Consider the following 57,671-nt stretch of genomic DNA (forward strand, 5'->3'; position numbering starts at 1 on the left):
TTCGTTATACCAGTATTCGATCCCCGTTGCAATGTTAATTTCTTTCAGCTCTTCCGAAAAACCACCGGGTGCATCCGAGAAGGAACCAAAGATGGAACTCAGTGTCGGCCGGTTCGGGTCTTTTCCCTGCGCAATAATAGGGTTGTTACCTTGATATTGAACCACCCCATTGACCGTTTGATAGACCGGCGGAGTCGGTACCATCAGTTTGTTCAGGTCGAAGGCAAAATTGAACTGGTTGAATTTATCGGTATACAGCGTCAACGCCGTTCCTAGTTTCAGATTGGTTGGAATGGGCGAGCGATCCGTTGTACTGCCGTAATTCACCTTGCCACCAATGTTGGAAATAATACCACCAAAGGCCCATTTCAGCCCTTTGCCGGTAATATCATCGCGAACCTCATTTTGGTAGAAAGCACTGATGTCGACAGCCGCCGTGGAAGCTGGTCTTAACGACATTCCGTTCACAGAGTAATTACCGGCCAGGTTCGAGTTAAGGTATTTCAGGTTGACACCCATCGAAAAGTTTTGAAACAACCGGCGGGAATAGGAAGCCGTAACGGCATATTCTCGGGAATTGAATGAACCTGCTGGCTGACCCAGAATGGTAGTAAAATCGATAGTTCCCATATCAAAGTACAGGAGCGAAAGGCCAATCACATCGTTCTTGCTTACCTTCTTATACCCCGATAGGTACGTAAAAAACATATCGTCAACGCCAATGCTCCGCAACCAGGGCGTATACGATAACGCTACCCCCTGATCCTTCGGGGCAAAGACCAGCTTTGCCGGGTTCCAGAAAATAGCATTGGCATCAGCACTCAGCGCCACCCCGGCTTCCCCTAAACCAGCACTGCGGGCGTCAGGCGTAAACGTGAGGAATGGTACAGCCGTTTGTGGAATCCGGTAGGCTGTTGTATCCTGCCCTAACAGGCCCCCACCAACTTGGGCGTTTGAAAAAAAAGGAAGTGACAGGCAACCGAGTAAACAAATAGACGATAAGGTACGTATCATAAATGAGGTTAATTAACTCCCGAATTGCGCGTTCGTTGGTAATCACCGCAGGAACGGCAAATGTACAATGTTTAAAATTTAATATAAAAGTTAGTTTGGAATATATTTTTATAACTATCTAATGTAGAGCAACTTGCCCACGTGTGTTGCCGCTGATCCGTCCGACTTTGAACGCACTGTCAGCCGGTATATGTATATCCCTCGCTGTACGGCCGCTCCGCTTGTCATGGTTCCTTTCCAATATAGCCCGGTTAGGGGTGTCTCGCAATTAGAACATTCATAAACACGCTCGTTCACAATTCGTCCGCTCAAATCTGCAATCATTAGTGTGGTTTCCAACTCGTTGCCCGGGCGGTTATGTTCGACCCGGAAGTTGGCCTGTTCCTGAAATGGGTTGGGTGTTACAGCAACCGACCGCATGATCAGGGCCGGCTGTTCGGAAACTATAAATCTCAACGAGCTTTCGGCCGGATTATTGTAAACATCCCACGCTTTTATCCGAACGGTATAGGAGCCGGGTGGCAAACTTTGCCAGGTGTATTGGACAGTACCACGCCGGTAATCATCCGCATCCGTTACGTAGTATTCATTTACCACAATCGGTGTTTTGTCATTCAACCAGAGCGTCAATTCGTGCCCAATACCGTTACGGGCAATATTGATGCCATTCTCATCACTAAGTCTGGCAATTAATGTAACTAGCGTTCCGGAAACCGTTCCTCCGTCTGTAAACGTAGTGTCATTGATGTACATTCGAACGACGGGCGGCTTGGTGTCGGCCGTCGGATTGGGGTTACTACCGCCGATTAATACGTTGTCGTAACTCCCGGCAGCTTCTACCAAGGTGTCCGATGAAACAGCGTAAAGAAACACCTTTCCTGGCCCGAGCCGGTAGTCCAGATCTTTCGGCATCACAAACTGACCCACAAACTTGCCGTTCTGCACCCGCACCTGTCCCGTATAGAGAGGACTACGGTATTCGGTGTAGCGCATGGGTGGACTAAACTCGGTTCCATGGGTCGTCAGGGTATCTGCTTTGTCGAAAAGCGTGATTTTAAGCTGTCCGTTAAATCCACTCACCAGCGATCCGCCCTGCTGAATCTCGCCCTCCAGCCGAACGGTTTCCAGCGCCCGGAGGGTATCGGCTTTTGAGCCCGTGGCCTGCCCGTTGATGCGGGTCAGAACGGCTTTGGCGGACGGGTAAGCCAGCTGCAGGGAAGGATCGCCCAGGAGGGTAAAATTCCGGTTCAGGCTTCCGCTGAGGCTGTTGTTTTTGGTGATCCGGATCAGATCGCCCAAGCGGGGCGCCCCTTCGGCCGTATTTTTTGCCAGCGCTTCGTAGAAGGCGTTATTCAGTAAATAATTGGTGCTGGCGTAGACCGGACGAGCGGTTGTCAGCAGGGCAATAGCGCCCCCCCGCGGATTTAGCAACGCCAATTCAGCACCCGACGTCAAGCCCGGATCATCGTAGCGTCCAAATTGACAGGTAGCCGTAACGAAAACCGGAAGCCGTTGGTTGTTCCAACCCAGAATATCCTGCAAAGTAACAATTTGTTCTTCCGCCCAGCCCGTTTCTCCACCGTGTCCCGTGTAATTAACGATCAATCGCCCGTCGTTCAGGGCCTTTGTAATGACCTGATTCACGACCGGCGCTTTTTGCCCACTGGCAGAGATTTCCTGCTCAAAACTATCCAGGTAAAGCTTCTCTGCCCGAAACGGTGGTCGGGCCGCCGAAATCAGCTGCGCCAGCCGGTCGGCATCCGTTTGGTGAATGTTGGGAAAATCTTGGTCGCCATCATCAGCCACGAAGGCAATTTTAGTCTGCCAGTCGCCCGGCAACTTGCCCGTCGTCGCGTACCGGATGAGTTTATCCACCACCGTCCGGGCTTCCTCCGTTGACTTAACCGGCAGCCGCCCCACGCCAATGTCCAGGGTGTGATCACCCGAGAAGTCTTCGCTCCACTCGCCCTCGGTAGCCTCCAGAAAGCCAAAATAATCGTCGGAACTGTAGCTCAGAACCGGATGCATCGACTCCCGGCTTTCGTACGTGGGCAGGGTTTGCGCCAGCTGAGCCGGCGATAACAACTTCGTGTAATTTTTGTAATCGAACGTAGCGTCACCAAAAAGCAACAGGTATTTCAGCTTCCCAGGCGTCCGGCGGTACAGGAGCCGGGCAAAATCCCGGATGGCGGTTGGGTCCGGCTGACCGGAAGCAAACTCGTTATACACCTCCTGCGAATTGACGACCAACACATCCAGTTTATCATGCGTCCGGCGAAAATCAGCTAGCCGCTCCGCCTGGTTTCGCCAGGTTGCCGGGGTAACAATCAACAAATCCGGCGTTTCACGGCTCGATAAATCCTGCTGGCTGACGGTGGTTACCATCTCCGGTGTAGCTGCCTGATCCGGCGAAAAGACCAGGTATTCGCGCAGACGGCCCCCTTCAGCCGTCAGATTTCCTTCCTGTGTAGCAGTAAGCGCAATCGTCATGGAAACCGGTATTTGCCGGTTGGTAACATCCCACACCTGCATGGCAGCATTAGCCTGCTGAATTCTATACCGCACGGTTTTCTGTGCCGTCGATTCCAGTGAGCGGAAAAGAAACGGCTGATCGTACCGCCGAAGCTCACGCCGGATCTGGACGCCCAGGTTTTGCAGGTACCCCTGACCGGATCTATCGTAAGCCAGCGATAGGCGCACCGGGCTTTCCACCGACGTGGGCGTTAGCGTAAACGTCCGGCGGTTCAGACGGCCTTTCCGGTCGTAGGTGTAATCCGTCACGCTTTCGATGTCCTGCGTACCAAGGGGCTGCGTACCCCATTTCAGTTGAAACTGCGTATTGATCAGCGCGCGCCCAGCCACTTCTGATGTAACCAAGGCGACTGAATTAGGAACAATACCGGGCAGGTTAAGCGAAACCGTTTTTTCGGTTCCAATGCCGAGGTATTCCAGCCACTCCCGCCCCGACCGAACCAGGTTGGCCATCTCTCCGGCGGGTTTGTAGAAGGCGTAGTCGTCAAATGCCGTGATTACCGGGCCCGAAGGCGCAGTCACCGGCTGCGGAGCGATTCGCTTACCAACTTTTTGCCCGAAGGTGACAAAGTAATACGTCGTATCGGTATATGGATTGATCTGGTGTGTGAAGCGCCGGGCGGTTGAATCGTAGAAGATCGGATGCGGGCTTTCGGCGAAAAAATAAATGGCATCCCCAGGATCGAAACGACCATCGGCTTCGCCGGTTATCCAGATGGCGTTTTCCATCAGACCGTGCGGTCGGCTTTGCTTATTCGCCTGTGGCAAGGCCGCGCCCCCGTTGCCAAAGAGCTGGACGGTCCGCGGGTCAAGCGTAGGAACGCCAACACCCGCCCCACTCAAAAAAGCCGCATCAAGTTTATAGACTCCGGTTTTTGTGATTCCTATTTTCAGCCACGGCCCCTCAGCCAATACCGAGGGCTGCGCCCATCCCGTCAGCCCGCAGCCGATCAGGAAAAGCCAAACCGCTAATCCGTACTTATTCCGCTTTTTCCACCCAAACATGCGCCCAAATCGACACTTTCAGACCTGTTATCTTCTCTGTACAAACGACGCGGGTTCGTCGTTTCATACCCCGGATGTATTCTTTCTGCAAAAATCGGAAGGTTTCGCCTTCCGGCATCTCAATCAACAACTGCTTTCCAGTGGGTTGATCATCCAATTGCCGCAACGCCCGGGTCAGTCTTGAGTGCGCTCCGGTTGAAGCCGCCGGATTGCGTAGATAATCTTCCAACGGTGTAAGTATAGCCGCCGGAAAAACCGCTTCGTGCAAAACCGGTTGCATCACCTCCCGAAATGCTTTTTGCCAGGCCAAACCGTGGGGCTGGCCCACACGCCGGTAACGCTGGTACACCAGCAGGTGAGCTACTTCGTGCAGGTAAGTAACCAGGAAGGCGTAGGGATTTAAATCATTATTAACGGTAATCGTAAATCCTTTTCCTGGCTCGGCCCGAAAGTCGCCCAGTTTTGTTTTCCGGGGGCGCGAAACAACAAATAAAAAAGGATGCTTTTTCCACAAATCGTAGCAATACGCGACGGCGTTGCCTGGCAGGTATTTTTCAAAGATCGTTCGTTCTTCCATTCGCATGGCCAACAAAAAAGCCCTATCCTAAAGATAGGGCTTTTTTATCAATTCGTTTTCAGACCGGCTGATTACTTCGTCGTATCAGCAGCGGCACTGTCGGCAGGAGCAGCTGTTGCGCTGTCGGTAGCCATTGTGCTGCTATCCGTCGTCACAGTTGCTGCGCTGTCAGCAGCAGCTGAAGACGTTTCTTCAGTTTTCGGTTTGCTTTGGCAGGCAGCGAAGGTAATCATGCTACCTACAAAAAGAAGAGCTAGTACTTTTTTCATTTCTCGCGGGGCGTTTAAGGTTTGAGCCCCAAATTTAACATAAAATCAAAAAATACAATAACGTCCTAGCTCTCAACCAAAAAAATATGGAAAAGGCCTTTAAATTTCACATTTGAGATGGTATTTATTCTGTATGCCGGTGAGAGCGGGCTTTGAACTTATCGTACATTCCGGTACTACGAAAAGTCAATAGTTTATGTCCAAAATAATTCGCCAGAAAGCTAAAGCCCATTCCAACAACGTGCGAAATCTTTTCGCGCCAGAACAATAACAAACTCGAAAAGTACGGATTAGCTACCCATCTCAACGTAGCGACGGCCATGCCTACCTGCACCCCCCAGGCTACCAGCGCAATGACCAGAAACTTGATCATTTCTCGCCCCATGTTACCGGTACCTTTCGCAGAAAAGGCGTAATTTTTGGTCGGAAGAAAACTAATGACGGTTGCCGTCAGATAACCCAACAGGACGCTGGTATCGAAATTAAAGTATTTGCGGTAGATAATCTGGGTCACGAAATTGACCGTTGCTCCTAAAAGCGCCGTTAGAAAGAACGTAAAAAGACTTTTTACCTCTTTCGTTTTAAGTCCGCGTTCTTTCACACTGATCACCTGGTGCCGGGATTTTTGTTTGTCTGAATATTCAAAGGTAAAGAACTACACTTTTACATCTTCGTTTACCAGACGTTTTCGAGTAAATGGCTCCGCTGGCTTACAATAAATCCTGGAATAATCCCGGAACGAGACCTAACACGATGGTTATGACAGTAGCGGCAATCAGAACAAACCGGTAAAAAGGAGCCACCTGAATGGGAGTTGAGGTTCCCTCCCGGAAGTACATTGCAATGACCACCCGAAAATAGTAATAGATCCCCACCGCTGACATTAATACCGCCAACACCAGAATCCAGATCATTCCTTTGTCGACAGCCGCCGAAAAGACCATGAACTTACCCCAGAAGCCCGCTGTGAGCGGAATACCGGCTAATGATAACATTGAGACGGCCAGAACAAACGCAAGTAACGGATTTTGACGAGATAATCCATTAAAAGCTGTATACGTGTCGTCGGGTCGGCCATCAACGGTACGCTGTTTGGCCACGACGAGCAGAATACCGAATGCGGCAATAGTAGATATTGAATAAGCCAGTGAATAAAAAACCAGCGCCGGTTTCGATTGCTGGCCCAGGGCAACCAAGCCGATCAGTAGGTAACCCGCGTGGGAAATACTCGAATAAGCCATCATGCGCTTAAAGCTATTCTGGTAAGCCGCCGTCAGGTTGCCAATGAGCAACGTCAGGCCCGTAATGGCCGCCAGAATAACCCACCAGAAACCGTAAATGGCGCCAAACGAAACGGAAAGCAGTTGCAGCAAAGCCGCAAAACCGGCCGTTTTCACCACCGTTGACATGAAAGCGGTAAATAAAGTCGGGGCGCCTTCGTACACGTCGGGGGTCCAGAAGTGAAAAGGAGCCGCCGATACCTTGAACAGCATCCCGATCAAAACCAGCAGAACGCCCATGTACAACAGCAGCGAAGGCTGCCCCTGCGACAGGGCAATGTATCCTTTAATGTCTGTTAATGTAAACGAACCAGCCGCCCCGTAAAGCAGCGCCATGCCAAAGAGCAGGATCCCCGTTGCAAATGAACCCATCAGCAGGTACTTCAGAGCCGCTTCGTTCGACCGCAAATTCCGCTTATCGCTACCCGTCAGAATGTACATGGATACCGACAGAATCTCGACTCCAACAAAGAGCATGATTAGGTTTTCGTACGCGATCATCATAACCGCGCCTACAATTGAAAAAAGCAGAATTGCGTAATATTCAGCCGGCTGAGCAGCCTCATCTTCCAGAAAATCGCCAGAGAGCGATACGACCATAAACGCCGATACCAGAACAATGCCTACAAACAAAATGGCCTGATTGCTCATCAGCAGCATATCTCCGAAATAAAGATAGGATTTGTTCCACTCCGTGAATTCAGCCCCTAGCGCGATGAGCAGAGCCAGCAAGGCAGCCGGTAACAGAACCGCCCGGGATTTAAGGAAACCCAGGTACAGAAGCACGATTCCAAATACAGACAGGAGTATAATCGAAAGCATATTTTAGATCGTTTGAGGTATTAGGTTTACGGGTTAACGAGCAATGTCTGAGATGAAAACGGACCCATTCTGAACGCTAAACCACTCCGGCCGCCCGGTGTAAACTTTACGCTATTTTATAAATTGTAACAGGTTGGTTACGGCGGGTTCGGTCAACTTTAGAAATGAGTTGGGCACCAAACCAATCCAGAAAACCATAATGCAAAGCGGAATCAGGACCCAGCTTTCGCTACCGGAGACATCACTGAAACCGGTCGTCAGTTTGCTGGTTTGGCCGAACATGGCTTTCTGGAACATCCGCAGCATGTAAACCGCACCGAAAATGATGGTCAGCCCGGCCACAGCACCGAGGATTGTGTGCCGTTCAAACACACCGGCCAGCAGTAAAAACTCCCCGACAAAACCGTTGGTCAGCGGGAGCGCCACACTCCCCAGCAGCAGGATCATAAAATAGACCGTCAGTTTCGGGGTCGTGCGGGTAATACCACCCAATTGGTCGAGCAGGCGGGTGTTGGTACGCGAAGCGATGATGTCGGCTACAAAGAACATTCCGACAACGTTGATGCCGTGGGCCAGCATTTGAACCAGCGCCCCTTGAATACCGTAAGTAGTTTGGGAGAAAACCCCGGCCGCCATCAGACCAACGTGCGAAAACGACGAGTAGGCAATCAGCCGCTTGATGTCGCGCTGGCGAATAGCAATGATGGCTCCGTAGACAATGCCGATAACGGAAAGGACAATGGCCGTGGTTCCCCACATGCCGACGCCTTCCGGAACGATGGGTAACAACAGCCGAATAACGCCGTAAACGCCCATTTTGAGCATTATTCCCGCCAGCAGCATAGTAGCGGGCGTTGGAGATTCTACGTACGTATCGGGTTGCCAGGTGTGGAACGGGAACACCGGCATTTTAATGGCAAAGGCAACGAAAAATGCCCAGAAGATCCAGGTTTGCTCGGTTGCGCTCAATTTCAGGTTGTACAGATCGGTGATAGCCGAAGAATGCAGGCCGGTTGCGGACGAGGTCTGGAAATAAAGGTAAACCAGCGCCACCAGCATGAAGAGGCTTCCAAAAACGGTGTACAAGAAAAACTTGAAGGAAACCCGGATCCGGTTTTCTCCGCCCCACGACGCGGCCAGGAAGTAAATAGGAATCAGCGCGGCCTCGAAAAAAAGGTAAAACAGGAATCCGTCGCGGGCCGTGAAAACGCCCATCAGCGCAGCCTGCATGAACAGAATGAGGGAGTAAAAGGCCGAGGGCCGGTCGTAATTACGTTGAAAGCCCGACAAAATAATCAGCGGGGTTAACAGACCCGTCAACACCACCAGCAGCAGGCTGACGCCGTCGATTCCGGCGCTGAAGCGGATGCTGCCCGCAGCCAGCCACGGATAGTCAAAACCAAATTGTGAGGTTGCATCCGGAACAAAGGAGAAAAAGGCATAAGCCGATAGGCCCAGTTCGACCAGTGCACCGACGAAAGCGATTTGTTTAGCCTGTTTGCCTCCCACCGTCAGCACCAGCAGGGCCGCCAGAATTGGGAAGAGCAGAAGAGAAAGTGTAAGCATCGACAAACTTTATGATGAGTGATTGTTGACCAATCCGCCTAGTTACTAAAACCGTATAAAAAATCGAAACCACAGGATGACGGCAATACTCACCGCCATTGCGAACACGTAGAAACCGATGGAACCAGTTTGTAATTTCCGCAGTTGCCCGGAGGTTTCTTTGACAACCCAGGCCGTCAGGGCAACAACACCGTCGATGATGAATTCGCCGAAGCTATAGAACGCATCCGATAAACCGCGGATGGGCTTCACGATAACGGCATCGTAGAATTCGTCGATGTAGTATTTGTTGTACAGCACCTTTTGCAGGGTCGGGCGCTCAACGGTATCCGCTTCGGGCAGGTTAACGCGCTGAATGTACATCACATACGCGGCAACCAGCGCCAGAATGGCGACACCCGACGAAATGCCCATCAGCATATATTCCTCGCTGTGGGTCAGCAGCGTTTCGCCAAACGAGTGCGGACTTACTTTACGCGACAAGTCAAAAATCGGGTTTAGGAATTGAGCCAGTTTAGCGCTGCCCCCCAGGGCCTCGGGAACGTTGAAGAAACCACCGATAACCGACAACACGGCCAGCACCAGCAACGGCACGGTCATGGTGGCGGGGGATTCGTGCAGGTGCTCGCGGGTGTGTTCTGAGCCGCGGAACCGTCCGAAGAACGTCAGGAACAGCAGACGGAACATGTAGAAGGAAGTCATGGCTGAGCCGATAACCCCCAGCACCCAGAGGATTTTGTTGTGCTCGTAAACGTGCATCAAAATCTCATCTTTCGAGAAGAAGCCCGCGAACGGCGGAATTCCGGAAATAGCGATGGTAGCAATCAGGAAAGTCCAGTACGTAACGGGCAGGTATTTCCGCAATCCGCCCATTTTCCGGATATCCTGCTCGTCGGACATGGCGTGGATGACGCTACCGGCACCGAGGAACAGCAGGGCTTTAAAGAACGCGTGGGTCATGACGTGGAACATACCCGAGGTATACCCCATCACGCTCAGTCCCAGAAACATATAACCCAGCTGGCTCACGGTTGAATAAGCCAGTACTTTCTTAATGTCGTTTTGCAGCAGACCAATGGAAGCCGCCAGCAAGGCCGTTGCAATGGCAATACCACCGATAATTTCCAGGGTAATGGGCGACAAGGTATAGAGCACGTTGGAGCGAACAACCATATAAATCCCGGCCGTCACCATCGTTGCTGCGTGAATCAGGGCTGAAACCGGAGTTGGACCGGCCATTGCATCGGGCAGCCAGGTATAGAGCGGAATCTGTGCCGATTTTCCCATGGCTCCCACGAACAGCAGCAGCGTGATGGCCACCACCGTGGGGTCGCTGATTGGGAAACCCGCAGCCTGCTCGAACACTTCACGGTATTCGACCGAACCAAACGCACCCATAATCATGAAAATACCGAGCAGAAAACCCAGGTCACCGATGCGGTTCATGACAAACGCTTTCCGGGCTGCGTTGTTGTAACTGGTATTGGTATTCCAGAAGCCGATCAGCAGGTACGAGCAGAGCCCCACTCCTTCCCAACCGATGAACATGATGACGTAGTTTGAGCCCATCACCAGCAGCAGCATGAAGAACAGGAACAGGTTCAGGAAGGCCATAAACTTGCCGTACCCTTCATCGTGGTGCATGTACCCGATGGAATAAATGTGGATCAGTGAGCCAACACCCGTTACAATCAGCAGCATAATCAGGGAAAGCTGATCGATTTGAAAGGCAAACGGAATGTTGAAGTGCCCGATGGTGATCCAGTCAAATAAAACCGTATGGATAGGGGCTGTGAAACTAGTGAAGAGGAGCAGCACACAGGCAAAAGCGGCTAGAGGGCCTGCGGTAGCAATGATTCCGACCAGTCCGTTGGGTACTTTCCGAAATCCAACTCCATTAATGATGAATCCGATTAAGGGCAACAGCGGAATCAAGAGTATCAGTAAATCCGTCTGCATATTTGAGCTATAGCGATTGTTTAAATGATGGCTTATGAGTGATAAATGCTGAGTGATGACTGGGCTGACGCGTTTAATTCATCACTCATCGTTCATTACTCATAGTTTACCTTACCACTTCAGTTTGTTGAGCAATCCGACGTCAATCGAACGGGTGTTGCGGTAAATCATCACAATGATGGCCAGCCCGACGGCGACTTCCGCAGCGGCCACTGCCATGATGAAAAAGACGAAAACCTGCCCGGTAGGATCGGCCCGGTAGGATGAGAAAGCAACGAGTAACAGGTTTACGGCGTTGAGCATCAATTCAATCGACATGAAAATGATGATGGCGTTGCGCCGGGTCAGGACGCCAATGATGCCGATTACGAACAGCGCCGTGCTGATGATGAGGTAATATTTCAAGTCGATCAGTTGGATGACTTCGGGAACTTGAAGCGGCACTTGGGTTGGCTGCATACTCTCTAGGGTTCGATTACTTTTCGTTACGGTCTGATTGGGGCGTCTGCCCCATTGCCGGAAAAAGACCCGACAAAGTTACGTATTATTCCCGCTTACTCAAATGGTTTGGGAATTTGGAATTAGTACAGGTAATTCAGTACTATTCTACGGTCTTTTCACCGTTTGTTGAACATCCGGAGTTTGATCTCCGTCAGCTTCCGTTTGGTGTCGAGCGGAAAATCACTCTTCAGAATCCAGTCGTAAAACGAAGGCTCCTTTTGCAAAACGTCGACCACCAGCGTGCCCTTGTGCTTTCCAAAGTTGACCACTTCTTTGCCCTCTTTGTTGTACACCATGTGCCCCCGCAGATCGACGTTATTGTTCAGCATCAGCTTGTTGAGCACATCAACGTCGTTGCCAATAATAACTTCGTTTCCTTTTTCGTCGGTGGCGATGGCGCCGTCGTAGCGAACCAGCATCGATTCCAGCACTTCAAACGTCGCCAGGGTATCGGCTTCGGCGCTGTGGGCGTTGATCAGCTCTTTCCCGCAGTAAAATTTATAGGCGGCTTTCAGCGTGCGCGGCTCCATCATGTGAAAAATCCGCTGCACATCAATCAGCCGCCGGTTTTTAAGATCAAAATCGACATTGGCCCGTAAAAATTCTTCCACCAGCAGCGGAATGTCAAACCGGTTGCAGTTGTAACCCGCCAGGTCGCAGCCGTCTAAAAACTGCGCCAGATTCCGGGCCACGGTTTTGAACGTAGGTTGATCCCTGATATCCTCCTCGTAAATACCGTGGATCAAGCTGGTTTCAATTGGAATTGGGACGGTAGGATTGATACGCTGGGTTTTGACCACCACGTCGCCGTTGGGCAACGCCTTGGCGATACTGATTTCAACGATTCGATCTTTCATGGGATCGACACCCGTTGTTTCCAGATCGAAAAAAGCCAGCGGTTTTTTAAGAAAAAGCGAATGCGTCATAGCCGGGTTACGTACATCGTACGTGGGAAAGGCTACAAAAATACACAGGGTACGTTCTCCGTCTGCTTATCGGAAGCGAATTAATTCACTTCCTGGCGGAATACTATTGATTTTCCCATCCAAACGACCGTTCAACGGCTTTTTGCCAACCCTGATACAAGCGTTTCTGATCGGTTTCGGCCATTTCCGGCTCAAACGTCCGGTCGATTCCCCAATTCTGGCGCAAGTCATCAAAATTACTCCAGTAGCCAACCGCCAGTCCAGCCGCATAGGCCGCTCCCAACGCCGTCGTTTCGGTCATGGTTGGCCGGATAACCGGTACGCCCAGCATATCCGCCTGAAACTGCATGAGCAATTCGTTAACCGTCATCCCGCCATCAACGCGCAACGAACTGAGCTCAATGCCAGCGTCTTTCTCCATCGCCTGCACCACATCCAGCGTCTGGTACGCCGTCGCTTCCAGAACCGCCCGGGCCAAATGCCCCTTGTTCACAAACCGGGTCAGACCGGCAATGACCCCGCGTGCATCCGCCTTCCAGTACGGCGCATACAGCCCCGAAAAGGCCGGGACAAAATACGCTCCACCGTTGTCGGGGACGGTGCGGGCCAGCGAATCCACCTCGGCACTGTTCGAGATCAGACCGAGGTTATCGCGCAGCCACTGCACCAGCGCACCGGTAATGGCAACGCTGCCTTCCAGCGCATACTGAACGGGCTGCTGGCCGAAGCGGTACGCCACCGTCGTCAGCAAACCATAAGTGGAATGGCGAAGCTCGGAGCCGGTATTCATGAGCAGGAAGCAGCCGGTTCCGTAGGTGTTTTTGGCCTGCCCCGGTTCAAAGCACGTTTGCCCCACCAGGGCCGCCTGCTGGTCGCCCAGAATTCCGGCAATGGGAATGCCCGGCAGTACTTCCGAAACTACGTTGCCGTACACTTCGCTGCTGGACCGGATCTGTGGCAGCATGGCTCTTGGAATATCAAAAGCTTGCAGCAGTGCATCGTCCCAGTCGAGCGTCTGGAGGTTCATCAACTGCGTACGGCTGGCGTTGGTAACGTCGGTAATGTGTAAACCGTTGTAGGTTCCGCCCGTCAGGTGCCAGATCAGGAACGTATCCATGTTGCCAAACAAGGCCAGTCCCCGCTCGGCGTCTTCCCGCACGTTCGGAACGTTATCCAGGATCCACTTAATTTTTAGGCTACTGAAATACGTTGCCAGCGGCAGCCCGGTAACCGCCCGGAAGCGGTCCTGCCCGGAGTCACCGGCAAATTTCGCCACCAGATCGCCCGTCCGGGTATCCTGCCAGACGAGGGCGTTATAATACGGTTTGCCGGTTTTGCGGTTCCAGACCACGGTGGTTTCGCGCTGGTTGGTGATGCCGACGGCCGCGATATCGCTGGCCTGAAGTTGGCCCTTGATGCGGGCCAGCGCGATGACCTCCTGCGTATTACGCCAGATTTCTTCCGGATCGTGCTCCACCCAGCCGGGTTGCGGATAAATTTGAGAGTGTTCTTTCTGTCCGATGGAAACAATCGTTCCCTGACGATCAAAGACAATACAGCGGGTACTGGTAGTGCCTTGATCAATAGCGGCAATGTAGGAGGGCATAGGAATTGGGAGATAATTCCCTGCAAATGTCAAAATTTTCTTAATAAAAGGCAGATTCCACCCAACTAATTCCGCGAAAAATACTGAACCAGAAGAATCGTAAAGGAGGTAAATAAGGTGCTGGCGAGAATCTTCACCATCGCTGGCAGCACGAGCAGAAGGTTATTGGCTTCAATCAGGAAGAGCGCAAAGTGATGAATGAAGGTAAGACTCATCACGTAATAGAGAAACTCACGCACGCCCATTTCGCGAACGGAAAAAACGAATCGGCTCTCAAAACCGTGTTGAGCCTCCTGAAGCCGGATAACCAGGGGTCGTATGTAAGCCATAAGCACCGTTGCGGCCGCGTGCATGCCCAGGGTGTTGTAAAAAGTATCGACGACAATGCCGACCCCGAACGCCGTCAGCAGCGTTGCCGAGAGGCTCATCTCCGTAGGCAGCAGCAGAATACACGCGACGTAGATAAAACAAAACCCTACATCGAACAACACCAGATTCCGGACCAGCAGAATCTGTAAAGACAGATACAGCAAAAAAAGAAAGGTAATATTCAGTATTTCGCGTAGCGTCATTGGTGTGTACGTTGGGCTTTTCGGCAGTGGCGGTGGTTTATCGGTTGCTTGAACGGTTATTTTCGATCCGGTTCGGTCGTCTGTTCGAGTTTTTCCTGTTCGCCCTGTAGTTTATTCTCGACGACGTAGACAAAAGACAGGTTGCTGAAATCCGTTCCGATTGAAAGTGTTACATCGTGAAACGTTTGAGACGGTGTTTCCCGGACACCGATAACGCGGCCTACCAGGATTCCCGACGGAAATGTCGAGTTGAACTCCGACGTAACAACCGAATCGCCCCGGTACATTTTTGTGTTGCGCGAGATGTCCATCATTTTCATCCGGGTGGGATTAATACCGTCCCATTTGGCCGACCCGATGACCCCCGCTTTCACGAGTTTCGACGAAATCATGTAATTGGAGTGCAGGATGGACGTCACGATGGAGAGGTGTTCAGAACAGGTTTTAACCTTGCCCACCACACCCGTCGGCGAAATCACGCCCATGCCGGGTTGAAGTCCGTCGGCCGTTCCTTTGTCCAGCGTAATATAATTGTTGGGGTGCTGCGTCGTGTTGTTGATCACCCGCGCGACGATGTACTTAAACCGGGTTGCAAAGATGGAGTCGGTTTTGTAGCTGGTCGGCGCGTTTGGCTTCGATTGCTGAAGCTGGGTAACGAGCGTATTGAGCCGCCGGTTTTCCTCGGCCAGATCGTTGTTTACCTGGCGCAACTGGGCGTACTCCTTCGCCTTGTTCGACCAGTCCAGCACCTTCGCTACGTAGTAATTCGACGTGTTGAAATACCGTATGCTCCAGTAGTTATTGTTGTTGATGATGAAATAAAAACTCAGCACCTCCAGCAGAACAAACAAGATAATGTTCCGGCTTTTGATGATGAACTGGATTAACTCAAACATAGAGGAGTTAAAAGTTAAGAGTTAAAAATTAAAAGCAGGCTTGCGCGTGAAACTTTCAACTTTTAACTCTTAACTCTTAATATTTAACTGATTAAGACGGATTTGTACATGTCGAGGTTTTTGATCACCTCGCCGGTGCCTTTCACAACGGCTTTCAGCGGATCGTCGGCCACGTGGATGGGCAGCTTGGTTTTGGCGCCAATCCGTTTGTCGAGACCGTGCAGCAGCGCTCCCCCACCCGTCAGGTGAATACCGTTGGTATAGATGTCAGCCGACAGCTCCGGCGGGGAAATTTCCAGCGCTTTCATGACGGCTTCTTCAATTTTCGAAATGGATTTATCGAGCGCGTAGGCGATTTCGCTGTAGGTTACCTTGATTTCCTTCGGAATACCGGTCATCAGGTCGCGGCCACGGATTTCGTAGTCGGCCGGGGGGGCATCCAGTTCGGGCAGGGCCGAACCAACCTCCATTTTAATCTGCTCGGCCGAACGCTCCCCGATCAGCAGGTTGTGTTCCCGGCGCATGTAATCCACGATGTCGCGCGTAAACACGTCACCGGCAATCCGGATCGACTGTTCGCAGACAATTCCCGAAAGAGCAATTACGGCAATTTCCGTGGTTCCGCCCCCGATGTCAACGATCATCGTTCCGTTCGGTTGCGTAATATCGATTCCGATACCGATGGCCGCAGCAATTGGCTCGTGTACCATGTATACTTCTTTGGCTCCGGCGTGTTCGGCGGAATCCTTAACGGCCCGCTTTTCTACCTCCGTAATCCCCGACGGAATACAAATAACCATTCGGTGAGAAGGCGAGAATAACCGGCTGCCCGTATCAATCATTTTGATCAATCCGCGAATCATCAATTCCGCAGCGGTAAAGTCGGCGATAACACCGTCTTTCAGCGGGCGGATGGTCTTGATGTTCTCGTTTGTCTTTTCATGCATCTGCATCGCCTTGTGACCAATCGCCAGGACCCGTCCATTGACCTTGTCCATTGCGATGATCGAAGGCTCATCCACCACAATCCGATCCTTGTGAATAATTAGCGTATTAGCTGTACCGAGGTCAATTGCAATATCGCTGGAGAGAAAGTTAAATAGTGCCATTCGTTAATTTTGTGCAAGCACGGGGTAGCATCAGGTTTTTCGAGGTGCAAAAATATAGATAATTTGAGATAACTTCCGAGCAGTGAATACCTTTTTGTTACTTTTTATAGATCTCGTTCCATTCGTAAATATCTTGAAAGATCGTACGATGAGCCAAAACTAACCACCGGTTTTCCGGAAGTTAGGTGCACACTACTGCATTCAGGCTACATTCGTTTAAAACTTGTTAACTTTGCAGGCTATGGGAATCCGATCAGTTTTGAGCAAACCGCTGGCTCAATTTGTCGTACAGCGGCAGCAGGAATGGATGCACCGGCCCGGCGAGACGCAGCAACGGTGGTTCCGGGCGCTGCTCGATGGCGCTCAACATACCGCCTTTGGCCGCGATCATCGGTTTAAGGACGTTCGTTCGTATGCCGACTTTCGGCAGGCCGTCCCGATCCACGATTACGAAGGACTCAAACCGTACATTGAACGAATCCGGGAGGGCGAATCGGATGTGCTCTGGAAAGGCAAACCCGTTTATTTCGCCAAAACGTCCGGTACCACGTCCGGCACGAAGTATATTCCCATCACGAAAGAGTCGATTCCCAACCACATCAACTCGGCCCGCGACGCCCTGCTCAACTACATCCACGAGACGGGCAAGGCAAGCTTTCTGGACAAAAAACTGATCTTTTTATCGGGAAGCCCCGAGCTGGTTGTCAAAAACGGCATCAACGTCGGACGGCTTTCGGGGATCTCGAACCACCACGTGCCGGCTTACCTGCGGACCAACCAGTTGCCCTCCTACGAAACCAACGTCATTGAGGACTGGGAGACCAAACTGGAAAAGATCATCGACGAAACGATCGCGCAGCCCATGTCGCTGATCTCGGGCATACCGCCCTGGGTGCAGATGTACTTTGACCGGATTCAGGCCCGAACCGGCAAGAAAATCAAGGATGTTTTTCCGGACTTTTCGCTGTTTGTGTACGGCGGTGTCAACTTCGAACCCTACCGGGCCAAATTGTACGAATCCATTGGTAGGAAAATAGACAGCATCGAAACGTACCCGGCTTCGGAGGGATTCATTGCCTTTCAGGATACGCAGACGGAAGAAGGGCTGCTGATGATGCTCAACAGCGGTATTTTCTTTGAATTTATACCGGCCGAAGACTATTTTTCCAGCAACCCGCGCCGGTTGACCATCGATCAGGTCGAATTGGGCAAAAATTACGCGGTGGTGATCAACAACAACGCCGGGTTGTGGGGCTACTCGCTGGGCGATACCGTCAAGTTTGTGTCCAACGACCCTTACCGGCTGCTTGTGACGGGGCGGATCAAGCACTTCATTTCGGCCTTTGGCGAACACGTCATCGGCGAAGAAGTGGAAAAAGCGCTGCAGTACGCCATGGAACAGCACCCGGAAACCGAAGTGGTGGAATTTACGGTCGCGCCGATGGTGTCGCCCGCCGAAGGCTTGCCCTACCACGAGTGGTTCATCGAATTTGCCACCCCCCCGAACAATCCGGAGGCTTTCGCCTGCGATATCGACCAGCGGCTCACGAAGTTGAACACCTACTACGACGATCTGATTTCGGGCAGTATCCTGCGGCCACTTAAACTGACGACTTTACCCCGCGAAACGTTCCGGAACTACATGAAAGCGCAGGGCAAGCTGGGCGGTCAAAACAAGGTGCCCCGGCTGGCGAACGACCGGGTAATTGGGGAAGGATTACTGCAAACCATGCAAACGGTATAAACCTGCCCCTAACCGAATCAGCAACCGGTAAATACCGTTCATTAAAATATCAAGCTTGATTTTACGTATTAATCCAAGAATGACCAGTCCCCAAAAACGCCATATCGCCATCCTCGGCTCGACGGGTTCTATCGGCACGCAGGCCATCGACGTGGTCCGGGCGCACCCGGATGCTTTTGAAGTCGAGGTCTTGGTAGCCAATACCAACGCCGACTTGCTGATTGAACAGGCTGCCCTGGTTCGCCCCAACGTGGTGGTGATCTGCAACGAAGACCGGTACGACCAGGTATTTGCCGCCCTCGATCCGCTGGGAATCAAGGTGTACGCGGGCGCCAAAGCCGTAGCCTCGGTTGTGCAGATGGACAGCATTGACATCGTGCTGACGGCGATGGTGGGTTACGCCGGTTTGCTGCCGACCATCAAAGCGATCGAGGCCGGAAAGCACATTGCACTCGCCAACAAAGAAACCCTGGTGGTGGCCGGTGAGCTGATTACCAAGTTGGCTCAGGAAAAAGGCGTCAGCATTTTACCGGTCGATTCGGAGCATTCGGCCATTTTTCAGTGCCTGGCGGGTGAATTTCACAATCCCATCGAAAAGATTATCCTGACGGCATCCGGCGGTCCGTTTCGGGGGAAGTCGCGGGAGTTTCTGAAAACCGTTACGAAAGCCCAGGCGCTGAAGCATCCCAATTGGTCAATGGGCGCTAAAATCACCATCGACTCCGCCACCCTGATGAACAAAGGCCTGGAAGTGATCGAAGCCAAATGGTTGTTTGGACTGGAACCCAAGCAAATTGAGGTGATCGTGCACCCGCAGAGCATCATTCATTCGCTGGTGCAGTTCCGGGATGGCAGCCTAAAAGCGCAGATGGGTTTGCCCGACATGAGGCTGCCAATTCAGTACGCGCTGGCCTACCCCAACCGGTTATCGTCGGATTTTCCCCGGTTCGACTTCGTAAATTATCCGTCCCTCACATTCGAACAGGCTGATCGTGAAACATTTCGTAACTTGCAACTCGCTTTTGACGCGCTCGAGCGGGGCGGAAATGTCCCCTGCATCGTCAACGCGGCCAACGAAGTAGCGGTTGCTGCTTTCCTGCACGACGAAATCGGGTTTCTGGAAATTTCTGAAATCATCGAAGAAGGCATGCAGAAAGTTTCGTACATCGCGCACCCGACGTACGAGGATTATGTACAGACGGACGAAGAAACCCGGCGCATCGCCACAGCACGAATTAAAAGTCTGGTTTAATTGTTTTTTAGATAAACCACCGTTAAATAGACGAATCTTCGAAAATTTTTTCATCACTCATCGTTATTGATCTATGGAATTCTGGGTTTGGTTTATCATCGGCCTGTTGATCGGTTTTCTACTGCTGAAAGTTTTTAAAAGAAGAGTATAAGCTTACGCTCCTGCGTATTCAAAAACTGTAATACAACAAATTATCAATTAAAAAAGCCGTCGGTTTACCGATGCAATTAGTTTAGACGAATGGAAATAGCAATCATGGCGGGACAGCTCATTCTGGGCCTGTCAATTTTAGTGGGTTTGCACGAGTTGGGGCACTTGCTGGCTGCCAAGGCGTTCGGGATGCGGGTAGAGCAGTATTTTATTGGCTTTCCGCCAAAAATCTGGAGCATCAAACGCGGTGAAACGGAATACGGTTTGGGTGCTATTCCCCTGGGCGGTTTCGTCAAAATTACCGGTATGATTGATGAATCGCTCGATACGAAATCTCTGCAAAGTGAACCGCAACCCTGGGAATTTCGCTCGAAACCCGCCTGGCAACGGCTGATTGTGATGCTGGGGGGTATTATTATCAACATCATCACCGGGATTGTTATTTTCGTAATCCTGACTTACAAAAACGGCGAAACGTACCTGGCGGCCCGCGATGCTGAATACGGTATTGTAGCCTACGATCTGGCCAAGGGAATCGGCCTGAAAACAGGTGATAAGATTGTTAAAATCAACGGAAGAGACTTTGAAGATTTCAGCGATATCCGTAGTTCGGAGGTTTTTCTGGGTTCTGATAGTTATTACACCGTGGAACGGAAAGGCACCGACGGTAAAGTTCAGCAGATCGACATCGACATTCCAAACGATTTTCTGGACAAATTATCGGATAAAAAGAACGCCGGGCAGTTTCTGGAAGCTGCACAACCCTTCCGGGTTGGTGAACTCGTGCCGGGAATGCCCGCTGAAAAATCCGGCTTGAAAAAAGGCGATGTCATCACCGCCGTTAACGGTCAGCCAACTCGTTTTTACCATGAGTTTCAGGGCGTCGTCAAAGCCAACGTTAACAAACCGATTACGCTGACGGTCAGCCGCCCGGGTGTTTCCCAGCCGGTTACGCTTAAAACAACCGTTACGGACAAAGGACAGATTGGTTTCGGGGCGGAGACGCTGCTGAAGAAAACGCATATCGATTACACCTTCGGCCAGGCGCTGGTCAAAGGAACAGGACAAGCTTTTGGCGTTTTCTACGATACCATCAAAGGCTTTGGTAAGATTTTCCAGGGCAATGTATCGGCTTCCAACGCCCTGAGCGGCCCGATTGGAATTGCCCAGAATCTGTTTGGCGGCATCTGGGAGTGGAACCGCTTCTGGTTTGTAACGGGTCTGTTGTCCATGTCGCTCGCGTTCTTCAACGTCCTGCCCATTCCGGCGCTGGACGGCGGACACTCAACGCTTCTGCTCTACGAAATTGTCTCGGGCCGGAAACCGTCTGACCGTTTTCTGGAAGGTGCACAACGGGTTGGAATGGTGATTCTACTCGGATTGATGGCGTTTGCAATCTTTAATGATGTCTTTAAAGCGGTATTTTAAATTGAAGTCAGTACACAGAGTTGATCAAAGATTCCCAGCGCATCAGAGGGTACGTCTCCGTTCCCCTCTGGCTTTCACGGGTCAACTCTGTGTACTTATTTTATTGCTTGGCTTATCGGCCAGCAAGCCGGCGCATCCGGTGCATACCAGCGTTACACAAATGCAGTACAATGCCGCGGAGAAGACTTTTGAGGTAAGTTTGCGAGTCTTCACCGACGACCTGGAAGAAGCCTTAACCAAAGAAAACAACAACCAGCGCGTCCGGCTGAACGATAAAGACGCCAACAATCCGCTGGTGGAGCGCTACATTCGCAGGCATTTCGGGCTGGCCAACTCCAGCCGTCAACGCAAACCATTCCGCTACCTGGGAAAAGAGCAGGAAATGGAGGCCACCTGGATTTACGTAGAAGTTCCTTACAGCGAACCCGTTGAAGGAAGCGTTCTGCAACAGTCCCTGCTGACTGAATTGTTCGATGATCAGGTTAATCTGGTCAATGTGTCATACCTGTCACAAAAGAAAACCGTTTTGTTCCGCAAAAGCAACACGCAGCAGGTTCTAACCTGGTAATAACGTATTATAAGATTGGGCCATTCCACGTTTTGAGTTTCATTTCCTTTTGCGTTATTTGTAATCGGCACCGGCAGCTCAGTAGTTTTTCTGCTGATAATCGTTTGGCACGCCCCTTGCGCTATCTATAAATCTTTGTTTCTCAGTATCTCTTAAGCCTGTATATGGCAGCAATTACTGCCACTTTGGCAGGCACCCAACTATGAGTATAAGTAATAGAAATAAATACGATACCCAATTATGGCTGGCTGAGTCGGATCTGGACAATCTCGAAATTGTTCCGCTGGGCTCAGCGGATGACGCCGACGAAGATTATATTGTACCCAGCGACCTGTCTATCCTTCCCGTCCGGAACACCGTACTGTTTCCGGGGATGGTGATTCCCGTGACGGTCGGACGGCAAAAGTCGATTAAATTAGTTAAGAAGGCTTATAAAGGAAATCGCATCATTGGCGTCGTTGCGCAGTCGAATCAGCAGAAAGATGAGCCAACGGCCGACGATCTTTACCGCCTGGGCACCGTAGCCTATATTATTAAGATGATTACCCTGCCCGACGGTAACATTACCATCATTATCCAGGGTAAGAAGCGGTTTGAGATTGTTAATTTCCTGCAGGAAGAGCCGTATCTGACGGCCAATGTGCGGCAAATTGACGACCACTTTCCCAATCCGAACCGCAAGGAGTCGAAAGCCCTGATTCAATCCCTGAAAGAATCAGCTTATAAAATTCTGCGTTTAAACCCGGAGATTCCGCAGGAAGCCCGGATTGCACTGGATAACATCGAAAGCCCGATGTTTCTGATGCACTTCCTTTCGTCGAACATTGAGGGCGAAGTGGCCGACAAGCAGAAATTACTGGAAACCACCGAAGGCGCCCAACAAGCCACGCTTTTGCTGGAGTTCATGCTGCGCCAAATCCAGTTGCTGGAACTGAAGCGCGAAATCCAGACCAAAGCCAGCTCGGATATTGACCAGCAGCAGCGCGACTATTTTCTGCGGCAACAAATCAAAGTTCTGCAGGATGAACTCGGGATGGACAGCCCCGACCGCGATCTGGAAGAAATTCGGCTTCGGGCGGCCCGGAAAAAGTGGCCAGCTTCGGTTCATGCCCATTTTGATAAGGAGCTGAACAAACTCCAGCGGATTAACCCGATGGCGCCGGAATATCCGGTCACCATGAATTACATCGAACTGCTGGTTGACCTTCCGTGGAGCGAGTATTCAAAAGATAACTTCGATCTGAAACGGGCGCAGAAAATACTGGACAGCGACCACTTCGGACTGGAGAAAGTGAAGGAACGGATCATTGAATACCTGGCCGTTCTGAAACTGAAAAATGACCGCGCTTTCGAAGGTATGAAAGCCCCGATTTTGTGTCTGTATGGTCCTCCGGGCGTTGGTAAAACGTCGCTGGGCCGATCGTTAGCCAAGGCGCTGGGCCGTAAATACATTCGGATGGCACTGGGCGGGGTTCATGACGAAGCCGAAATCCGGGGCCACCGCAAAACATACATCGGTGCTATGCCGGGTAAAATCATTCAGAATATTAAAAAAGCCGATTCATCGAACCCGGTTTTTATCCTGGATGAAATTGACAAGGTTAGTTCGGATTTCCGTGGAGATCCGTCATCGGCCCTGCTTGAAGTGCTCGATCCGGAACAGAATTCGACGTTCATCGACAATTATCTTGAAGTCGAATACGACCTCTCAAAGATTTTGTTCATTGCAACGGCCAACTCGCTTGACACCATTCATCCGGCCCTCCGCGACCGGATGGAAATCATTGAGTTGACGGGCTATACCGTTGAAGAAAAGATTCAGATTGCCAAGAAATACCTGATTCCGAAACAACGGAAAGAACACGGTTTGAAGCCCAAAGACCTGGTGGTCGACGACAAGGCCATTCAGCGGATTATTGAAGGCTATACCCGTGAATCCGGCGTTCGGACGCTGGAGCAGAAGATCGGGGCGCTCGTCCGCAAGGTTGCGAAATCCATTGCGCTGGAAGAAGACTATCCGAAAACCATCAAACCGGCGGATGTGGCCAAAATGCTGGGTGCTGAAATTTTCGACCGGGACCTGTATTCTGACGACGACATTGCCGGTATTGTGACGGGCCTGGCCTGGACGCAGGTCGGTGGTGAAATTCTCTTTATCGAATCGAGCCTGAGCCGCGGCAAAGGGAATCTGACCCTCTCGGGTCAGTTGGGCGATGTCATGAAGGAATCGGCGATTACGGCATTGTCGTACCTGAAAGCGCACTCGGAGCAGCTGGGCATCGATTACAACATCTTTAACCATTACGATCTGCACGTTCACATTCCAGCCGGGGCTGTACCAAAAGATGGCCCTTCGGCGGGTATTACGATGCTCACGTCGATGGCATCAATTTTTACCCAGCGCCGTGTGCGGCCGTTCCTGGCGATGACGGGTGAGGTTACACTCCGGGGGAAGGTGTTGCCCGTTGGTGGTATCAAAGAGAAGATTCTGGCGGCCAACCGCGCGGGCGTGAAAGAGATTCTGCTCTGCTCGAAAAACCGCAAGGATGTAGAAGAAATTAACCCAAGCTATATCAAGGATCTGACGTTTCATTACGTCGATACCGTCGATCAGGTACTGGAAACGGCTTTGCTGCCGCAGCAGGTTTCCAAACCTATGAAGTTTGTTTTTCCGAAGGATAAAGAGAAGGAAATCGAATCGACTCCCGAGAAGGTAACGGTTTTGTAGGCAACTCGCTTTAAGAAGAAAACCACCGCCCGGCTAACTTTTAGCTATCCGGGCGGTGGTTTTTCATTTTTTTGCCTTACTCACATTTGAAAGAGGGAAAGCCGATGAGTGGCTGGCCTTCCGTTCTGCGCTAGCACTGGCTAAATTAAGTACCAGCGACAGTGGCTTTTTCTCTCCAACCGGTAAAAAAACATCCTTTCCCAATAACTCAGGAAAGGATGTCTTGCACGCGTAATAAGTTACTTCAGCCGCTTCTTATTGCTTATCCCACCAGATGCGGGTGTATTGGGTATCCGGGCCCTGGCTAGCGATGACAGCGTTGTAATTGGCAGAATTCAGCGTTCCTTCCGTTGAAACCGGATAGGCTAAACGACGGGGAATGTCGGTACCGCCGTTGAGCGGAGAGGCCGCCGGCTTCAACACCGGATAACCCGTACGACGCCATGAGTTCCATGCCTGCGTTCCCTGGAAGAACAGAGCGATCCAACGTTGCGTGGCGATTTGCTCGATAGCTTTTGCATCCGTATAAGCAACATCTGCTTGAGCAATGTAAGCCGTGTAGGCAGCATCTGTATAAGCTGCTCCCATCCATTGTTGAAGCGAAGCTTTAACCGCCGATTCGTACAGCGCCTTGGCATCACCGGTAATCCAGCCCAATTTAGCCGCTTCGGCCTGCGCAAACAGTACTTCCGCATAGGTTACAACATTAACTGGAGCATTTTGCGCAGCAAGTGTTGAAGCCGCCAGCGAGAAGTTTTGAGCCGGACCGGCTGGTGGGAAGGCTGCGTATGGAGCACCCGTATACTCGCCCCGCTGGTTGGTAGCTGCTATGTAGGGCAAACGCGGATCGTTTACTTTCTTCAGGTAGTTGATAAACACGTCGCTAACGGCAAAATCTTTCCGGTTACCTGTCACGTAGTTATTATACAACGGGTTTTCGTTGTTAGCATCGGACAGGAAGGAATAGCGTACATTATCGGCATTGGAGGCTAAAACGCCATCAGCCAGAGCCGCCGTAAACTCAGCTTTCCCTTTGGTTGGATCGACCTTCGAAAGTTGAAGTGCCATCAGCATGCGTTGGGTTGCGGCAAACTTTTTCCAGTTCGTGGCATTCCCGTTCAGCAAAATATCACCTTTTACTGCAGCCCCACCATCGAATTGAGCGGCTGCTTCCTTGAACTCCTTGAACAGGTCGTTGTAAATATCCTGCTGCTTGTCAAAAGCTGGTGAAAAGTTTTCCGCACCTTTCAAAGCTTGCGTATACGGCACATCACCCCAACGGTCCGTAATCCACCGGTAGATATACGCTTTCAGAATCCGCGCAACCGCAATCTGGTTGTTATTCGAACCGTACGTTGCTACACTGGCTTTGGTAGCTGGATTTGTATTCTGATCAATGATCGCTTGTAGGTTTACCAGCGGACCTGAATATAAACCGTTATAACTGAAGTTGATCGTTTTGTACCGTGAATCCTCGATGTAGGTAACATCGCTGAACTGCTGTACGTATAGAGCCGGAACAATGTTAAAACCGCCCGGACCTACCTGGCTATTGGTTGTTCCAACGCCAGTTCGAATGGCTCCCGTAAACAAGTTCGCGGTGTTAGGTAACAACGGACTGTTTGGGTTGACATTCATTTCTTCGAAGTTGTTACAGGCTACTGTAGACAACATCAACCCTGCCAAAACAAGGGGCTTATAAAATTTCATAATGTCTGTTTTGAAAAGTTTGTTGTGACTGCAAGTCAGGTTAGAAAGCTCCTATTTCATAACGAAAATAGGAGCCTTTTCTATCCATTGTTTCGCATCTTTTAGAGGCCAAGACGCAGGTTGACACCGAACGAGCGAACCGGCGGCAACTGGCCACCTTCGTACCACAAAGTCTCTGATTCTGAGATGTCGATACCACCACCAACAGCGCTGTAAATCAGGAACGGGTTACGGGCAATCAGCGAGATGTTGGCTGATTTGATAAACTTACCGAGTATGTTTTTGGGCAGGTTGTAACCCAGAGCGATTTCCCGCATTTTGATGTAAGACTTGTCGTAAATCCAGTACTCGTTCAGGGCAAACAGCCAGCCTTCGTAGAGAGTCTGTGCATCAACCCGCGTGGTGTTCGGCTGACCGTCTTCGGTTACACCTTCTAACAAAACACCACCGCCCGTGGCCGGATCATCACGCAACGGCTTGCCCAACTCGTTCAGGCCAGCGGTTTCGGCACCCAGACCAGAGTAGTTGTTGAACATCTTGGTCGTCGAGAAGAATTTACCACCCGCAATGAAGTCGGCGTTAACACGCAAAGACAGCCCTTTATACGTAAATGTGTTCAGGAAACCACCTTTGAATTTCGGCAGAACCGAACCCAGGGGTACGTTTTCTTCCTTGATATACAAGCCGGCGTTGGAGCCGCTGCCGTATACCATGCGGTTCCCGTTTGCATCTTTCTTGATTCCCTGGCCAACCAGCAAGCCCCAGTCTTGGCCTTCGCGGGCGTTCAAGGTCAATGTACGCCACTGCGGACCATCAATCTGGTAGTTGGTTAAGCCATCCTGCAGTTTGACAACTTTCGAACGGTTGCGGTCCAGGTTGATATCAAATTCCCAGGTGAAGCCCGAAGCGGAACGAACCGGAACGGCGTTAATATGCAATTCCAGACCGCTGGTTTGAATCAGACCGGCGTTGATAACGGCATTGGTATAACCGCTAGTCGGTGTAACCGGGATCGGAATAATCTGGTTCTTGTTGTCGTTGCGATAGGCCGTAAATTCAAAGCCCAGTCGGTTGTTCAGGAAACGCAGGTCAATCCCTCCTTCATACGATGATGATAAACCGGGCTGCAGACCAGCGTTTGGCAGCGTTCCGGGCAGAAACAACGTAGCGTTGCTGCCGTAAGCCGTACCGGAGCTATACGCCAGGGCCGTTTGGTAAGGTCCTACGTCAGTACCAACCTGTGCATAACCCGCGCGAATTTTACCGTAGGACAAGATGTTGTTCTGCGGAATGAGCTCGGAGAACACCAGACCCGCAGAGATGGAAGGATACAGGTACGAGTTGTTAGCTTTCGGCAGGGTTGATGCCCAGTCATTCCGAATGGAAGCTTCCACAAAAACAAAGTCTTTGTATCCAACGCTTACGTTTCCAAAAAGGCTGTTTACCTGCCGCTCATACAAGTAATTGTTCGCTATTGGCCGGTTGATTGAAGCGGCAATGTTGTAGAAGTTCGGTGCAGAAAGACCACCCACGGTTGCCTGAAGCTGACCTTCAATCCGGTTGTAACGGATGTTACCCCCTACGTTTGCAACCAGTGACCAGTCTGCAATTTCCTGGTTGTAGCTTACCAGTGCTTCGTAGTTGTTTTCCCGGGCGCTTGCTCCAAACGTTGCATAAGCACCCAGCCCACCGGCGTTCAGAGTTCCCTGCGCAACGCGTGATTCCTGGTTAAAGTAGTTCTGATCGCGACGAACCGTGGCCGAAGCCTTCAAGAATGGCGTAAATTCATACGTTAAGCCCAAGTCACCGAACAGCCTGTCGCTCCGGTTGGTGTTTGTATTTTCATACACCTGCGTATACGGGCTGTCCCAGTATTTTGGACGCGCGTCGGTGGGACCGCCGATGTTCCAGCTCCGGAATGTACCATCCGGGTTTCTGTAGTTACGCAGATCATCAATGCTCAGCTGACGCTGGAACCACTGGTTAAATGAACCAACGGTTTGGTTGTACCCGTTCAGCGTTGCGTTAGAAATCCCCAGCGGGCTATTGGAAGGCGTCGTACCCCCCGAAGAACCGTAACGGTCAGCCGGTAGGTTGTTCGTTTTGAACGCCGTGTAATTGATGTTCAGGTTGGCCGACAACTTGCTGCCAAACTTGATCGTATTTTTTGCGCTTATGAAATCGCGGGTTTGCGATGAATTCGGAATAATACCGTTGTTGATAATGTGCGAGTACGAAATCCGGCTTTGGAACGCTTCCGTGCCGCGCGAGAAAGCAATGTTTGTGTTGTTGCTGATCGGCTTGGCGAAGAAATCACGCACGTTGTTCGGGTTGGCCGAGTAAGGCGTCAATTGACCGAACTGTGGTCCTTGCTGCCACGAAAAAGCCGAACGGTGCGGTTGATTATCAATCCGGGGCCCCCAGCTTTCGTCAGCGGAGTAATCCAATATGCGCTGTCCTTGGTAGTCAGCCCAGGAAGCCGGGTGAATCTTGGGATCAAATTCAAACGTTGCCCAGTCCTGAGAATAACCACCACCGTATTCGTTCTGGTAATTCGGCAGCATACCTACCATATCAAGCGTTGTGCTGTGGTTGATATCCAGCTTGGTTTCACCCGCTTTAGCGCGCTTGGTCGTGATGACAATTACCCCGGCAGAAGCCCGGTTACCGTACAGAGCCGTGGCCGAAGGTCCTTTCAGAACGGAGAGGTTTTCCACATCGTCCATGTTCACCTGGCTTACATCGGTCGGCGTTCCATCGACAACGTACAGCGGATCTCCGCCCGTCAGCGAGTTGACACCCCGGATCCGGATGCTCGGGCTACCAAATTTAGCCCCTGACTGACCCAGAACCTGTACACCGGCAATTTTACCGGCTAGTGCATTGGCTACGTTCTGATCACGGGCGATGTTCAGTTTCTCCTGTTTCAGTTCCTGAACCGCATAGTTAAGGGCTTTCTTTTCCCGCGAGATACCAAGGGCCGTAACCACCACTTCCTGGAGCGTTGAAGCATCCGGTTCCAGTACGACATCAACGGTAGAACGGTTACCGATCGAAACGTCGGTTGTCTTAAATCCAATGAAGGAGAACGATAAAGTTGCGGCATTGTCCGGTACGTTGAGCGTGTAAGTACCGTTGACATCGGATGTAGCTCCGCGGGAGGTTCCCTTTACCACAATGTTAACACCGGGAAGGGGAGAGCTGTCTTCGCCTGAGGTCACCTTCCCCGTAATCGTACGATTTTGGGCAAGAGTGATGCCCACTGTACCAAGTAGGCACAGCGAGGCCATCAGTAAACGTTTTAACATGTTTTTAGCTTAGGTTAATGAACAATGTAATCTTATTCGAAAGTGAAATTACTACAAAATTTTCTTTTGTCAATATCCAAAAAGTCAATAGGCTTTGGAAGATTATCGAACGAAAGGCAAAAATACCAACCGGAAAACAAATTAAATATTGATTAAAACATTGTTAATCAACGCATTTATAGCGTAAACCGTAACTTAACAAAATGATAAAATTTTATGCATTAAATTTTCACCGGTTATTAGTAACAACTTAGCTAAGTTATATTTGCTTAATGATTGATACGCTGTTACCCACGCCCTTTCGTCAACGAATGCAGCAGCAATTGGGTGTCGATTACCCAGCCTTTCAAACGGCGCTGCAACAACCCCCTCCGGTAAGTATTCGGGTTAATCCGCAGAAGAAAATTCTGTTGACTACGGCGTTGAATCCGGTACCCTGGTGCGCTGATGGCTATTATCTACCGGAGCGACCGGTTTTCACGCTCGATCCTCTGTTTCAGGCCGGTGCTTTTTACGTTCAGGAGGCCTCTTCCATGTTGCTGGCGGAAGCGGTGCGGCAAACCGTCCGGCTTCAGCGGCCGCTGCGTGTTCTGGATCTGTGCGCGGCCCCCGGTGGGAAAAGCACGCTGCTGGCTTCCCTGCTTAATTCGGACAGCCTGCTGGTCTGCAACGAGGTAATTCGTAGCCGGGTGCCGGTTTTAAAGGAAAACCTTGAGAAGTGGGGCTTTCCAAACGTGGCGGTCAGCAACCACGACCCGGCGGACTTCAAACCCCTAAATGGCTTCTTTGACCTGGTGCTGGTTGATGCCCCCTGCTCGGGCGAAGGGCTATTCCGGAAAGACCCCGAAGCCATGCAGGAATGGTCGGAAGAGAACGTCCGGATTTGCGCGGCCCGCCAGCAGCGGATCCTGGCGGCTGCGGCTCCCCTGCTGTGCGACGATGGCCTGCTGTTCTACAGCACCTGCACCTATAATGACGCGGAAAATTCACAAAACGCCGAATGGCTGAGCGCTAACGGTTTCGAAAACGTTACCCTGGATTTGCCGTCAATATGGGGAATTGTGGATAAGGTTGTGGATAAAACCGTAGGCTACCAATGTTATCCACACCGGGTGCAGGGCGAAGGCTTTTTCCTGAGCGTGTTTAAGAAAAAACAACGATCCAGCCCATCCATGCCCGTGCCCCGCGCATTCCGGTCGCTGAAGCCCGTTCGCAACTGGCAGGAAAAAATCCTGCAGTCCTTTCTGAAACAGCCCGGCGACTTTTCGTTCTACGTCAAACCCAACGGCGACATCTTTGCCATCCCGGAGGCCCTCTCAGCCGATCTGCGGATCCTGGATGCGGCTTTGTCCAACAAAGGTTTCGGGCTGGAAATGGGCACGTTTAAGGGGGATGACTTCATACCGTCGCACGCACTGGCCCTGAGCACCGCCATTGCCGACACTCTTCCGGCCATTGATCTGACGAAAGAAGACGCCGTACGGTATTTCAAGAAGGAAAACCTGGCGCTGGCGGAGCCCGTCAAAGGCTGGCTGCTGGCCCGCTATGAAGGACTGAACCTGGGCTGGCTCAAAGGAGTGGGCAACCGGGTTAATAATTACCTGCCGAAAGAATGGCGCATTCGTATGGACATCAAAGAATATTAGCGATCACGGCTGCGGTCGCTATTTTGCTGACTCAGAACAGTTTCTTACAAAGAAACCAAGCCGGGCGGGAGTAGCAACGGTTTTTGTGACGCTGGTATTCCAGCAAAAAAAGTAGTTACTTTGCGCCCTTTCCGAATCGATATAATCACCCAAAAAAGCAATTTAATTCATGGCTTACGGATTATTGAAAGGCAAGCGAGGAATCATCACCGGAGCATTGGACGAGAAATCCATTGCCTGGCAGGTAGCACTGAAAGCAAAAGAAGAAGGTGCCACATTCACGCTTTCGAACGCACCAATTGCGATGCGAATGGGTGCGATTAAACAACTGGCGGAACAATGCGAAGCCGAGATCATTTCGGCCGATGCCACGTCTTTAGAAGATATTGAAAATCTGTATACTAAGTCCATCGACGCGTTGGGCGGCAAAATCGACTTTGTGCTGCACTCTATCGGCATGAGCCCGAACATCCGCAAAAACCGCCCGTATGGGGATTTGAATTACGAGTGGTACCAGAAAAGCATCGATGTATCCGCCCTGTCGTTTCACAAGATGATGCACGTGGCCGAAAAAATGGATGCCATCAACGAATGGGGTTCGGTGGTTGCCCTGAGCTACATTGCGGCTCAGCGGACGTTTCCGTTTTATACGGATATGGCCGACGCCAAAGCCGTGCTGGAATCCATCGCCCGGGGCTACGGCTACCGGTACGGTAAAGCCAAAAACGTCCGCGTTAATACCATTTCCCAATCTCCGACGATGACCACGGCGGGTTCGGGCGTTGGCGGTTTTGATGTCTTCTTCCAGTACGCCGAACTGATGTCTCCGCTGGGCAACGCCACCGCCGAAGACTGCGCCAACTACGTTGTTACCCTCTTCAGCGACCTGACCCGCAAAGTGACCATGCAGAACCTGCTGCACGATGGCGGTTTCTCCAGCGTCGGGATTTCGGAAGACATGGCGAACAAAATGATCGAGTTGCAGCAACAACAGCAGCAGCAATAATTTCTGAACTGGGATTATGCAGATTAAACGGTTGACCAAGACGGCTACGCGGTCCGTGCGATCCGGCCAGTCCTCCTAGTCTGTGTAATTCCAGTTCATTACGGTTATAGCTCTACAACGTTAATTTTGCTGTTTCCCTCCATTCCTTTCTCCACCTGAATCTGCACGCTGATCCGCTCCTTGATTTCGTGGCGGTGGGAAATGATTCCAATTGTTTTTTTGCTGTCGTGCTGAAGCTTTTCCAGCATGGCGATGGCCGAGTCGAGCGCGTCGGGGTCAAGCGTGCCGAAACCTTCGTCGATAAACAGGCTATCAATCTGGACGTTCTGCGAAGCCAGGTCCGACAGGCCCAGGGCCAGAGCCAGGCTCAGCGTAAACGTTTCTCCGCCCGACAAGCTGGAAACCGTGCGTTCGGTGCCGCCCTGGTACAGGTCAACCACGTACAATTCATCCTGACCGTCGCGCGGCTTCAGGAGCAGATAGCGATCCGACAAATCTTTCAACCGGCGATTGGCCAGACCAATGAGTTGGGCCAGCGTCAGGCCCTGCGCAAACTTGCTGTAGTCGTCGCCTTTCGCGCTGCCGATCAGCCGGTCCAGGTCACGCCAGGGCCGGGCTTCGGTTTCGAGCCGGGCTAGCTCATTGGCCAACTTTTTCAAAACTTTCCGGCTGTCCTTGTCGGTATCAATCTGGTTTTTGAAGTAACCAACCCGTTCCGTTTTTTGCCGTTCTTCCAACTTTAACGCTTTCAGTTTCTCACTGATCTCGGCTGCCGACTCCTTCGTTTTCCGGTTTTGAACCGCTTCCCGCTGCCGGCTGAGTTCTTCCTCCCGCTTCCGGCTGATTTCAAACACTTCTTTTTCCAGCTCTTTTTTCTGGTCCTGCAACCGGCGCAAGGTGGCGGGTTCCAGCAGGCAGGCGCGGGCGGATTCCAGATCGTTCAAACCCCGCTCTTCGAGCATCGGTTGAAGCGCATTGGCAGAAGCCGTATACTGCTCATCAAACCTCCCAAAAGCCGTAACGGCATTGCTCAGCAAATCGGTCTGGGTGCTGATCTGCGTGTTCAACCGATTGAACTGCCCGGTCAGGCGTTCGCACATCTCCCGAATGTCATCGCCCGCGTAGAGCTTTTCTTTTTCGAGCCTTAATTGCTTTCCCTTGGCGGTACTTTCCAAAACCGTGTGCAAATCCGTTTCCAGCCGTTTTAGCGTCTCTTCCTGTTCCCACAGGCTTTGAAGCGTACTCAGTTCCTCGCGTTGAATCCGGTTCAACTCCTGCTGATCGAGAATCTGCTCCGGGGTCAGACTGGCATCCAGGGCCAGGGCCGTCAGATTCTGGGAAATCTCCGTTCGTTTCTGCGAATAGAGCTTTCGCAGTTCATCCCGCTGCTGCGTATACGACGCGCAGTCCGACTCGGCCTGAATGAGCCTTTTGTTTAGTTCGTCGAATTCTTTCTTTTTAGCCTCCCAATCGCGGGTGATCCACTGAAGCCGCAACTCCAGCGTTCCCAGTTCATTGATGTAATGCTGCGCGTACGGATGTTGCACCGAACCGCAGAGCGGACACGGTTTACCATCCTGCAGGGCTTTTCGTAGCTCTTCCAGATTGGCCTCTTGCGACAGCCGGACTTTCTGCTCATCCAGCTCCTTCCTTTGGCGTTCCAGCTCCCCGAGTTCATCGGCGACCTGCTGGCGCAACGGCTCCTGGCTCTTGATGAGCTCCTGCTGGGTTGTAATCCGGTCATTCAGACTCATGCCGTTGAGAAGGCGGTCCTGCTGCTGCCGGAGGGTGGTATACAGGCCGGTCAGGTTGTTGTTCTGCTCAATCAGCCGGTTTATTTCCGAGCGAACGGTTTCGAGCGTCAGGGCCGGATAATCCCGTTCGAGCTGCACCAGCTGAACCCCGATTTCCTGCTTTCGCGCCCGGACCTGCTCGTAGGTTTCGTCCACGTTTCTCGGATCGAGTGCCCGTAACCAGCTGTTTTTGGCGGTTTTGACGGTTTCCTGGATGAAATCAAGCGGCTGTTTGCTTTTATCCCGTTCGGCATTGATCTGTTGCGTCAGCTCCAGCACCCGGCTTCGAAATTGATCTACCTCGGCTACCAGCGTCTGGGCGGTCAACGCGGGCTGGTGCGTCAGGCGCTGCGCTTTCCCGACCAGTTCGGTAAGCTGGTTATTCAGCGTAACCAGTTGGGTCTGGGCGACTCGCTGGTTTTCGGCTTCCCGCTCCCGGTTTTTCTCCACATGCGTCAGGTCAACCAGATCCGTCGCCAGATCAGCCACCCGTTCGTGGCGGTGCAGGCGCTGGGCATCATCGGCAAAGTCGTTCTGCCTGGTTTCCAGAAGCTGTTCGCGCTTGGCAAGGGCCAGAAGCTGGCCCTCGGCTTCCGCCATCTTGCGGAGCAACAGTTCCTCGGCGTTATAAAACTCGATTTCTCTGGAAACCTCTTTCAATCGTTCCTCGACGGCTTTCTGTTCCTGCTTCAGTTGCTCAACTTCCTCGTCGCTCAGCGTCTGAATCAGCCGGCCTTCCTTCTGCTTGTCCGCAATTTTCAGTTCGTATTCCCGGTTTACCTGGTGCGCGCGCTGGCTTAGTTGCCGGTAGATCTCGGTGCCCGTAATCCGTTCCAGCATTTTACTGCGCTCGGCGGCCCGGGCCTTCAGAAACTGATCAAACGCGCCCTGCGCCAGCACAATCGACCGGATGAACTGGTCGTAAGTCAGGCCAATGAGTTCTTCGTTTTTCTTCGGAAATTCACTTAAACCTTTGATTGGTAACAACTGGCCTTCCGTTTGCCCTTCGGGCAGAAAGGCAATTTCCATTTCGTAATTATTCCAGTTGCCGTTGCGGTTTTTCTTGATCGACCAGCGCGACCGGTAAGCTTTGCCGCCCACTTCGTACTCAATCTCGGCGTAAGCTGCCGTACCGGCTTCCAGCGCAGCCTGCTGGTTTACCAAAATGCCTTCCTCAATGATGCTGGAATTGGAAATGGCACCCGGAATCCGGGGCACCCGGTTGAACAGGGCCAGCGTAATCACGTCCAGCAGGGTCGATTTGCCCGCGCCCGTTGGACCGGAAATGACAAACAGGCCGGTCGTGCTCAGAATTCCCTCCCTAAATTGAATTGGCGGGTGCTCGCCATAAAAGGAATTAATGTTACGAAAGCGTATTTGTCGGATTTTCATGCAATTGTATGGGATGAGCCGCCTGTTCCGTAACCAGCCGATAGAGTTCTTTGTAAACGTCGACCAACGCCGTCCGCTCCGCTCCTTCGACCAGCGAGGCATCGAGCCGGCGGTTAAAAACGTCGAGATACGAAAGGTCCTGTAGATTCGTATCGGCCACGTACAGAGAATCAAGCCCTTTTAATTTGTTGCGGAACATTAGCCGGGACTTGGCGATCTGAAAAGGGGCATTGACGTAATCGCGCTGCAGTTTTTCAAATTGCTGCCGAACCACCAGGCTTTCGTTTTCTTCTTCCACCAGAATTTCCACCAGCGTGGTTAGCTCCTCGTTTTGTTCCAAGGTTTCCAGGGTCTCCCGGACGGCTTCCAGCGTTCCGGCGACCTGACGCAGCGACCGAAAACGCGGCACCGGCACGGCTTCCACGGTTTTGATCTTCCCGTTTTCGAAGGTTAATTCCAGCACCTGGTGCCGGTTGTCGCGTTCGCCAAAACTCAACGGAATGGGCGAACCGCTGTAGCGCACGGTGTCCACCGCGCCAATGCGTTGCGGAACGTGAATGTGCCCCAGCGCGACGTAATCAAAACCCGGTGGAAAATGCTCGGACGAAAAAGCCGCCTGCCCGCCCACCGCGTGGATCTCCCGTTCGCTCTCGGGCGAAATGGCTGCGCCGTTGACGTAGAGATGGCCCATCGCCAGCACCGGGGCGTCCCGGTATTCGGCCTGGCAGTGATCAACAATGCGTTCGTAGTGATTCCGGATTCCCATCCGCACGGCTTCGATGCGGTCTTCGTAGGTCTGCCCCGAAATGGATTGCCGCAGATCGCTGTCGCGCAGGTAGGGAACAGCCGCTACCAGCAGGTCAGTAGAGCCGGTTGCCAGCCGGATCACTTCCTCGGTACAGTCGCCGGTTGTGCAGCCAACCACGTGCATGTTCAGGTGCCGGAGCAGTTGGCGGGGTGCATTGAGTTTACTGGGCGAGTCGTGGTTGCCGCCGGTGATGATGATCTTCTTCTCCAGCGGTAGCATTCGGGTCAAAAACTGGTAATACAGTTGCATCGACCCGTCATTGGGGTTTGTGGTATCAAACACGTCCCCCGAAATAAGCAGCACATCAATATCGCGGCTTTCGATGGTTTCGGCCAGCCAGTCCAGAAACTGAACGTGGTCTTCCCGCAACTCATGTTTGTAAAGCCGTTTCCCCAGGTGCCAGTCTGCGGTATGCAGAATTTTCATAGTCGCCAGTACTTCTAAACCGGAAGTTAGCTAAAATTTCCGGAAGCTGGCAAACCTTTTTAACGGCAAAAGCCGCCAATCAGGTGGTATATAGGAAGGGCAGCGATTCGGCTTTTTCCAGTTCGGCACTATAATACAGCAGGTTCCAGTTGCCGTCGTGGTCTTCCACCAGGGCGCTCAGCGACTCCACCCAGTCGCCCGAATTCATATAAATCAACTCACCGAACTGGCGGATGGCCGGGTGGTGAATATGACCGCAAATCACGCCGTCGCAGTTGCGGGCTTTGGCGAGTTCGGTCAGCTTCTCTTCAAAATCCGAGATGTAGCTAACGGCCTGCTTGACGCGGTGTTTGATCCGCTGCGAGAGGGAATAATACGATAGCCCCCGCCAGGCGCGGTAATTGTTGTAGCATTTGTTGACCCACAGCAAAAAAGTATACCCCAGATCGCCCAGATACGCCAGCCACTTCATCTGCGTCGTGATCGTGTCGAAAACATCGCCGTGGGTGATGTAAAACCGTTTGGTTCCCGAACTCAGAACGTAATCTTTCCGGATTGAAAAAAACTTACCCAGCCGCAGGGGCATGATCTGGTCCAGGAAATCGTCGTGGTTGCCGCGCAGGTAAATCACCTTCGTGTCGTGCTTATCCATTGCCTTCAGCACCGCCCGCCAGAAAGCCGTGTGTTTCTTCTTCCACTCACCGCCCCGGCGCAGTTGCCAGCCGTCGATGATGTCGCCGTTGAGAATTAATTTCTGGCAAGTGTAGTACTTCAAAAAATCCGTTACTTCTTTTGCCTTCGAACCGCTCGTTCCCAAATGCACATCCGAAATGACGATTGTTCGAAAATGAGTGCTTTGTTTCATGTCCGAAACTACACATTGACTATGAAGTCGTTGTTTCCGCAATTTTACCGCATTGCAAACTTTTTCAGACAAATAAGCGGTTTGTTAACAATACCATAATAGTAATTCAAGCAACATGGAGAATCCGGTTCTCATTTTTGGAGCAGGCAGTTTGGGGCTCACAGCTCTGGATATTTTTCAGCGAAACAGCGTGGTCGTCTACGGCCTGCTGGACGACGATAAAAACCTACACGGTAAAGAATTTGGTGATGTGTCGGTGCTGGGCGAAACCGACGACGACGGTTTTCTGAAGCTCATCGGCCAGAAATGCGAAGCCTTTGTGGCCCTGGACGATACGCGCGTCCGGAAAAAGCTGGTGAAGATGCTCAACGACCGGCGGCATATTCAACCCGTCAACGCCATTCACGATACGGCGACGGTTTCGACCCTGGCGAGCATCGGCCACGGAAACCTGATTGCCGCCCGGGTGGTGATCAATCCCTTTGCCGAAATTGGGCAGCACTGCATTATTCAGGCGGGAGCCGTCATTGATGCTCAGACTAAACTGGGCGATTATGTCCACGTTGGAACAGGTAGTTTCATCAACTCAGGGGCAACAGTTGAAGAAGGCGCTTTCATCGGCACGGGCGTAACCATCGTGGCGGGGGTGACCATTGGCAAAAACGCCCGAATTGGCGCGGGCTCGGTTGTGATCGAGAGCGTGGCCGCCGGAACGACGGTGTTCGGTAACCCGGCGCAGAAAGTAGGATAAATAAGGGGTTGTTTCGCGGAGTTTAGCAGAGACTCCGCTCAACTCCGCGAAACAGTTTTTAACGCTTATTCCACGTATAACTCTTCGTTCGCCAGGAAATCCTGATAGGTCATTTCCAGACCGTCTTTGAGTTCAATCCGGTGTTGCCAGCCCATCGCGTGAAGCCGGGAAACATCCATCAGCTTGCGGGGTGTTCCGTCGGGTTTGTCGGTATTCCAGCGCACTTCGCCTTCGTAGCCGACCACCTGCTGCACCTGATCGACCAGTTCGCGGATGGTTTCATCTACGCCCGTGCCGATGTTGACAAACAGCTCGTCGTTGTAGTTTTCCATCAGGAAGAAACAGGCGTCGGCCAGATCATCGGCGTGCAGAAATTCCCGGCGCGGTGAGCCCGTCCCCCACACTTCCACCGCAGGCTGTCCGTTGATTTTGGCTTCGTGAAATTTGCGAATCAGGGCGGGCAGCACGTGCGAACTCTGGAGGTCGTAGTTGTCGTTGGGGCCGTAGAGGTTGGTCGGCATGGCCGAAATAAAGTTGCAGCCGTACTGACGGCGGTAGGATTCGCACAGCTTGATACCGGCAATTTTGGCAATCGCGTACGGTTCGTTGGTCGATTCCAGAAAACCGCTCAGCAGGTAGTCTTCCTTCAGCGGCTGGGGAGCCAGCTTTGGATAAATACAGGACGAACCCAAGAACAGGAGTTTTTTGACGCCCGTCCGGTAAGCCTGGTGAATGATGTTGGCTTCGATCAATAGATTTTCGTACAGAAAGTCGGCCCGGTAGGTGTTGTTGGCCACAATACCGCCTACTTTGGCAGCCGCCAGAAAAACGTAATCGGGTTTTTCAGTTTCAAAAAACGCTTCGACAGCCGCCTGATTGCGCAAATCCAGTTCGGATGACGTGCGAACCAGCAGATTGTCAAATCCTTCCGTCCGTAATTTTCGAACAATCGCCGAGCCTACCATACCCCGGTGACCGGCAACATATATTTTCGCTTCTTTTTCCACAATTCCTTATTTTTAAACGAATTTATGCACGGTTTTTGACAAAATAAAACCCGACAGTCAAGCGTTTAACTAGAGGATTATACGGCTGGGCCGCACAGGCCGATTTTATTGCTGCATGAAACAAGTCACACTCATAGGAGTACTGCTGGTAAGCTGGCAGGTAGTCACGGCACAAACGACTACCTCCCCGGTGCAAAATTCATTTACAACGTCGCAGGCCCCCGTTACCGGGAAATCGCCGAAAGACGACAAAAAAGGACCCTCGCTGGTTCCGTCTGGTGTTGAAACACTGGTCAGCGAAACCTTGCCCGACCTGGGTCTGAAAGTTAAACAGTTCAAGAAAGACCAGAAGGACAAATCCGAACGGCGGAAGAAACAGAAGCTGCTGCGGACGGAGTACGAGGGCATCCCGATTGTGGAGCAGTACACCAAATTTGGCAGTGGCGACCGCACGATCATCGAAAAATTCACGGTGCTGAAGCAATACCGTGACCCCAATCCTTACGTCCGCGAAACGTACTGGTTTGACCCCAAAGCCCAGCGTGTTTCGTCGTCACTGATCAAGGACAAGGACAAAGTAATGATCCTGCACGGACCGTACAAGCGGTATCAGAACGGTATTCTGCTCGAAGAAGGGTACTATTACATCGGCGCTAAAGATGGCCGCTGGGAGAAATACGACGCCAATTACATGCTCCTCGATAAGCAGAAGTGGAATCGGGGCTTTCCGACCGAATCCGAAATTACGTACTACGACTCAGCGCACACGAAAGTGAAAGAAGTGTTGCCGAAAGAGTTCGGAAAGATTCACGGACAATACCTGGCCTTCTACGAAGGTGGCCAACTCGCGGCCGAGGGCAAGTACGACCACGGCATGAAAGTAGGGCGCTGGACCGAATACTATCAGTACCGGCGGCAACGCAAAAAAATTACCCAGCACGCCCGCGACCGCTGGACCGAAGAGTTTGAGCCCTACGTCATCAGTGAGTGGGACGAAAGGGGCAAAGTTACCTACGAACGGCCCAAGGAAAAGGAAAAAGAACTCGCTGAAGACAGCGATCAGTAAATTAGAGCAGCTTTTTCGCGACCGGCAGGGCTTTTTCAGCCCAGAGACGGTATTGCTTCCCCGAATAATGCAGGCCGTCTTCGGCAATTTGCGAGGCATCGCCAGCCGCCGTGCGGGAGGTTGGCGTAATATCCACGTAGACAATACCGATTTTCTGACATTCTTCCTGCGCCACCGCATTAAACGCATCAATTTCCCGGGCGATCTGCTGGCGGTCACGCCCGGAGTTGGCGGCATATGGCGTGATTCCCCAATCCGGAATGGCCAGCACGAACACCCGTCCCGGCCGGTTTCCGGCAAACCGTATGGCAGTTTGCAGCAATTCCCGAAATTCGTTCCGGTAGCGTTCGGTATCCTGTCCGCGATACTGATTGTTTACGCCAATCAGCAGCGACACCAGACCGTACGTTTTCTTGTTACCGCTCCGCTGAATGGCTTCCATCAGTTCGTGGGTGGTCCAGCCGGTGCGGGCAATGATATCCGGGTCGGCCACGTCAACGCCTTCTTTCCGTAACAACCCCGCAAGCTGCACACTCCAGCGGTCACTGGCAGGAACGCTCTCGCCAATGGTGTACGAATCGCCGAGCGCGAGATACGTGTGGGCATGTACTGAAGCATCGGGGTTGGTTATCATACCGTCGTCCTCCACGCCGGGTCGGGCGCAGGCCAGGAAAAGAAGGAGAAAAAAAAGATTCACGAAGCTTTGCAAGGGAAACCGGTTAGGTGGACAGTTCAACTACTGTTTTGATAAAAACGTCACGACCTAAACACCGGAGATCGGCTTTATGTTGGCTTTTCGCCCGTCAACTCTAAAAATCACCGGAGTAAAACGGGCTGAATACGTAATAACTGCTGTCGCGCCGGGCGCGCTTGGGGGCGGTCTGAATATACAGTACATACCGGCGCTGGCGCTGGACGTTCCGCAGCCACAGCGTATACGGTCGTTCGTGGGTGTACAGGCGGTCTACTTCCCGTACATGCACGGTTTCTACGTCTTTCGGATCAACCGGAATACCGTTGATGAAAACATCAATGTCCTTACTGAACTCGTCCATCAGTTTCAGGTGCTGGTTTTTGGTCCGCTTGACAAAAGCATCCGGGTAGCCAAAAAACGTGGCTTCGAGCAGCGTATTCATGGTATAGGTGTGCGAGGTACCCTGCGGGTGATCCGTAATTGCGGCCGCTTCCAGCAGAGCTGCAAACTGCGACCGGCCTGACTCGGCCCCAATCGGGTTGTCACTAATCTGAATCAGCAGGCGGTAGGGTTTGGGGTCACTGTAATCCATGCCTTCAAACTCGTGCAGCACAAACAGTTCTTCAACGTAATCCATCCTGAGTTTGGCCAGCAGGTCGATGGAAGCTTCCTTGCCGTTCAGGTAAATCGTTGTCTGATCCCGGTAGGATTCCACCAAGCTGAGCGTTTCGCCTTTCAGGCGGAGGATCAGCGGATCGCCGTATTCCAGCGCAAAAGCCGTTTTGCTCTTTCCGCTTTTTCGGTAAAAGCTCAACAACCGCCCCCAGGCAGTGCCGGTTTCGATTTGATCGACCAGAACGCGGGTGGGGTTGTTGAGGGGAAAATCACGTTGATAGACGGTTTTCGTCTCCTCCCGGTCCTGCCAGTTCTGGCACGCCATCACCAGCACGATGGTTAAGAGCCAGAGCAGGGCGTACCGCCACCAGCCCGCGTCGGAGGGCTCAAGGTTCATCATTTGAATACGGTTTTTCAAGCCGGTATATTCAAAGCGGTTGGTGAACGAATACTGGTGTGGATAGTTGGTTTTCATGGCTGATTGAGAAACAGTTGGACATACCGTTTTTTCCGGTCCGGTCCGGCAGATTCATCCCGCATGTCTTTCACCATAACCGTATGCAGGTCCTTTGGCTCCACCAATGCGACTTCGCTGGCGTTCATTTCCCGCCCATTGATCAGCAGCGTAACGTTTTCCGGATGGTAGAGTTGAAGTCGGTTTTCGGTATTGACAAAAACGCCCAGACGCTCATTCCGACGCCCCGGATTATCGCGCAGCCACTGGCCCATCGTGGTTATGCTGCTACCTATCCCCGGCTTCTGGTTTTTCAAAATAAAATACTGCATCCGGTTTTCGGCAAGCAGTCCGGCAACGGCTTTTTCATCTTCTTCGACCACCTGTTTCAAAGCCGCGGGGGTCCCCCAACTATCCGCTCCGCTGACCCCGCCAATTCCTAACTCGCCCTGTTCTGTTCGGGATAAATAGCCCCCGATCGACTTGATGGGCTCATCGGTCTGCTTGCCTTCGTCCGTTGATCCTGAGCCGCCTTTTTCCTTATGTACGCTGACTTCAATCGCATCAATGTACAACTGAAGCGGATCAAACTTGATCTGCGTAAAATCAAAAGTGTACCGCGTATCGTTTTCAATGATCTGTTTCAACTCCGCCAGTTCCTTGAAGGTCATTCTGGGCGTGATGACCCAATAAAGCCGCTCCCCCTTATGAACAACGTACCGGCTTCGTTTTTCAACACCGACTACCGTTACTTCGGCTAAATTATGTACGGAGTCCGGAGCCGTTGTTGTTTCTTTAATTACTGTCATAATGGGTTCTCCAACGCTGTTCAGAGCCTTTTGCGGAACCGCTTTCCTTTGAACCAGCGAGCGCGTGGTTACGGGCTTTTCCACGGGCTTGGTGACAACCGGCTGCCCCGTCTTTCTTTTCTGTTTTACCACGGCGGCCATCGTCGTTACTAGACTCATAACGGCCAGCAGAAACACATAAACGGGCCACGACCGCCGGTATTGGGCCGTCTGATTCATCATCCGAATCCGGTTTTTCAGAAAGCGGGGGCCAAAGCGATTGACGAAGCGGAACTGCTCCGGATGCTGTGAAAAGGAGGGTTTCGTTTTCATAACCGAGGGTTTAGGGAAACCGGTTTATCTGGCCAGCAACTGGCGTTTGGTGGTCACGACAACCAGGGCTTCCGTTGAAAAGGACGGTTTGACCACACCGGCCGTTTTTCGGTCAAAAACGGCCACGGCCAGCTTATCCGCAACCGGCAACTGGCGAAACTGCGCGTAGGTCCCGGGCTCGCCGTCGATCAGAAACGTTGTATTCAGTTGTTGCTGCAGTGTGAGCGGCTGCTGCTTCCAGAGTTGACGGCCCATTTCAAGAACCGGCGGCTGGGTCGAGAAGATGGCATCGACGATGGTTCCGTCAATGGTTGTTGCACCGTATTTACCGACCTGCCCAAACTGGCGGACGGCTTCCCGCGCCGTCAGGGAATTGCGTCTGAAATCGGGTTGCGTGCCGAAGCCCAGCGGCTGACCCGGCCGTAGCTTAAGCAACCGGCCATTCAGCACAACCACCGGTTTTTCGTGCTCCCAGAGCGCATACAACGTGTCGGGCAGGAGCATTACCTGGTGGTTTGTCTGCACGATCAGCGGCCGCCCCCCCGGATTCTGGCGGGCGGTCAGCACAAACGGCGGAATCTGCCGGTTTGCCCGCGCAACTCGTTTGGCCCCAATTTTCACTTCTACAGAAATGTAGTCGATCAGCCCCGCCGAGTTTGTGTCAGCCCGGTAGTGCATCGTCATGCCTTTTTCGGCAAAAGCCGCCCGCATCACCTCCAGATCCTGGTACCTCGTCGCGGCTGTAATGAGGCCAAACACGCCAAACTGATTGGCAACGACGTATTTGGAAACATTTGTTGGCGCAATAAAGGCCGTACAGGCACACAGAATGATACCGCCGAAAAGGAGATAGACCCAACCGCTCCTTTTGGCCGAAGGCCGGTTCATCATCGAAATCCGGCTTTTTAACTGCTGCTGATTAAATGAATTGCTGGCGGGCCGAATCGGGACATCGCTGGACAGGCTGGCTTTCAGCAGGTAATACTGATAGGATTTCTTTTCAACGCCTTCCTCCAGCACCTCCCGATCCACCAAGTATTCCAGGTTCTCCTGCACCAGTTGCTGATGCCACCAGGCAAACGGGTTGAACCAGAAAACAATCCGCATCAGTTCGGCCATCAACATATCCAGACTGTGCCACTGGCGGCAGTGCACCCGTTCGTGCAGCATGATCTGCTCGAATTCGTCGGGTTCATACAGGACCGGATTGAGAACAACCCAGCGAAAAAACGAAAAGGGGGCGCTGACGTTTTTGTTGACAACCAACCAGACGTCCGCTTCCCTGGATCGTTCGGAGCGAAAAATTAAATGGCCGAGCGACGCCAGTTGAACCAGAAGTCGCCCGGTCAGAAAGATTACCCCCGCCAGATAAAGCCATAATACCAGTTGCTGCCAGTTGACCGGCACCTGCTCCGGCTGAACCAACACCGACGCATTGGCCGTTCGGGGCTGAACCGGTTTAGCCGGCGCGTTGGATGCCGTCGATTTAAGCCGTGACCAATCCAGCACCCGCAGGTTCGGAACGGTTTGCTGAACCAGATTCCGAACCGGCGCGGGCCGGAAGTCGGGCAGATCAACCAGCGGCAGCACCAGGGCCAGCGCCACGTTCAGCGCCAGCAAATACCGATTCAGGGCGAACCAGGTGGCCCGACGGAGCAACAACCGATAACAAAGCGTCAGCACCGCCAGAATCAGGCCCGCTTGCAGGAGGTAAATCAAAAGGCTCATGGCTATTGCCCCTTCTCGATCATCGTAATGATTTCTTTCAACTCATCCACCGAAATCTTGTCCTTCTTGGCAAAATAGCTCACCAGGTTTTTGTAGGAGTCGTCGAAATAATCGGATACCACTTTTTTAAGGACAAAGCGGTTTTGGTAGTCTTCTTTACTGATAATCGGATAGTATTGGTGCGTATTTCCGTAAGCCTGGTGACCCACGTAGCCTTTTTCTTCCAGGTTGCGGATTATCGTCGAAACGGTATTGTAGTGCAGCGGGGGATCGGTGAAATACGGCAGCATGTCTTTAACGAAAGACTGCTCGACTTTCCACAAAACCTGCATAATCTCTTCTTCTTTAGCGGTTAGTTTTTCCATTGTGCTAGTATTAGGTTAACATATTTCAGGTTGCCGGACCGGGTCCGAATGACATTTTAACGAATATAAAACGATTCAGCTAGTTTGCAAACTATTTTTCTAGTTTTTTATCGTAGCTCATCCCCGTCCGTTTCGTTTGAAACTTATCCTAACGGTCGTAGTTTTGTAGGAAGACCGTTCTATTCAATGAAGAAATTACAGGTAGGGATGCTGGCCGGGTTATGGTGGCTGCTCGTAAGCTGCGATGAGAAGGCCGTTTACAAAGGAATTGACGACATCAAAGATGGAAGGTGGTACATCAAAAACACACCGGAATTTACGTTTGAAATTGACGATACCACCGCCACGTATTCGGTGTACTACAACGTCCGCAACAGCCTTTCGTATCCTTATTACAACCTGTACATCCGTCGTTATCTGCTTGATAGCAGCGGGAATGTGCTGGAATCCAAGCAGGACGAACTGACGTTGCTTGATCCCAAAACGGGGAAGCCGCTCGGCGACGGCCTGGGCGACCTGTTTGATCACCGGATCAGCATGATGAAAAAATACCGTTTCGACAAAAGCGGAAAATACACCATCCGACTACGTCAATACATGCGCCAGAATCCCCTGCCGGAGATCTACGGCGTGGGTGTGACGGTCGAAAAAGACCTGTAGCATGGAAATCTATTTGCCTCTCTTCCCGCTGAACCTCGTGGTTTACCCCCACGAAGAACTCAACCTGCACATCTTCGAAGAGCGGTACCGTCAGTTGATCGGCGAGTGTCTCGAAACTGGTAACACCTTTGGCATCCCAGCGTTCATCAACAATGAACTCCCCGGTTTTGGTACGGAAATGCGCGTCGTAGCCTTGCACAAACGCTACGACGACGGCCGGATGGATATCAAAACGGAGGGAACCCGGATTTTCCGGATTGCCTCCTTCGACAACCCGTCGCCGGGCAAACTATACGCGGGCGGGCGGGTCGAAGCCGTAGAAAGCGAACCCGAACTGGGCGATCACCGGGACGAGCTGGTGGTAAAATTAACGCAGCTCTACCAGCTACTCCAGGTTAAATCCGAAATCGACGAAGAAACTCCCCTGCTATCGTTTCGGGTGGCCCATAAAATTGGCTTGTCCGTTGAAGATGAATACAAGCTGCTGACCCTCGAGCACGAAAACGAACGCCAACAGTTTCTGATCCGCCATCTCGACCGGGTACTGCCGGTAGTCTCAGAGATGGAACGCACCAAAGACCGTATCAAAATGAACGGCCACTTCAAAAATCTCGACCCACTAAAGTTCTGATTTTGGAACGTCGTTTCCGCTTTTTCTTTAATCCACCAAATCCTTCACCTTCTTCGGAATTTTGTCCGCAATGTCTTTCACGTTCAACGGCCTGGTTTTCTGACGCTCGGCTTCACCCAGCAGGAAACCGTACGGTTTGAGTGGCTCGACGGCATCAAAAATCACTTTCAGGATTGCCGTCATGGGCAGCGCCAGAATCAAACCCGTAACGCCCCACAACTGCCCCCAAAGTAACAAGACAACAATGGCCGACAGGGGATTGATGCTCACTTTTGACCCGACAATGTACGGAGTGATAAAATTCCCTTCCAGAATCTGCACAAACGAGAAAACACCGATTACGCCCAGCGCAATCAGGGGGTTGTCGTTGGTCAGGAGGGTAAACAACGCCGGCAGCAGCGACCCGATCAGGATACCGATGTACGGAATGAGAATCATAAACGCACCCAGGAAACCGAAAAATACCGCGTAGTCGATGCCCAGAATCAGCAGACCGACGGTATTCAGCACACCCACAATGACGATAACCAGCACCAACCCGACCAGGTAGTCTTTGACGACGGTGTAAATCCGGCCGAACACCACATCAATTTTCGCCCGTTTCGTGGTGTTGAAGACTTTATAGAAAAACGTGCGGAAGAAATCGCGGTACAACATCAGAAAGAAGATGTACAACGGAACGATTGAAATGGTTGACAGGGTATTGGTCGTCGCCAGCAACGTTGACGTCAGGAACGAACCGCTTTCGCGGATCAGGTTGTTGAAGTAATTTTTGGCTTCTTTCGTTATTTCGGACCTTTTGATGTGAAACCGATCTTCCCCGAACGTCTGGAGCCGGTCCAGGATAGCGTTACCGCGCTCAACAAGTTTGGGCGCTTCCTGGGTAAAATTGGCGATTTGCAGCGAAACCAGGTAAAAAAGCAGGTATAAAAAGCCAATTACAATAACCAGGCAAACCAGGATGGCCGGTACGCGCGGCACGCCCCAGCGTTCCAGCCGGTTGTCGATTGGGTAAAGAATCATGGCAAACAGCACCGAAAACACCAGAGGAACCAAAAATTCCTGCATGGTCGATAGCCAGTAGACCAGAATAGTCGTTACAATCAGGATACAGGCCAACCGGACGTATGAAGGCAGATTAACTTCAGCTTGTTTGTTTTCCATATTTTTGAGAACTGGGAAGATAGACGGGAGAGATGGTTGCTTCCGGGCCGGTCTTCTTACTGTACAGCGTATATAATGACCTCTTTTTTACTTTTTTTATTTTCACTCAAGGTTGCCGTCTGCTCCTGCCACACCGAAAACAAACGCAGTGGCTTTCGGAGCGGACGAGCACACTACGCGGTTGCGCGGGTTGGGCGGCTGGCGCCGGTTGTCAACGAAAGCTCGGGCCTGGTCTACCGCGCCCACCGCAACACCTTCTGGACGCACAACGACAGCGGAGGACGCCCGACGCTTTACGAAGTGGCCCGGGATGGTTCACTCGTTGATTCGATGGCGTTACCCTACCTGAAAAACCGGGATTGGGAAGCCCTCGCGAGCCAGGATTCGACGGCTTTATTCATTGGCGACATTGGTAATAACGCCAACGCGCAAACTCAACTCAGCATCTACCGGATAAATCCCAAGGTACCTAACCAATTTCAGGCCATAACGTTTCGCTATGCCAATCAACAGCGTTTTCCGGCGCCGAAAGATACGCGCAATTTTGACAGTGAAGCCCTGGTTTTTGCCAAAGATAGCCTCTATCTGATCTCCAAAAATCGTTCGCGTCCCCGGCGGTTTGTCAACCTGTACGGGATGCCCGCCCGGGCCGGTAATTACGCCGTATGGCCCCTGGACAGCGTTTTTCTGAAAAGCATGGTCACCGATGCGGCACTCAGTCCCGACGGGCAAACGCTGGCGGTGCTGACCTACGGCAAAATTTTTCTGTTTGAGCAGCAAAACGGGCGGGTTGACTTCCGTCATCCGACGCACTGCCTACGGATTCCACGCGGACAAACGGAGGGCATCAGCTTTGTGAACAACACGGACATGGTGATGACAAACGAAAAGGGCAATATGTTTTTGATTCGGAAAAAATAGTAACAGTCAAGTTAAGAACAACGGTTTTATAGCTAAACAAATAACGATATTATCCTACCTTCACTATGAATTGGTTTGTGTTTGGGTGATGACAGCGTACAGTCCCATGAAGCTTTTGTGAGTTTTACGACAACCGTTAGTAATCATGAACACTAGCTTTCTCTTGGCAACTGTCGGCTTGCTATGCAGCTAGTGCACAGACCGGATACAAAGACTGTCGCGCCTAAAATCGATTATGACCAGCTCGGTATCCATCTTATGCGGGATCTGGACTTTAAACTCATGGAAACGTGGACACTTCAGAAAGTGTATGTAAAGCATGACCCAAAGCTTTACGTGCGTGAAAAAATCAAGCTGTCCAAAGATAGGATTTTCCTAAATTTGGCCAGATTAACGATTCAACCAGCGGCCTAACCCCGCAGTTTTCCCAGAGATTTCCGACGGGGCGAATTCGATGCACGATTGAATATGCCGGTAAAACGTATCCGGTTCTGCTTGATGCTCGAGTTCACCCTGATTGGTTCGTCAATAAGAAAAGGCCTCAGGCGCTCTTTCCGTTTTAATACCGCTTTCCTGCTGGTTCGCGTATTGTTGAGCCGGAAGAAGCTTTTCTAATCGGATATCGGCCTGATAAACGATAATTTTCAATGGAAGTCATCAATGGACAGCCAACCATGGTTTGGCGGAGCCTTAATCGGGGTATTGAACGAATTGAGTTTGTAAAACGGTGAGCGGCTGCTGCCGACCTTCCCACATTCATCGGTTATAAATCGGATTTTAACCCAACGAGCCCCCAAAGCATTCCGGTGTATCTCATACCGCCGTTCCGTGTTAAGTTTTTGTTAACAATGGAGTTATCTTCGTAAAATTGCTGACACAGCGCGTAACTTCGGGTTTAAATTCCATCAACATACCTACCGAATGAGTGCCACCAAAACATCGCAACAACTTCACCGCGTACTGGTCGTCGATGATGATCCGGACATTGTTGAGATGCTGCAATACAACTTGGAAAAAGAAGGATACGACGTTCGCACCGCCCCCGATGGCCGCAAGGCCCTTGAAACGGCCCGCACGTTTGTTCCCGAACTGGTGCTGCTTGACATCATGATGCCGCAACTGGACGGTATTGAAACCGGTCGCCAGCTTCGCACCATGCCTGATTTACGGCAAACGTATATCCTTTACCTGACCGCCCGGTCGGAAGAATACTCCGAGGTGGCGGCTTTTGAAATCGGCGCCGACGACTACATCACCAAGCCCATCAAACCGCGCGCCCTGATGAGCCGGATTAACGCCCTCTTCCGGCGCGAAGCCCAAAAAGCCGATCCGGGGGATAAAATCGAAATTGGTGGACTGACCATCAATCGCCAGAATTACACCGTTACGAACGCCGACAAAACCGTTGTTCTGCCCAAAAAAGAATTTGAATTGCTGTTTTTCCTGGCCCTGTCGCCCAACAAGGTGTTTGGCCGCGAAGAATTGCTGCAAAAAATCTGGGGCGTCGACATTTACGTTCTGGAACGCACGGTAGACGTGCACATCCGGAAACTGCGGGAGAAGATTGGTGAGAACTACATCAAAACCCTGAAAGGCGTCGGGTATATGTTTACGAATGAGGGGTAAGAATTTTACCTTTACTTCATGTCTTTTAGTCCCCGTTTTATCGCATTTCTGCTGGCGGGCCTGATCTCGGGCCTAACGGTTGCGTTTCTGGCCTTCGTCGAAGGCGTTACGCGCAGCATGCTGTTTGTGGTGGCGGTTTCGTCGCTCATCACGTCGTTTTTCCTTATTCTGTTTGCCATCGAAATCCTGGTGTTTCGCGAGGTCAATAAACTCTACAAGACCATCCACAAACTCCGAATGCGGGATTTTTCGCTTTCACGCAGCACCATCGTTAAAAGCAACAACCCGTTCAAGAAGCTCAACGACGAGATTTTTGTTTACGTGGCCCGTAAGCAGAAGGAAATCGAAGAACTCCGGCGGCTGGAGCAGTTCCGGCGCGAGTTTCTGGCCGATGTTTCCCACGAACTGAAAACACCGGTTTTTGCCGCGCAGGGCTTTATTCATACGCTCATCGACGGGGCTGTCGACGATGAAAAAGTTCGGGATAAATTTCTGTCCAAAGCCGCCAAGAGTCTGGACGGTCTGGATGCACTGGTGAAAGACCTGGTGGCGCTGTCGCAACTGGAAACGGGCGAGGTCAAGATGAATTTCGAGACCGTTGATCTGTATCAGGTAACACTGGAGGTCTTTGAGCAACTGGAAAACACGGCCGACGCGCGTCAAACTTCCCTCAAAATCAAAGCCGATCCGCCCGGTGCCGTGCTGGTGAAAGCCGATGCCCAGCGCATTACGCAGGTTATGACCAACCTGATTGAAAACGCCATCAAATACGGCAACGAAGGCGGCAAGGTACAGGTTAGTTTTGAAGAAGAGCGAAAGCATTACGCCGTTCTGATTCGCGATAACGGCCCCGGAATTCCGCCCGAACACCTCAACCGCATCTTCGAACGGTTTTACCGCGTCGACAAAAGCCGCTCCAAAGAACGGGGCGGTACGGGCCTGGGACTCGCCATCGTGAAGCACATTCTGAACGCCCACAAGTCGAAAATTACCGTGATGAGCAAGCTCGACAAAGGAACCAGCTTTAGCTTCAAGCTGGACAAAGCCGACTAATCTTGTATTTTTAGCTGGCCCATAGCGGCCTGGCTTCCAGAACCCTCGCGTAAACCGCGCACTCGGCCGCGTGTGCACCCGGCAGGTAGCCAATGCTCATCAGGAACTCGTTGACGATCTCGCCCCCAGTGAAGCGGAACGTCTTTTTAAACAATTTCACCCATTCTTCTCTCGTTTTGGGATGGTGCAGTTCGAGCCATTTCTCAAACGAACCGTGCTCTTTCTGTAGTTTCTGAATAGTTTTTGCGTTTTCGATTGCCGCATTGATTTTAAGCCGGTTGCGAATGATTCCCGCATCGGCCAGCAATCGTTCGCGGTCGGTATCGGTGTAAGCCGCTACTTTTTGCAGCTCGAAATTGTCGTATGCCTTCCGAAAACCGGCTTCTTTTCGCAGAATGGTTTCCCAGCTCAAACCGGCCTGATTGATTTCCAGCACCAAGCGGGCAAACAGTTCGTTGTCGTCGTGAATTGGAAAACCGTAATGCTGATCGTGATAGGCTTTGTGCAGGGCCTTCCGGTCGGCGGTCATGGTTTCAATAATGCGGCAATAGGACATAAGTAACGGCGTTGGTGAAAGTATGATTCGCGCGGTTCTGCGCCAAATCTCTAGACTGTCTATGCTCAGAAGAACGGCAAAACAAAAAGAAAAATTCGTCCATAGTGGGCCAACAGACCGGTTATGCTTTGCGGACATACCAGCAATCACTTCCAGCTCCCGGCTTGCAATGAGTGGGCAATGCTTTTCCCAAACCAGCCGACGAACCGGTAATAAAAACCGTTATGATGGTGTTATAGTAGTAGTCGTAAGTGCCCGGCTGCGTCGGATCGAGCTCCATAAAACTTCGGGATGATGCACTGCGGACGAAGATGAAGTGGTTGATGTTGTCGCTAAAACGGCAACGGCAGCAACGGGTTTTTTACCAAGGATTTTTTTCGACTTGGATAGCAGGCTGCTGTTCAGGACATTTGCATTATGAAGCTGAATTTTGAAGACCTGATTATTTTTGAGGACGACGACTATATTTTAATTAACAAGCCGCCCAACATTGCTTCGCTCGACGAACGGAGCGCCGATAAAACGCAGAGTATCCTGCGGATGGCCAAAGCGTATCATCCTGACGCCCAGCTCGGCCATCGACTGGACAAAGGCACGTCGGGTGCCCTGGCCATTGCGAAGAACCCGGCGGCTTACCGACACCTGGCCATGCAGTTTGAGCACCGCGAAGTGACCAAACGGTACCATGCCGTGGTCGACGGTGTGCACGATTTTGAGGGAGTTTCGGTTTACCTGCCCATTTCGCCCATCAAAGACGGAACCGCCGTAAAAATTGATCGGCAGAAAGGGAAAGAAGCCGAGACCATATTCAATACGTTGCAGGTGTTTCGGATGCATACGCTGGTGGAGTGCATTCCAATTACGGGCCGGATGCACCAGATCCGGGTGCATTTGATGTGCTTGAAAGCTCCCATTGCCAACGACCCAACCTACGGCGGCAAACCGGTCTTTCTGTCGGAAATGAAGCGTAAATTCAACCTGAAAAAAGATACCGAGGAGCAATCGCTGATCCAGCGCGTGGCCCTGCACGCCCGCTCCCTGACGTTCGACCTGCTCAACGGCGAACGAACGGTTTTTGAAGCGCCATACCCGAAAGATTTCGATGTTTTGGTGAAGCAGTTGGAGAAAAATAGTTAGTTTTCAGGCTAAAACCCGTTCACTAAAACCGCACCGGCGAACCCGGGCGAACCGACACGTATGTTTGTTCATACCGTTTATTTCTGGCTTAACAACCCCGGCAGCGACGAAGACCGTCAGGCCCTGCGCGCGGGTCTCGAAACGCTCAAAGGCATCACCCATTTTGAGGCCCTCTACATTGGCAAACCCGCCGATACCCGCCGTCCCGTAATCGATCATTCCTATGACTGGTCGCTGACGTACGTTTTCCGCGACAAAGCCGCCCACGACGCCTACCAGGTGGACCCCATCCACGAAAAATTTGTGGAAAACTGCTCCCGGTACTGGCAACGTGTGCAGGTGTATGATGCAGTGGATTAAAAGCCGTTGATGCTAAAAGATAAAACCCAGCCGAACGGCTGGGTTTTATCTTTTCTTCTTATATTCGTTTCATCCGCACCCAGTTAGCGTTTAAAGCCATCTTATTTTCATCCAATGACTGAACTGTATAAGCGCTTAAAGGCGAAGGGGTGCTCCTTTAACCATGTTTGCGAAGTTGGGGTTTACCTGCCCGAAACCTCTAACATTGCCGACTTTATAAAAGATGGCGTTCGCGCTACCCTGGTGGAAGCCGATATAACCCTCGTTCCTAAGATTAAAGACTATTTTAAAGAAGGTAAAATTACTGTTTATCCCGTAGCCATTTGGGATTATAACGGAAAACTAAAATTGTCGAAAGCCGCTGCTTCGACCTTCGTTTCGGACTTACATTCCAGCCCCGCCCTTACTAACGATAATTATCAGAAAACGGACGATTCGTCATTTGAAGTGGAATGCCGTGTATTTTCTGACTTGGACGATGGCACAATTGATTTGCTGAGCGTCGACATTGAAGGAAGTGAATGGTACGTTCTTAAAAACTTAAAAAGTCGTCCGAATGTAATTTCTGTCGAGACTCATGGAAAATCCTATATTAATCCGTTTTTAGACGAAATACGGGTCTGGATGGATCAGAACACCTACGTTATATGGTATAAAGATGGAAGCGATAGCGTTTATATCAAGGGCAATTTATTTCCTTTTACCCTGTCCGAAAAGTTGCTGTTAGGGTACAGGAATCTTTGGCTGAACTTCCGACGAAATAAAAGCAATTTCAAAAAAGCCGTCTTCAACTAACGGGTTATTTTCAGTCAGTCAACAAAACAATAAAACCCAGCCGTACGGCTGGGTTTTATCAATTAAGAAGCTTTGCCTTTTTCCGGACGGCCGTTCGAAGCCGCCGGATTGGCGGCAGGCCCACCGCCCGTTCCTGACGGTTTTTTCTTTTTCCGTTTTTTCTTCCGATCGCTGCGGTCGCTGAATTTTTTATCCAGTTTTTCCAGATCACTGTTCAGCGAAGTTAGCCCTTTCGCACCTTCTTTCTTCTCAGCTACCGGCTCCAGCAAGTCGAACGATTCGGGAATAATGCCTTTCTTGTTCAGCTCCTGAATCTGCATGACGCGCTCAACGGGCAGCGGATACCACGTGCTTTCAGTGCTGTACCCAAACCACATGATCCGGCGGAAAATATCGGTTTTCTGGAGCGAGGCCCGTCCCTTCTGGGTTTCCAGCGGTTTTTCCACCTGCGGAATATCGCGTAACGCATCTACATACGTTTCCAGCTCGTAGTTCAGGCAGCACTTCAACCGCCCACACTGGCCGGACAGCTTGCTGGGGTTCAGCGACAGGTTTTGATACCGGGCCGCCGAGGTCGTGATGTTCTTGAAATCCGTCAACCAGGTTGAACAGCAGAGTTCGCGACCACACGAGCCAATACCGCCCAGCCGCCCGGCTTCCTGCCGCAGACTGATCTGCCGCATTTCCACCCGGATTTTAAACTCCGCCGCCAGGATTTTAATTAATTCCCGGAAGTCAACCCGTTCGTCGGAAGAATAGTAGAACGTCGCTTTCGTGTTATCCGACTGATATTCCACATCCGACAACTTCATGTTGAGCTTCAGTTCTTTCACCACTTCGCGGGTGCGGTACATGGTCGTCAGATCACGGGCGATGGCCTGCTCGTGTTTCTCCAGATCCTTCTGCGAAGCAACCCGGTGAATCACCTTCAGATCGTCGGAAAACGGAATGTTTTTCTTCAGCATCTGCAACCGAACCAGTTCGCCCTGGAGCGACACGCAACCGATGTGATACCCCGTTTGCATTTCGCAAACCACAAAATCACCCGTAGTCAGGTCGAGTTGGTGCGGGTTCCGGAAATATTCTTTTCGCCCTCCTTTAAATTTCACTTCCACGGCTGCGTCGTACCGGCGGGTGGAGGGCGTCTCCATGTTACTCAGCCAGTCGAAAACATTCATTTTATTGCAACCGCCGGTGCCACAGGCTCCGTTATTTTTACATCCTTTCACGGCTCCGGCTGCATTTTTCGTTCCGCAGCCTCCGGTCGTGCATGATTTGCATCCCATAACTCTTATATATATAGTTAAGAGCCAAGCGTTAGACGTCAAGAGTTAAACAGGCACTACCTGCTCAAATCAAATAGACAGAGAGTCCAGATTCTTTAACTCTTCGTTCTTACTTCTTAACTCTGTCTGAGCCCGATTCCAGATCACATTTTATATAGATCTCGGTCGCGGGAATGAGCAATTAAAAAGCCGTCAGCGTAATCAGCAACGGCCAAAAGATAATTATTACCCTAAATTAACAAAAAAGGGCACAACTAGTTGCACCCTTTTCTTCAAGACTTTGGTTTACGCATCGTGATTGAACGTCGTTCTGCCTAAAAACAGGTCCGTATCACCAATAAATGACGAATTTACGCACCCGGCATTTTTAAATGATTCCCTTACAGGGCCTTCCCTTTGAGCAGCAATTGATACGATTTAGGCTCAGGCTCTTGAGAGAAATCGACTTTCCCACCGTTATCCAGGTCAATCGTGTACAGCAGCATACCGGCAACGAAAGCAATATTCAATTCTTCATCTGATTGATCGTTTTTTGTAACATCCACATTTTTAGTTGCCAACTCAATAGCCGTATTGGAAAGCGTATTTATCGTCATGTCAGTCGTGGTCTTGTCAATGTCAGTTAACGTCAATGTTTTTCCATCGCCTGATAATTTCCACGTGCCAGTCTCAATAACTTTTCCATCTTCAACAGTAGAATACGTATTGTTATTATTGAAAGTTATAGTGTTGTCTTCACCAAAGAATGTAGCATCATCAGAAGGTGGTATTGCATACGTCTTGGCGTCGGTTTTGACACTAATTTCACTGAATGACCATTTACGAGTCAGCAAACTTTCAGTCTCTGGCTTTACGTCATCTTTCGATTTAGAACAGCCGAACAATGTTACTACACTTAGCGTGACGATAATGAGGTAGTGGTTAACTTTCATAAAATAATGAACAGAAGATAATAAATAAATTAAAAATGACCCGAATCTACACGGGATAATTTATTTACAGAAATACAGCTAAGTATAATTTATTAATCGGCGTCCAACTTAATTACTTAGTAAGTATTTATACTATATAACGAGAGTTTCATACATACTGATTATAAACAAAAAAACCGCCCTTATTTGGGGCGGTTAGCTCAAATGTAAATCTTTTTCAATCCGGATACCGGAGTAGATCGAGTCCGATGTCTTTTCGATAATATTTACCCTCAAACTGCACTGTGCGGGCGGCTTTTTGCGACTTCATAACGGCATTCTCGAGCGAATTGGCCAATGCCGTCAGGGCCAAAACCCGGCCACCATCCGTTAACACATGCCCATTGAAACCCGGTTTGGTTCCGGCATGAAATGCCGTTACGTCCTCCAGGGTGGCCAGGTCCGTGATGGACTTTCCTTTCTCGTAAGAATCAGGATAACCGCCCGACACCACGACCGTCGTTACGGCCGTCTGGGGGGAAACCTGCAACTGCACCTTATCCAGTTCGCCATCGGCCGTTGCAACCATCAATTCCACAAAATCATTTTGAATTCGGGGAAGCACGACTTCCGTTTCCGGATCGCCCATGCGCGCGTTGTATTCAATAACGTACGGCTCTTCTTTGACATTAATCAGCCCGATAAAAATAAAACCCTGATACCGGATCCCCTCCTGCTGCAAACCCGCTAAAGTCGGTTTGACAATCTTTTCTTCGACTTTCTGCAAGAATTTGGCGGTGGCAAACTTCACGGGGGAAACAGCCCCCATGCCGCCGGTATTGGGCCCGGTATCCCCCTCACCGATTCGCTTGTAGTCTTTCGCTTCGGGCAGGATTTTGTAGTTTACCCCATCCGTCAGCACAAATACCGACAATTCGATTCCCCTCAGGAATTGCTCAATAACCACTTTGTGACCCGCTTCGCCAAACCGGCCACCAGCCAGCATGTCGTTCAGGACGGTTTTGGCCTCGGCCACGGTTTCGGAAATGATAACCCCTTTTCCGGCGGCCAGTCCATCGGCTTTCAAAACGATGGGCAGGGAATGGCTTTCCAGGTAGGTCAGCCCCTCGTCCAGGGTGTCGGCGGTGAAGGTTCGTGAAGATGCGGTCGGAATACCGTACCGCTGCATAAACTGCTTGGAAAAATCCTTGCTGCCTTCGAGCTGAGCGCCCCGCTGATCGGGTCCGACGATCCGTAAATTCGCCAGCTCTTTCCGGAGCCGTAGCTTATCGACCAGTCCTTTCACCAGCGG

At 51.4% G+C, this 57,671-nt stretch carries 47 protein-coding genes (2 of these 47 only partly in view); 17 read left to right on the top strand and 30 right to left on the bottom strand.

Translation table 11 applies throughout. The features are described 5' to 3' along the window. The 14 genes from porV to OQ371_RS06360 form a co-directional block, all read right to left on the bottom strand. Nucleotides 1-1,014, bottom strand: partial view of a type IX secretion system outer membrane channel protein PorV gene (gene porV, locus OQ371_RS06295; protein ID WP_265992933.1) — the 5' portion only. The gene continues 237 nt to the left of window position 1, outside the view; 1,014 of the gene's 1,251 nt are visible here — the first part of the coding sequence; the start codon lies at nt 1,012-1,014; its stop codon lies off the left edge, out of view. A gap of 114 nt (nt 1,015-1,128) precedes the next feature. After that, complete coding sequence (gene porU / locus OQ371_RS06300; protein ID WP_265992934.1) at nt 1,129-4,551, bottom strand: type IX secretion system sortase PorU; 3,423 nt, start codon at nt 4,549-4,551, stop codon at nt 1,129-1,131. Continuing rightward, nucleotides 4,526-5,128, bottom strand: a complete 603-nt coding sequence (locus tag OQ371_RS06305) for a SprT family zinc-dependent metalloprotease (RefSeq protein WP_265992935.1) — start codon at nt 5,126-5,128, stop codon at nt 4,526-4,528. Before OQ371_RS06305 ends, porU begins: the two co-directional genes overlap by 26 nt. 71 nt (nt 5,129-5,199) lie before the next feature. Next, the gene (locus tag OQ371_RS06310; protein ID WP_265992936.1) at nt 5,200-5,397 is read right to left on the bottom strand and encodes a hypothetical protein; all 198 of its coding nucleotides are present in this window, start codon (nt 5,395-5,397) and stop codon (nt 5,200-5,202) included. A gap of 124 nt (nt 5,398-5,521) precedes the next feature. Beyond that, nucleotides 5,522-5,998, bottom strand: coding sequence for a GtrA family protein (locus tag OQ371_RS06315; RefSeq protein ID WP_374761436.1), 477 nt, complete (start codon nt 5,996-5,998; stop codon nt 5,522-5,524). A gap of 109 nt (nt 5,999-6,107) precedes the next feature. Continuing rightward, a complete protein-coding gene (locus tag OQ371_RS06320; RefSeq protein WP_265992938.1) occupies nt 6,108-7,499 on the bottom strand; it encodes an NADH-quinone oxidoreductase subunit N in 1,392 nt (463 codons plus the stop codon). A 111-nt stretch (nt 7,500-7,610) separates the two neighbouring features. Continuing rightward, the gene (locus tag OQ371_RS06325; RefSeq protein ID WP_265992939.1) at nt 7,611-9,065 is read right to left on the bottom strand and encodes a complex I subunit 4 family protein; all 1,455 of its coding nucleotides are present in this window, start codon (nt 9,063-9,065) and stop codon (nt 7,611-7,613) included. Nucleotides 9,066-9,110: 45 nt separating this feature from the next. After that, on the bottom strand, nt 9,111-11,024 hold the full coding sequence (gene nuoL, locus OQ371_RS06330; protein WP_265992940.1) for an NADH-quinone oxidoreductase subunit L: 1,914 nt from the start codon (nt 11,022-11,024) through the stop codon (nt 9,111-9,113). 111 nt (nt 11,025-11,135) lie between these two features. Beyond that, a complete protein-coding gene (nuoK, locus tag OQ371_RS06335; RefSeq protein WP_265992941.1) occupies nt 11,136-11,483 on the bottom strand; it encodes an NADH-quinone oxidoreductase subunit NuoK in 348 nt (115 codons plus the stop codon). A 158-nt stretch (nt 11,484-11,641) separates the two neighbouring features. Continuing rightward, nucleotides 11,642-12,451, bottom strand: coding sequence for a 3'-5' exonuclease (locus tag OQ371_RS06340; protein WP_265992942.1), 810 nt, complete (start codon nt 12,449-12,451; stop codon nt 11,642-11,644). Nucleotides 12,452-12,554: 103 nt separating this feature from the next. Further along, nucleotides 12,555-14,057 carry a glycerol kinase GlpK gene (glpK, locus tag OQ371_RS06345; RefSeq protein WP_265992943.1) on the bottom strand — a complete coding sequence of 501 codons (1,503 nt, stop codon included), beginning with the start codon at nt 14,055-14,057 and terminating at the stop codon, nt 12,555-12,557. A 65-nt stretch (nt 14,058-14,122) separates the two neighbouring features. Further along, the gene (locus tag OQ371_RS06350; protein WP_265992944.1) at nt 14,123-14,629 is read right to left on the bottom strand and encodes a hypothetical protein; all 507 of its coding nucleotides are present in this window, start codon (nt 14,627-14,629) and stop codon (nt 14,123-14,125) included. Between the two features lie 56 nt (nt 14,630-14,685). Beyond that, complete coding sequence (gene mreC, locus OQ371_RS06355) at nt 14,686-15,525, bottom strand: rod shape-determining protein MreC (protein ID WP_265992945.1); 840 nt, start codon at nt 15,523-15,525, stop codon at nt 14,686-14,688. A gap of 83 nt (nt 15,526-15,608) precedes the next feature. Beyond that, nucleotides 15,609-16,634 carry a rod shape-determining protein gene (locus tag OQ371_RS06360; RefSeq protein WP_111628822.1) on the bottom strand — a complete coding sequence of 342 codons (1,026 nt, stop codon included), beginning with the start codon at nt 16,632-16,634 and terminating at the stop codon, nt 15,609-15,611. A gap of 241 nt (nt 16,635-16,875) precedes the next feature. Between OQ371_RS06360 and OQ371_RS06365 the strand changes: the two genes are divergently transcribed. From OQ371_RS06365 to lon, 5 genes are all read left to right on the top strand, one after another. Beyond that, a complete protein-coding gene (locus OQ371_RS06365) occupies nt 16,876-18,378 on the top strand; it encodes a GH3 auxin-responsive promoter family protein (RefSeq protein WP_265992946.1) in 1,503 nt (500 codons plus the stop codon). Nucleotides 18,379-18,457: 79 nt separating this feature from the next. After that, nucleotides 18,458-19,630 (top strand): 1-deoxy-D-xylulose-5-phosphate reductoisomerase, encoded by a 1,173-nt coding sequence (locus OQ371_RS06370; protein ID WP_265992947.1) that lies wholly within the window; start codon nt 18,458-18,460, stop codon nt 19,628-19,630. Between the two features lie 240 nt (nt 19,631-19,870). Beyond that, the gene (gene rseP, locus OQ371_RS06375; protein WP_265992948.1) at nt 19,871-21,208 is read left to right on the top strand and encodes an RIP metalloprotease RseP; all 1,338 of its coding nucleotides are present in this window, start codon (nt 19,871-19,873) and stop codon (nt 21,206-21,208) included. A 103-nt stretch (nt 21,209-21,311) separates the two neighbouring features. Next, complete coding sequence (locus tag OQ371_RS06380; RefSeq protein ID WP_310586618.1) at nt 21,312-21,776, top strand: DUF6702 family protein; 465 nt, start codon at nt 21,312-21,314, stop codon at nt 21,774-21,776. Nucleotides 21,777-21,978: 202 nt separating this feature from the next. Next, nucleotides 21,979-24,504 (top strand): endopeptidase La, encoded by a 2,526-nt coding sequence (gene lon / locus OQ371_RS06385; protein ID WP_265992950.1) that lies wholly within the window; start codon nt 21,979-21,981, stop codon nt 24,502-24,504. A 255-nt stretch (nt 24,505-24,759) separates the two neighbouring features. On the opposite strand, the gene OQ371_RS06390 is transcribed toward lon, so the two are convergent. Both OQ371_RS06390 and OQ371_RS06395 read right to left on the bottom strand, forming a co-directional pair. Beyond that, a complete protein-coding gene (locus tag OQ371_RS06390) occupies nt 24,760-26,214 on the bottom strand; it encodes a SusD/RagB family nutrient-binding outer membrane lipoprotein (protein WP_265992951.1) in 1,455 nt (484 codons plus the stop codon). Between the two features lie 101 nt (nt 26,215-26,315). After that, nucleotides 26,316-29,522, bottom strand: a complete 3,207-nt coding sequence (locus OQ371_RS06395) for a SusC/RagA family TonB-linked outer membrane protein (protein WP_265992952.1) — start codon at nt 29,520-29,522, stop codon at nt 26,316-26,318. Between the two features lie 272 nt (nt 29,523-29,794). Here OQ371_RS06395 and OQ371_RS06400 point away from each other — a divergent pair, with 272 nt between their 5' ends. Beyond that, on the top strand, nt 29,795-31,168 hold the full coding sequence (locus OQ371_RS06400; protein ID WP_265992953.1) for an RsmB/NOP family class I SAM-dependent RNA methyltransferase: 1,374 nt from the start codon (nt 29,795-29,797) through the stop codon (nt 31,166-31,168). A 169-nt stretch (nt 31,169-31,337) separates the two neighbouring features. Then, nucleotides 31,338-32,174, top strand: a complete 837-nt coding sequence (locus OQ371_RS06405) for an enoyl-ACP reductase FabI (RefSeq protein WP_265992954.1) — start codon at nt 31,338-31,340, stop codon at nt 32,172-32,174. A 104-nt stretch (nt 32,175-32,278) separates the two neighbouring features. Here OQ371_RS06405 and OQ371_RS06410 read toward each other — a convergent pair whose 3' ends face one another. The 3 genes from OQ371_RS06410 to OQ371_RS06420 all read right to left on the bottom strand — a co-directional run bounded on the left by OQ371_RS06410 (nt 32,279) and on the right by OQ371_RS06420 (nt 37,458). Continuing rightward, nucleotides 32,279-35,359, bottom strand: coding sequence for an AAA family ATPase (locus tag OQ371_RS06410; RefSeq protein ID WP_265992955.1), 3,081 nt, complete (start codon nt 35,357-35,359; stop codon nt 32,279-32,281). After that, nucleotides 35,331-36,593 carry an exonuclease SbcCD subunit D C-terminal domain-containing protein gene (locus OQ371_RS06415; protein ID WP_265992956.1) on the bottom strand — a complete coding sequence of 421 codons (1,263 nt, stop codon included), beginning with the start codon at nt 36,591-36,593 and terminating at the stop codon, nt 35,331-35,333. Before OQ371_RS06415 ends, OQ371_RS06410 begins: the two co-directional genes overlap by 29 nt. A 79-nt stretch (nt 36,594-36,672) precedes the next feature. Beyond that, nucleotides 36,673-37,458, bottom strand: a complete 786-nt coding sequence (locus OQ371_RS06420; RefSeq protein WP_265992957.1) for a UDP-2,3-diacylglucosamine diphosphatase — start codon at nt 37,456-37,458, stop codon at nt 36,673-36,675. A 115-nt stretch (nt 37,459-37,573) separates the two neighbouring features. Between OQ371_RS06420 and OQ371_RS06425 the strand changes: the two genes are divergently transcribed. Further along, on the top strand, nt 37,574-38,209 hold the full coding sequence (locus OQ371_RS06425; RefSeq protein ID WP_265992958.1) for an acetyltransferase: 636 nt from the start codon (nt 37,574-37,576) through the stop codon (nt 38,207-38,209). Between the two features lie 65 nt (nt 38,210-38,274). Here the strand turns inward: OQ371_RS06425 and fcl are convergent, their stop codons facing one another. Continuing rightward, on the bottom strand, nt 38,275-39,216 hold the full coding sequence (fcl, locus tag OQ371_RS06430; RefSeq protein ID WP_265992959.1) for a GDP-L-fucose synthase: 942 nt from the start codon (nt 39,214-39,216) through the stop codon (nt 38,275-38,277). A 115-nt stretch (nt 39,217-39,331) separates the two neighbouring features. Here fcl and OQ371_RS06435 point away from each other — a divergent pair, with 115 nt between their 5' ends. Next, nucleotides 39,332-40,282 (top strand): toxin-antitoxin system YwqK family antitoxin, encoded by a 951-nt coding sequence (locus tag OQ371_RS06435; protein ID WP_265992960.1) that lies wholly within the window; start codon nt 39,332-39,334, stop codon nt 40,280-40,282. 1 nt (nt 40,283) lies between these two features. Here OQ371_RS06435 and OQ371_RS06440 read toward each other — a convergent pair whose 3' ends face one another. The 5 genes from OQ371_RS06440 to OQ371_RS06460 all read right to left on the bottom strand — a co-directional run bounded on the left by OQ371_RS06440 (nt 40,284) and on the right by OQ371_RS06460 (nt 45,259). Then, complete coding sequence (locus OQ371_RS06440; protein ID WP_265994272.1) at nt 40,284-40,916, bottom strand: SGNH/GDSL hydrolase family protein; 633 nt, start codon at nt 40,914-40,916, stop codon at nt 40,284-40,286. A 175-nt stretch (nt 40,917-41,091) separates the two neighbouring features. Beyond that, nucleotides 41,092-42,066 carry a hypothetical protein gene (locus OQ371_RS06445; protein ID WP_265992962.1) on the bottom strand — a complete coding sequence of 325 codons (975 nt, stop codon included), beginning with the start codon at nt 42,064-42,066 and terminating at the stop codon, nt 41,092-41,094. Further along, entirely contained in the window at nt 42,063-43,166 is a 1,104-nt protein-coding gene (locus OQ371_RS06450) for a hypothetical protein (protein WP_265992964.1), read from the bottom strand. Before OQ371_RS06450 ends, OQ371_RS06445 begins: the two co-directional genes overlap by 4 nt. Before the next feature lie 24 nt (nt 43,167-43,190). Beyond that, nucleotides 43,191-44,894 carry a M56 family metallopeptidase gene (locus OQ371_RS06455; protein WP_265992966.1) on the bottom strand — a complete coding sequence of 568 codons (1,704 nt, stop codon included), beginning with the start codon at nt 44,892-44,894 and terminating at the stop codon, nt 43,191-43,193. A 2-nt stretch (nt 44,895-44,896) separates the two neighbouring features. Continuing rightward, nucleotides 44,897-45,259 carry a BlaI/MecI/CopY family transcriptional regulator gene (locus OQ371_RS06460; protein WP_111628838.1) on the bottom strand — a complete coding sequence of 121 codons (363 nt, stop codon included), beginning with the start codon at nt 45,257-45,259 and terminating at the stop codon, nt 44,897-44,899. A 186-nt stretch (nt 45,260-45,445) separates the two neighbouring features. On the opposite strand from OQ371_RS06460, the gene OQ371_RS06465 reads away from it, so the two are divergent. Beyond that, nucleotides 45,446-45,919, top strand: a complete 474-nt coding sequence (locus OQ371_RS06465; protein WP_265992969.1) for a gliding motility lipoprotein GldH — start codon at nt 45,446-45,448, stop codon at nt 45,917-45,919. Between the two features lies 1 nt (nt 45,920). Further along, a complete protein-coding gene (locus tag OQ371_RS06470) occupies nt 45,921-46,550 on the top strand; it encodes an LON peptidase substrate-binding domain-containing protein (RefSeq protein ID WP_265992971.1) in 630 nt (209 codons plus the stop codon). A gap of 27 nt (nt 46,551-46,577) precedes the next feature. Here OQ371_RS06470 and OQ371_RS06475 read toward each other — a convergent pair whose 3' ends face one another. Further along, nucleotides 46,578-47,714, bottom strand: coding sequence for an AI-2E family transporter (locus OQ371_RS06475; RefSeq protein ID WP_265992973.1), 1,137 nt, complete (start codon nt 47,712-47,714; stop codon nt 46,578-46,580). A 75-nt stretch (nt 47,715-47,789) separates the two neighbouring features. Between OQ371_RS06475 and OQ371_RS06480 the strand changes: the two genes are divergently transcribed. The 3 genes from OQ371_RS06480 (at nt 47,790) to OQ371_RS06490 (ending at nt 51,314) form a co-directional block, all read left to right on the top strand. Beyond that, nucleotides 47,790-48,635 carry a YjiK family protein gene (locus tag OQ371_RS06480; RefSeq protein ID WP_265992975.1) on the top strand — a complete coding sequence of 282 codons (846 nt, stop codon included), beginning with the start codon at nt 47,790-47,792 and terminating at the stop codon, nt 48,633-48,635. Nucleotides 48,636-49,556: 921 nt separating this feature from the next. After that, entirely contained in the window at nt 49,557-50,261 is a 705-nt protein-coding gene (locus tag OQ371_RS06485) for a response regulator transcription factor (RefSeq protein ID WP_265992977.1), read from the top strand. An 18-nt stretch (nt 50,262-50,279) separates the two neighbouring features. Then, nucleotides 50,280-51,314: a sensor histidine kinase gene (locus OQ371_RS06490; protein WP_265992979.1), complete on the top strand. Its 1,035-nt coding sequence runs from the start codon at nt 50,280-50,282 to the stop codon at nt 51,312-51,314. A 10-nt stretch (nt 51,315-51,324) separates the two neighbouring features. On the opposite strand, the gene OQ371_RS06495 is transcribed toward OQ371_RS06490, so the two are convergent. Further along, the gene (locus OQ371_RS06495) at nt 51,325-51,870 is read right to left on the bottom strand and encodes a DNA-3-methyladenine glycosylase I (RefSeq protein WP_265992981.1); all 546 of its coding nucleotides are present in this window, start codon (nt 51,868-51,870) and stop codon (nt 51,325-51,327) included. A gap of 417 nt (nt 51,871-52,287) precedes the next feature. Between OQ371_RS06495 and OQ371_RS06500 the strand changes: the two genes are divergently transcribed. The 3 genes from OQ371_RS06500 (at nt 52,288) to OQ371_RS06510 (ending at nt 54,162) form a co-directional block, all read left to right on the top strand. Further along, on the top strand, nt 52,288-53,007 hold the full coding sequence (locus OQ371_RS06500; protein ID WP_265992982.1) for an RluA family pseudouridine synthase: 720 nt from the start codon (nt 52,288-52,290) through the stop codon (nt 53,005-53,007). Nucleotides 53,008-53,067: 60 nt separating this feature from the next. Then, complete coding sequence (locus OQ371_RS06505) at nt 53,068-53,367, top strand: Dabb family protein (RefSeq protein ID WP_265992983.1); 300 nt, start codon at nt 53,068-53,070, stop codon at nt 53,365-53,367. A 114-nt stretch (nt 53,368-53,481) separates the two neighbouring features. Continuing rightward, nucleotides 53,482-54,162 carry an FkbM family methyltransferase gene (locus tag OQ371_RS06510; RefSeq protein ID WP_265992984.1) on the top strand — a complete coding sequence of 227 codons (681 nt, stop codon included), beginning with the start codon at nt 53,482-53,484 and terminating at the stop codon, nt 54,160-54,162. Between the two features lie 62 nt (nt 54,163-54,224). On the opposite strand, the gene OQ371_RS06515 is transcribed toward OQ371_RS06510, so the two are convergent. The 3 genes from OQ371_RS06515 to purD all read right to left on the bottom strand — a co-directional run. Continuing rightward, nucleotides 54,225-55,448, bottom strand: coding sequence for a PSP1 domain-containing protein (locus OQ371_RS06515; protein ID WP_265992985.1), 1,224 nt, complete (start codon nt 55,446-55,448; stop codon nt 54,225-54,227). 380 nt (nt 55,449-55,828) lie between these two features. After that, nucleotides 55,829-56,380 (bottom strand): lipocalin family protein, encoded by a 552-nt coding sequence (locus OQ371_RS06520; protein WP_265992986.1) that lies wholly within the window; start codon nt 56,378-56,380, stop codon nt 55,829-55,831. A 217-nt stretch (nt 56,381-56,597) separates the two neighbouring features. Beyond that, nucleotides 56,598-57,671, bottom strand: partial view of a phosphoribosylamine--glycine ligase gene (gene purD, locus OQ371_RS06525; RefSeq protein ID WP_265992987.1) — the 3' portion only. The gene runs 216 nt beyond the window's last position; only the last 1,074 of its 1,290 coding nucleotides appear in the window; the start codon falls outside the window, past its right edge — the gene reads right to left on this strand; it ends in the stop codon at nt 56,598-56,600.

It is taken from the genome of Larkinella insperata, from assembly GCF_026248825.1.
GTDB lineage: Bacteria > Bacteroidota > Bacteroidia > Cytophagales > Spirosomataceae > Larkinella > Larkinella insperata.

What these genes read in the sequence shown, in the direction of transcription:
- porU (WP_265992934.1), bottom strand. Translation starts at nt 4,551, where the DNA reads ATGTTTGGGTGGAAAAAGCGGAATAAGTACGGATTAGCGGTTTGGCTT.
- OQ371_RS06305 (WP_265992935.1), bottom strand. Translation starts at nt 5,128, where the DNA reads ATGGAAGAACGAACGATCTTTGAAAAATACCTGCCAGGCAACGCCGTC.
- OQ371_RS06310 (WP_265992936.1), bottom strand. Translation starts at nt 5,397, where the DNA reads ATGAAAAAAGTACTAGCTCTTCTTTTTGTAGGTAGCATGATTACCTTC.
- OQ371_RS06320 (WP_265992938.1), bottom strand. Translation starts at nt 7,499, where the DNA reads ATGCTTTCGATTATACTCCTGTCTGTATTTGGAATCGTGCTTCTGTAC.
- OQ371_RS06325 (WP_265992939.1), bottom strand. Translation starts at nt 9,065, where the DNA reads ATGCTTACACTTTCTCTTCTGCTCTTCCCAATTCTGGCGGCCCTGCTG.
- nuoL (WP_265992940.1), bottom strand. Translation starts at nt 11,024, where the DNA reads ATGCAGACGGATTTACTGATACTCTTGATTCCGCTGTTGCCCTTAATC.
- nuoK (WP_265992941.1), bottom strand. Translation starts at nt 11,483, where the DNA reads ATGCAGCCAACCCAAGTGCCGCTTCAAGTTCCCGAAGTCATCCAACTG.
- OQ371_RS06340 (WP_265992942.1), bottom strand. Translation starts at nt 12,451, where the DNA reads ATGACGCATTCGCTTTTTCTTAAAAAACCGCTGGCTTTTTTCGATCTG.
- glpK (WP_265992943.1), bottom strand. Translation starts at nt 14,057, where the DNA reads ATGCCCTCCTACATTGCCGCTATTGATCAAGGCACTACCAGTACCCGC.
- OQ371_RS06350 (WP_265992944.1), bottom strand. Translation starts at nt 14,629, where the DNA reads ATGACGCTACGCGAAATACTGAATATTACCTTTCTTTTTTTGCTGTAT.
- mreC (WP_265992945.1), bottom strand. Translation starts at nt 15,525, where the DNA reads ATGTTTGAGTTAATCCAGTTCATCATCAAAAGCCGGAACATTATCTTG.
- OQ371_RS06360 (WP_111628822.1), bottom strand. Translation starts at nt 16,634, where the DNA reads ATGGCACTATTTAACTTTCTCTCCAGCGATATTGCAATTGACCTCGGT.
- OQ371_RS06365 (WP_265992946.1), top strand. Translation starts at nt 16,876, where the DNA reads ATGGGAATCCGATCAGTTTTGAGCAAACCGCTGGCTCAATTTGTCGTA.
- OQ371_RS06370 (WP_265992947.1), top strand. Translation starts at nt 18,458, where the DNA reads ATGACCAGTCCCCAAAAACGCCATATCGCCATCCTCGGCTCGACGGGT.
- rseP (WP_265992948.1), top strand. Translation starts at nt 19,871, where the DNA reads ATGGAAATAGCAATCATGGCGGGACAGCTCATTCTGGGCCTGTCAATT.
- lon (WP_265992950.1), top strand. Translation starts at nt 21,979, where the DNA reads ATGAGTATAAGTAATAGAAATAAATACGATACCCAATTATGGCTGGCT.
- OQ371_RS06390 (WP_265992951.1), bottom strand. Translation starts at nt 26,214, where the DNA reads ATGAAATTTTATAAGCCCCTTGTTTTGGCAGGGTTGATGTTGTCTACA.
- OQ371_RS06395 (WP_265992952.1), bottom strand. Translation starts at nt 29,522, where the DNA reads ATGTTAAAACGTTTACTGATGGCCTCGCTGTGCCTACTTGGTACAGTG.
- OQ371_RS06400 (WP_265992953.1), top strand. Translation starts at nt 29,795, where the DNA reads ATGATTGATACGCTGTTACCCACGCCCTTTCGTCAACGAATGCAGCAG.
- OQ371_RS06405 (WP_265992954.1), top strand. Translation starts at nt 31,338, where the DNA reads ATGGCTTACGGATTATTGAAAGGCAAGCGAGGAATCATCACCGGAGCA.
- OQ371_RS06410 (WP_265992955.1), bottom strand. Translation starts at nt 35,359, where the DNA reads ATGAAAATCCGACAAATACGCTTTCGTAACATTAATTCCTTTTATGGC.
- OQ371_RS06415 (WP_265992956.1), bottom strand. Translation starts at nt 36,593, where the DNA reads ATGAAAATTCTGCATACCGCAGACTGGCACCTGGGGAAACGGCTTTAC.
- OQ371_RS06420 (WP_265992957.1), bottom strand. Translation starts at nt 37,458, where the DNA reads ATGAAACAAAGCACTCATTTTCGAACAATCGTCATTTCGGATGTGCAT.
- OQ371_RS06425 (WP_265992958.1), top strand. Translation starts at nt 37,574, where the DNA reads ATGGAGAATCCGGTTCTCATTTTTGGAGCAGGCAGTTTGGGGCTCACA.
- OQ371_RS06435 (WP_265992960.1), top strand. Translation starts at nt 39,332, where the DNA reads ATGAAACAAGTCACACTCATAGGAGTACTGCTGGTAAGCTGGCAGGTA.
- OQ371_RS06440 (WP_265994272.1), bottom strand. Translation starts at nt 40,916, where the DNA reads ATGATAACCAACCCCGATGCTTCAGTACATGCCCACACGTATCTCGCG.
- OQ371_RS06445 (WP_265992962.1), bottom strand. Translation starts at nt 42,066, where the DNA reads ATGAAAACCAACTATCCACACCAGTATTCGTTCACCAACCGCTTTGAA.
- OQ371_RS06450 (WP_265992964.1), bottom strand. Translation starts at nt 43,166, where the DNA reads ATGAAAACGAAACCCTCCTTTTCACAGCATCCGGAGCAGTTCCGCTTC.
- OQ371_RS06455 (WP_265992966.1), bottom strand. Translation starts at nt 44,894, where the DNA reads ATGAGCCTTTTGATTTACCTCCTGCAAGCGGGCCTGATTCTGGCGGTG.
- OQ371_RS06460 (WP_111628838.1), bottom strand. Translation starts at nt 45,259, where the DNA reads ATGGAAAAACTAACCGCTAAAGAAGAAGAGATTATGCAGGTTTTGTGG.
- OQ371_RS06465 (WP_265992969.1), top strand. Translation starts at nt 45,446, where the DNA reads ATGAAGAAATTACAGGTAGGGATGCTGGCCGGGTTATGGTGGCTGCTC.
- OQ371_RS06470 (WP_265992971.1), top strand. Translation starts at nt 45,921, where the DNA reads ATGGAAATCTATTTGCCTCTCTTCCCGCTGAACCTCGTGGTTTACCCC.
- OQ371_RS06475 (WP_265992973.1), bottom strand. Translation starts at nt 47,714, where the DNA reads ATGGAAAACAAACAAGCTGAAGTTAATCTGCCTTCATACGTCCGGTTG.
- OQ371_RS06480 (WP_265992975.1), top strand. Translation starts at nt 47,790, where the DNA reads ATGACCTCTTTTTTACTTTTTTTATTTTCACTCAAGGTTGCCGTCTGC.
- OQ371_RS06485 (WP_265992977.1), top strand. Translation starts at nt 49,557, where the DNA reads ATGAGTGCCACCAAAACATCGCAACAACTTCACCGCGTACTGGTCGTC.
- OQ371_RS06490 (WP_265992979.1), top strand. Translation starts at nt 50,280, where the DNA reads ATGTCTTTTAGTCCCCGTTTTATCGCATTTCTGCTGGCGGGCCTGATC.
- OQ371_RS06495 (WP_265992981.1), bottom strand. Translation starts at nt 51,870, where the DNA reads ATGTCCTATTGCCGCATTATTGAAACCATGACCGCCGACCGGAAGGCC.
- OQ371_RS06500 (WP_265992982.1), top strand. Translation starts at nt 52,288, where the DNA reads ATGAAGCTGAATTTTGAAGACCTGATTATTTTTGAGGACGACGACTAT.
- OQ371_RS06505 (WP_265992983.1), top strand. Translation starts at nt 53,068, where the DNA reads ATGTTTGTTCATACCGTTTATTTCTGGCTTAACAACCCCGGCAGCGAC.
- OQ371_RS06510 (WP_265992984.1), top strand. Translation starts at nt 53,482, where the DNA reads ATGACTGAACTGTATAAGCGCTTAAAGGCGAAGGGGTGCTCCTTTAAC.
- OQ371_RS06515 (WP_265992985.1), bottom strand. Translation starts at nt 55,448, where the DNA reads ATGGGATGCAAATCATGCACGACCGGAGGCTGCGGAACGAAAAATGCA.
- OQ371_RS06520 (WP_265992986.1), bottom strand. Translation starts at nt 56,380, where the DNA reads ATGAAAGTTAACCACTACCTCATTATCGTCACGCTAAGTGTAGTAACA.